A 57024-nucleotide genomic window follows, 5' to 3' on the forward strand; every position below is an offset into this window, starting at 1 on the left:
TAAATAACTAATTAATCCATCGGTTGTTTTCCTCTGACTTATTCAGCAAGCCCTACATAGCAGTTTTCAGTTGGATGAGGTATAGCAGTCGCCAAGGCGATTAGGCTCTCGCTCTCATACTGAAACCAAGACCCGTCAATCTTTTCGCTTCTGCCTTCTGCCTTTTGTCCTCTGCCTTTTGCTATACATCTCAGGGATGTGAAATCTAGAGAGGGCAAGGAGAACAAAAAAGCTGATAGCTGATAGCTGACTGCTAACGGCTATAGAACCGTTTTCTACTTTTTAATCGGCCACCACTGCTGATTGGATAATACAGGAAATCGTTCACTCAGCAGAGAAGCTAAATCTCCATACACTTGAGTTCCTGCGAGTCCCAGAGACAAAACAATACTACCGATAAGGATTGAACTTTTAAATTTGGCAACTTTGGTTAACACTCGTTTGACACCAGTGCTTGAACCACGATGTTGACGTAGGAAAGCTTCTAGTCTCAGACTAACGAGCGAGTCAGTAAACTCAGGTTGCTGTTTTGGTACATGAGGAGGTTGCCAGGTGTGGTCAATTGCTGCGATACGCTGCAAAATAACCTGAGCATTGTGAGGTCGATTGCTGGGTAAGGGAGCCATCAAGTCATCAATCAAATCCGTTACTGATTTTGAGACTTGTGGCGCACGGTGTTGCCAAAGTAACTCACCTGTACGTGGATCTTCGGGAAAGTCATTGGGCGATTTGTCTGTAAGCAGATAGACAAAGGTACGCCCCAAGGCAAAGAAATCAGATTGTGGTACGGCTTTGCCATTAGCTTGCTCAAGTGGTGTGTAGCCTGGAGAGGTAACGCTAATGACATCACGCTCACTACTCACTCTTACCAACGAGGTGTGGCTAACTTCCCTGGCGCTGCCAAAATCGATTAACACTAATTGCCCGTTACGTGTGAGCATGATGTTGGATGGCTTGATGTCGCGATGGCAATACAGTTGCTGGTGAACTTGATGCAAAATTTCTACCAGTTGTTTTAGCCAGCTTAGGGCTTGTGCTTGAGAAAGGGCTTGATTTTGCTGATGTTGCCACTCTTCCAAGTTGATGCCTTCAATTTTTTCCATCACCAGGCAGTGGAGGGGCTGGTGCCTATCTTTTGGGAAGAAGGTAAAGTAACCATCCGGCTCAACTTTGGGAATACCGGGATGAAGCAGTTGACTCAACACCCGTGCCTCTTGCTGCAACAAGGCTAAGGCTTTTGGGTCATTAAGTAGCAGAACTTTTAAAACTTTTGCTGTTCCTCGATCATCTACCTCATAGGTTTTACCAAAGCGTCCTTCGCCAAGCAGTTGCTTCACGCGATAACGCCCTTGCAGCAATAGTTGGGAGCCACAATGACGGCAGACTAAATTGTGAGCATTTTGTGGATCTGCTGGCTTCGGGCATTTAGGACTTATGCAATAGCTCATAGGACGCTACAAAATTTGCGTACTTCCCCTTCTATGATTTGCGTTCACACTCTGTAAGCATAACGGTAGATCTACAAAGGCGATCGCTTATGGGGATCATCTCTCAATCGCCCTCCCAAAATCGTGTCTTGGTATTTATGATAGGCGATCGCTTCTAGCTCCCTTAGGTTACTTTAAATCCTTTAATTTAGTGCTTCTTCATAGAAATTGGTATCAGAACTACCAAGCTTCTATCTAGTAGAATCATACTTAGGATAGAGGTATAGATAATTTTATATGGACTCTAGTACGATTTGAGCCTTCTCAAGACCGAAAGGCTATTCAGTAACATCACCTTCAGCAATGTTCATCTCAATACATACTCAGGATTTGGTGATACTCCTGGTACTTACATCGCTTGAGCTAAACTAACACCCGCTTCTACATAGAACGTTTAAATATGAACACGAGCGATCTGATTAGCTTAATTCATCCTGCACTCGCAGTAGTGATTGTATTTCCTTTAATCGGCATGGTGGTTAACTTTGCATGGCAGACTCGCCAGCGACGCTTGCAAACAGCCGTTGGGGGCAAAAGTAAAATTCCACCAATCGTTGGACGTGAACACGTTAACTTAGGGAACTGGCTAACTGGTTCAGTTGTAGGAGTGGCATTAATTGGACTTGCTTACGCGATTGTTGAGCATATATTGTCTAAAAATGTCTGGGGTACAAATCCTTCCCAAGTTATCTTCATCGCATTGATGTTTGCCGTGACTATTGCTTCCTTGGTATTTCTTTATCGTGCAAGGGAGCGGCACTGGCGGGCAATTTTTGCCACCCTAACGGGTACAGGCTTAGTCGTTCTCGGTTGTCAAGATGGCGTTTTTCGGCGCACGAATGAGTGGTATTGGTCACACTACTATATTGGGATAGCTGCTGCCCTGCTGATGGTGTTTTCACTAGCGATTGTTGAAGATATCTACAAAGATCGCTCCAATCGCTGGCGCTACGTCCATATCATTTTAAATTGCTTAGCCTTGCTTCTATTCATTGGACAAGGCATGACTGGCACAAGAGACTTACTAGAAATTCCTCTTAGTTGGCAGAAACCCTACATTTATCAATGTGATTTTGCCAATAAGACTTGTCCGCAACCCCCTCCCCAACAACAAGGCTAAGTAGAAGCATTGGACTAACAGCGTTTCAGAAGTAAAGGTTATCTGGTGACAGATTCATAAACTTTGTCACTAGTGCAGCATGGTGGAAATAACTATGCAGTTGAAAAAGGTTAAAAAGCTTACTTTACAAGTTTTCTTTCCTTCTGCCTCCTGCACTAGTAACCTTATTAAAGTAGCAATAGTAAACGCTCAGTTAGAAATTTAGAATTACTAAAATAAGAATTATGGCTTGCCAAAATTAAGGGATTAACTTATGTCCTCTATAAAAACCTGGAGTCAAGAACAGGTTACTATTGATTTTCATCAAGATATTTACGAAAACATACGAAATCAATATCAAGATGTCAATGATTTTTCAAAAGACCTAAAAAGATTGATAGCTATCCTCATTAAGAATAAAGAGCTATACAATATCAACCCTTATAGTGATGGAGTCAAAAAAGGTATTCATATTTTGGGTAAGGATGAGTTTGAACTAGGGATATTTCCTAATCCTGAACTAGCAATAAAATGCTCCCAAGGTAAACTTTTTACAGAAAATCTGAGAAAACAGTTTTATCGAACTGTTGAACTTGCTGAGGATTTTGAAACTAAATTAACGGATCAGCAAAGAAAATTACTTCAAATTTGTCCAGTTTATTTTCATGTTCAAGACGCTAAGCCCAATTCTTTCTTCAAACAGCTTTTGTTTATGAGGAGAGTTAGTCAAGGCATAAACTTAGGACAGACTAATACTGGGTTTGATACTGAGTTTCGCCAAGCTTTTGATATACCAAGCTTAGAAGAAATTCGGCATAAACACCAATTCAATTTACATCGGAAGGTAGATAAAGATAAGAAGCGTCAATTATTAAAGATTCAAACGACCTATTTATTTCGACGATTACTCGATAAAGGTATCAAAATTTGTAGCCTCAACCAGAAAAATGTATTAGTTGACAAGATACTGGACACGGGTCAGACAAGATATGTAATCATTGACTCTACAGAAGACTTATTCCCACCTCTATCACCGATGTACAATATCTTGACTCATCAACTGTGCAAATAAGCCAAAGGTTTTCATTGATAACCTGATAGCTGACCGCTGAATGCTGATTGCTTTTACAATTCTCCTGGTATCTGACTTGTTCGCTCTATTAAGATTGCTCTTAACCCAGCCGCTCTAGCACCTTCATAGTCTTGTCTAAAGCTGTCACCAATGTGCCATGCATCTTTAGCATCGCAATAATGTTTTTCTAAGGCAGCAGTAAAGATTTGGGGGTCAGGCTTTGCCACACCAATTTGTGTAGAAATGGTGATAGAGGTAAAAAACTCCCTCAGTTTTAGTGCATCTAAGACATGGTTGAGGCGGGAATCAAAATTAGACACAATCCCTAACTGAATGCCAATCCGTCGCCACTGTTCTAATGCTGGCAGAACATCGGGGTAGATAAACCAAGGTTCAGCCGTCGCAAAATGCTGGTAGAGTTCATCAAAAAACTCTGTGAAGTTGGTAAATTGTTCAAAAGCGCCAACTTGATAGAATGTGCGCTCAGCAACCATCTGCCACCACTGGAACTCACAATAGGGAATCTCTTCTGACGTTGCTCCTGGAAAAACTGCTGGCTCAAAGGCAGCGAACGCTTGGAGAAAGGCATCGTTCAAAGCTTCAGCCTGAACTTGTACGCCAAACTCAGCCGCGATCGCACTATACACCTCACCCACACTCCCCCGGACACCAAATAGTGTACCGACGGCATCAAGAAAAATTACTTTCGGTTGTTGCATTGTCAGACTTTCACCCTAGCCTCCAGCTAGCAAATCTAGCACAGGTCGGGCTATCCAGTTGAAGCCAACTTTCAGCTTGTGATCTAAGGTGGGCATCCGATAGAGATACGCAAGACGGCGAGTTAGGTGAGCTAAAGGGCCATCTAGCTTGATTCCTGCACCCGTAAACGTGGCATTATCTGTACCCAAAGTCATCATCTCCCCTAGGTGCTGATAGCGGAAGGGAAGCAGAGGACGCCCAGTAAGTGAAGCCCAGATATTCCAAGCCGTATAATCAGCTTGCTGGAATGCTGCTTGCGCTGTACTAGGAACTTGCTGACCTTCGGCATCAAGGGAATCGGCTAAGTCACCTAGAGCAAAGATTTCCGGATGGTCAACAACTTGTAGTGTTGGTGTCGTTGTTAGCTGACCGCGATTATTTTGCTTGAGAGGAAGCGATCGCACAACTGGCGCAACTCTTGTCCCGACTGTCCACAACACTAAGTCAACCGGAATGGTATCTACTTGTCCTTTGTACAACAGGGAAATCGTATCAGGCCCAATCGACTCAACTGCGGTTTCCAGATCGATCCAAACCTTCCGGTCATCTAACGCTTTATGAGCTGCATCCCGATTAAAGTCTGGTGATGTTCTGAGAATCAAATCACTCAGTTCAACTAACCGCAACCGTCCTCGCTCTCCTAAGCGTTCTGCCAGCTTACAAGCCAACTCAACACCGCAGTAACCCCCCCCAACAATCGCAACTCGGATTTTATCAGCGTCCGACTCCTCCAAAATCCGCAACCGTTCTTCTAAGCGATAGGCATCAGCAACGGTGCGGAACGGGATAGCATATTCAGCCGCGCCTGGTGCCATATCCAGAGGTGTCTCGCCACCCAGCGCTAATACCAAGCGTTCATAAGAGAATTCTGGCCCATCTTGTAGATGTACCCGCCGCTCATCTACGTCAATGCCTGCCACAGCCGCTTGAGTGAAGCGTACACCTGTGTTTGCTAATATTTCTTCAAAAGGTGGGGCAATTTCCCAGGTTTGCAGTTCGCCTGTCAGCAGTTCATACAGGAGTGGCGAAAACACAAATCGGTCATTCTGGTCAACCAGGATAATCTCTGGTCGTTGCGATTTTTCCCAAGGTAGCTGGCTCAAGCGCAGGGCAGTATATAGCCCCCCAAAGCCTCCACCAAGAATACAGACGCGAGTGGGTTGTTCAGTCATCGTTCAATGCGCTCATCTTCCGAGCAGGGCAATTTCCTTCATTGTAAGAAGTCTTTCCTTAAGCCAGTGAATTACTAGCTCCTAATTATCTAAGCTTGATTCTTAGCTTGTGTTCGTACCCTTGCCCGAACTTCCTCTGAAATCTGGCGAGAACTCACGAACTTAAAGGCTCCATCAACCCACGCTTGACAGCTTCGCTTAAGGCTGTGGCTTTTCGCAGTAAACCCTCTTGATAAATCTGCATCAGGGTTTGCAACTCCTTGCATTCTGTCTCAGTCAGAATGCCTGACTGTTGCCTGTCTAGCAAGTCACTTAAACGAGCATCTTGCTCTGGTTCCATTTGCAATTGTGTCAGCGCTATGACTTGCTCGTCACTGAGGGTTGAGATGGGTTCAAGGGCTGCTGCTTCTGGGCTGATGGCTGGGATGGAAAGTTGGATGGTTTCAGCTAGAACACTGGCTATGTCGCGGTTTGCCAGCCGTGCAAAACGCTCTACTCGTTGATAAACCTCATCGGGCAAGGTAATAGTGATTTGGGTACTCATAACTCTCCCGAAGTCTCCTTGTGTAGCGCATCTGAAACGAGATCGCTTACTCGTTTCATTTTATGGCAAAGGGCAAAAGGCAGAGGGCAGAAGGTTTATTATTGGTACCCGATCGCTTACTCGTCTCATTTTAATTGCCTCCCTAAAGGAGCGGATCGCTTTTCTCGCTCAAAAAAACTGTTCGCGCTGCGCGCGAAACAAGGGCAAAGAAAACAGAGCAAAGGGCAAAAGGGGAAAAGTGTAAAGGGCTAGAAAGTCCTCGGCTCACCACACACAACACGAAAACCGTTGAGGTCGTTGCGAATCTCCGCATTGACGCTGAGGCGAGAAGCAGAACGGCAATACCAAGGATCGTTGAGCCACGAGCCGCCCCGCAGTATCATTCTATTTTCATTAGCATTCTCATCTACCCAAGCACTTCCATCAGTAGGCGCTCCGTTGTAATTTTCATGCCAGGTATCTTGACACCACTCCCACACATTCCCGTGCATATCATGCAACCCAAAGGCATTAGCTGGAAATCTTCCTACACGGGTTGTTTGCTGATGATACTGACCTGTGGAACCAGAGCCATAAGTATAATTTCCGTTGTAATTGGCTAAATCTGTCGTAATGGTCTCGCCAAAGTGAAACGGGGTAGTCTTTCCAGCACGGCAGGCATATTCCCACTCTGCCTCGCTAGGTAGCCGATACTCTCGCCCTGTTGCTTTTGACAATCGCCTACAAAACTCGACGGCATCATTCCAGGACACTTGCTCTACTGGGCGCTTTGCGCCTTTAAAGCCGGATGGGTCAGATTTCAGGTCGATGTTGACCTTGGGTAAGCTTGCGACGGCTTGCCACTGCGCCTGAGTGACTGGAAATTTACCCATGAAAAAGGGTTGAATAGTAACGGTGTGCTGTGGACTTTCACTATCACTGCGTTCTGGCTCACTCTCTGGAGAACCCATTAGGAATGTGCCACCTGGAATGGCTACCAGTTCTAGCGTTATCCCATTACCTAGGTCTTCAGCAAAGAATTCTGCCCGTTTGCGACTGCGGTTGATGTCACAGGTTCCCTTCTCACCAAACCATCGTGGCTTCTTCACGATGGAGACAGTCGCTACCTCAAATTCAAATGGCTCAGTTTTAATCTTTGCCTGCTTGAGGCGTAGCTCATATTCTGCCTGTTTGGGAGCGATGACTCGTGCTTCGATTTCAGCAATATCCTCATGCAGCAACGCTAGATGTTGTTGATAGTCTCTCAGGTCAGCTTGAGCGGATTCACTAAAGGGATACTCTATCTGCACCGCCTCTATGAGTGCTTGCTCATACTCTTTTAGCTTGCGTTGATACTCTCGAAACGGTTGCAATACCTGAATTTCAATCACTAGGGCTTCTTCGGCAGAAATACCCCATTCATCCCGTTTAGAGTTCAGCAGTTTACGTGCAAAGACAGAAAGTTGACCCTGACCTTGCTTAGCACGACTTTCTAGCTCTTTACGATACTTCAGCTTTGGGTCATCCTTGGGCGACTTTGCCAGCAGAATTTTATGACCTTCCTGCACTGGATAAAATTCTGGTGTCATTGCTGGAGCCGCTTCTCTCACCTTGCTGTTAGCATACTCATGCAGCTCATCAACAGAAATCCAGCCATCATTGTCAAGATCTGCTGCACCTTTTTCGATGCCTTCAACCAGATACCGAGTATAAATAGAGAGTTCCGAGCCTTCTTGCTCAAAAGAGTACTGGGTAGACGTAGAAGAAGTCAGGATTGCTCGTCCCTTACCGCCTAGCTGTTCTTGGACATTCACCGTACCATCATCCTTCACACTCATCCCTTTAGCGATCGCGCCGCTAAAGCAACAGTCCAAAATCACTACCTGTCTCTGAGATTTGCTCTCATTAATACTTTCATGTAATGTACTGGCAGCAACTGCTGATGGCTTAAAGAGTTTCCCATTGTTTTTGTAAGTAGTACGGCTTGACAGGTAAAGCTTACCGCTTTCATCTTTCACCCCATGACCAGAAAAGTAAAACAGCAGTAAATCATCCTTCTGGCGATTGTCGAACAGCTTGTAGATAGCATCTTCTATCGCCTGCCGTTGAGGATTTTTTAGCACTGTGATATTTTCCTCGGCAAAGCCGCCCATTTCTGGGTGTACCAAGACTCGCTGCATCGCCTCAACATCTTTGACAGCACCCGGTAATGGGTTTAAGCCAGGTTCGTACTCGCTGACACCAATCAGCAATGCTACTTTTGTCATTTCGACTGCCTATGGCTTGAGAAATTCCTGGGCTTTCTGATAGGCAAAGTCAAACTCGGCTTGACTACTAGCTTTAATGCTGAGTTCTCTACCATCAGGTGCTTTGAGAGACATTTCAATGGGTTGACCACCTAAGCGATCGCTCAAAAACCCAAACAAAGCCTTAATATTAGCAGGATTCACCTCAGCCGTTAGTATCCCTAGCAAAAATCCTCCTAAGGCTTTTGATCCTTGAGGGGCTTCTTCAATCGGTACTTTAGCTGCCTGTGTAACTCCATCTACCTCTCTAATCTGCGGTAGCAAATTCTCCACTGCTGCGTCCAATTCCTCGTCATTCAAACTTGGATCGGATAGGGAAATCGTGACCTGAATATCAGATGTACTTGCCATGTGACTCTACCAACCGTCCTTAGAGTGTTTCTTACTCTATTCTGGTGAGTTTTAGGAATATGGGGAAGAGGTTAACGCCTACAGTACCATCTACAGTACCACAGGATAAGGGCGCACAGCCGTGCGCCCCTAGGAACGAAAAGAGTGAAAATGGCTATAACTAGAAAATTGTGCGATCGCCTTCCTAACTGCCTTAGCGTTATGCGATCGCTAACTCGCTTATCTAACTTCTCCAGTTATTTTGATTGAAGTTTTAATCTAATTCAATTATCTGAAAAAATAGATTCTGATTCTGTTGAAGTAATGGGTTGCTTTGGACTAGGCGAACTATCGCTTCCACATTGATGAGACTGAGGCAGACTGTCCAAACCTACTACTGCTGTTCCATAGAGGCGATTGAATTCCCGCTCATAGTGTGCCGCAACCGTTGGGTTATCGATCGCAATCAATGTTTCATCATTCAAGTAGTTTCCAGAATTAGACCAGTTAAGACTACCAGTAATCACTAATCTCCCATCCAAGATCGCCATCTTACTATGTACGCCGCGATCGCCTACAGGCGCTATAGGGAATCCAACTGTGGTGATGGGATTTTGCCAGGGTTTGACTTGAATTTTGCTCTTTCTTTTACCTGGCTTAGGACAAACTCCCATTGCATCATAAGCTTTGGAGTAAACCCGTCTATAAAAATCAGGGTCTATTAAAACTTTGATATCTTCCACCCCTTTATCATGTACCTCGCCTAAGGTGTTGCTAATCGTCTGGTCAGAATACACAAACACCGCGATATGCACACTTGATGAGGCTTGCTGTATGTAGAAGGCAATCATTCCATTACTGGTCGTCTGAATGTCTTGTTTTCTTCTCGCAGGTGAGAAGTTAATTGTTATAGTTCCCTCTCCGACAGGAATAGTTACAGGAGGTCTATAGGGCTTATGGATTTTGAATAATCCCTGCCACATATAGTTGAACTCTGACTTAAATGCTTTAGCCAGTTCAGTGTTATCCAAAACAACAACCATATTGTTAGGATTACCCCGACTTTCAAGACTGTTAAAGTCTCCATGCAGGTCAGAGGTAGTTAAGTTTGCACTAGTTATGATGGTGTTTTTTCCATCTACAACGATGAACTTGTGGTGCATTAGTCCACTACCTTTGGTAGCACCACCAGATGTATCATCCCTTATCTCGATACCACTTTCACGCAATAAAGCCATAGCATCACTCGGATATCGCTTCAACTCCTCGAAAGCTGATTTATCATGCTGATTCATTTTTGCAATTACTTCTGGAGTGTAGTCAGCTAAGGCTTTGTTGTACTTATTGTCAATCAGCAGTCTGACTTTGACCCCAGCTAAATGTTGAGCGATTAGTGCTTTAGCCACATTAGGCAGTCTAAACTCCATAACTGCCAGATCTAAGGTAGAGTCTGCCTGGTTAATCGCATCAATAATTTGTTGCTCCAAATTATCTCCCTTGCGCTTGAAGCGTCGATAAGGGTCTTCATAAAGGGAGGATTGATTGTGATTGAAATAAACTTTTACAGCAGGGTCTTGGGGCAGAGGTTGAACTTCGGTTTCTAGCGCCGGTCTAAGGCTGTAGACCAGTAGGAACCCACAGATTATCAATATGACGAACAGGGTTACTCTTGTTACATACCGATACTTGCGACGCAAGGCAGTAAGAGAATTCGTTCCCAATTTCATGCTTGTGTTGTAGTGATGCGATGAGCGTGAGTTTCACCAATCAGCAAACCAATTGATGTTGTCTATCAGTCTTCCCTTTGATAGATGTAAGAGCTATGTAGATATTGCGGAACTTAATCAGGGGAGTCTGATGACCCTAAGTAATTACACGGCAAAGTAATCGAGACATTCAGCTAGTGCAGTGTGGCCAAAATAACTATCCAGTTGAAAAAGGTTAAAAAGCTTACCTTACAAGCAATATTCATAAAAGCCTCCTGCCTTCTTGCACTAGGTTGGTTATTGTCAGCAGTTTGTGACCTAAAACCAGCTTGCAGACAACATCTAGCAGATGGAGAAGACTAAGATTGCTCAAGATCTACCTAAGTCAGGGAAAGTAAAGGCACAGTTATTTCTGATGAAACAATCCAACTGCTGTATGAGATTATTAATTGCCCAATTCTAGAGAACAATTCTCAATGCAGCGCTCTTGAATTAACATGAATTGCAAGCGGACTTGTGTTCGCACCTTGTTCAACTGCCTTAGTTACGGGAATTGATTGCAGGGTAGCAATGGATTGTGAGGTTGTGGGGCGACAACCCATCTTACTGTTTTATGTCGAGAAGAAAGAAGATATTTTCGTGTGGTCATAAAGGGTACGGTCAAGTCTGCCATCGGTGCGCGAATGAGGCAGAACGCGATCGCATCCTTCAACATGATCGAGTGCGGGAAGAAAAACGACAGCAAAAACAGGAATGGGATTCTACCTTTGCCCAAGACCCAATCAATTTAAAAAATCTTCCGACTCATGTAGTAGTCAAAGCCCGTGTAATCATTGCTGGCTTACAAAGCAATAAAAATTATCGAGAATATGGCGGTAAGCGACTCCGCCACAACCGCTGGATTATCAGTATTCCCGTTACCCGCAACTACCGGATGATCTGCCACGACTGCGGTAATCTTTTGCTACCCTACGCCGTCTTATCCCATGAAGACTACAACGTCGATAAACCGGGCGGTTAGCCCTCAAAAAAGAAGCGGGTCACTATTTGTAGCAGAAAGCCGTCAGCTTGTCGCGTATCAGCTTTTTTATTTTCCTTGCTCTCTCTCGCTTGTTTCACACACCTTCCGCTGTACCTCATCTCTCCAGGAAACCGTTAAATATAGAGCATCATTGAAAGCCTAAACAGTTTTGGGATAATTGCGATGCTCGATCCTAGGTAGGATGTAACAGTGAAGCAAAACTAAGGACGGACTATGCCAGGGCGAAGAGATTATATCCTGAGAATAGGAACAGCTAGTTGCTGATGCTTGATCACTCATGCAAATTTATCTAGATTACAGCGCGACAACACCACCGCGCCAAGAAGTCATTACTGCTATGCAAGATGTTCTCACGGCATCGTGGGGTAATCCGTCCAGCTTGCATGAGTGGGGACAGCGGGCAGCAACACTGGTGGAACGCTCAAGAATGCAGGTTGCTAGCCTAATCAACGCACTGGCTGAGTCAATTATCTTTACCTCTGGCGGTACGGAGGCGGATAATTTGGCAATTTTGGGTGTTGCCCAACACTACAGGACACCTCAACATATTGTGATTTCTAGTGTTGAGCATTCAGCGATCGCTGAGCCAGTACGCTTATTGGAACAGTGGGGCTGGGACGTGACACGGTTACCTGTCAACCTCCACGGACGGGTTAATCCTATTGATTTAGAAAACGCACTACGACCAAACACGGTTTTAGTGTCGGTGATTTATGGTCAAAGTGAAGTAGGTACGCTGCAACCGATTCACACTCTCGGTCAGATTGCGCGTACTCATGGTGTCCTCTTTCACACAGATGCTGTGCAGGTTGCAGGACGCTTACCGATTGATGTCCAGCAGCTACCTGTAGATTTGCTCTCGATTTCCAGCCATAAGATTTATGGACCCCAAGGTGCAGGTGCGCTTTATGTCCGTCCGGATGTCGAGTTGGTACCGATGATGTTGGGGGGAGGGCAAGAATTACGACTGCGTTCTGGCACACAAGCAGTACCAGCGATCGCAGGTTTTGGTGTAGCGGCAGAACTCGCGGCGGCAGAACTCGCAGCAGAGACACCACGTTTAATTGGGCTACGAGATCGATTATTTGAGCAATTAGCGGATACGCGGAATTTGATACCCACAGGCGATCGCTTGCACCGTTTGCCTCATCATGCCAGCTTCTCAGTCGTTGGTGGTGGTCAAAACGTTACAGGGAAAACTCTTGTGCGTCAACTAAACCTCGCGGGTATTGGCATCAGTGCTGGTTCTGCCTGTCACAGTGGCAAACTCAGTCCTAGCCCGATTCTGCTGGCGATGGGCTACAGTGACGCAATTGCCCTTGGGGGCATTCGCCTAACTCTAGGACGTGAAACCACAACTGCTGATGTAGACTGGACGGCGATGGTAATCAAGCAGGTTTTAGAACGCCTAATGCCTCTACAATTAGTTGCGAGTCGTTAGTGCTTTCCTCCTCCACCTCATTTGTAAAAAATGGCTCAATTCCCAAACTCTTTAGAAGAAGCGATCGCTCAATCTCGCGAAGCAACCCTTGCTGCCCTTGAAGCAGGCTGCACCCGGCTATCTGTCAATTTGCAGTTTACTGAACTCAAGCAGATGCCAGTTGCCCTACAATTTCTCCCTGTCTTTGAGCAGTTGGGCATTCAGCCAAAAATCCTCTTTGCCGACACGGGTGCGGCTGCCCTTGCCCGTCGTGACTGGACAGACATCTCGTTTCAAATTGACGACGTTGGCACCTCTCGCACACCTGTAGAAAAAAAGATTTTGCCAGAAGACGAGGCGTTTTTACTGGTTGCCCCTTCAGCCGTGGAAGTTGCCCAAGTCGAGAAAATGGCTAACCTGGCAGGCGATCGCCCTTTTATTCTGCTCAATCCCCAACTCGAAGATGTTTCTATCATTGGCATTGGCTACGCCGCACGTCAACTGCGCGATCGATTCTTAGGCACGATTGAGTCCTGCTATTACCTCCGACCTCTTCAGGGTGCCGCTGTTTTGCGTTCTTACCCCTCGTTGTGGCAAGTCTGGCTGGAGACTAATGACGAATATCAGCTCATTGCCGAAGTGCCTCAAAGACCAGCAGGAGAAGAACTTGACCGAATCCTTGCCGAAGCTACCAGCACTGGCACTACGGATGAAGCTGTAGCGCCCAAAAAACCAGGATTCCTTACGAATCTCCAGCGTTTCTTAAATGCCCTAAGCCGATAAATAAAAGGGATAGGCTAGAGTACGGACAATTGAGTCATAAAAAGCACTGTTCCACAGTCATCGGATGACTCTGTTTGAAGAAACTATGCTGCTTTAGGCTATGAAATCTATCACGATTAAGTCTGTGCGATCGCCTTTCATCCTCAGATTCGCAGTGCTGATTTTTTTGTTAGTCCTAGCAGGAATTGGCGCAGTACCTGGTTACTGGACGGGAAATTGGTCTTGGGCAACTCTGCCACAAGTGACTAATCTCAGTGAAATTAGAGAACTCAGAAACACAGGATTAGAACTCCCTGGTTGGAAAACCGTCGAACAAAAAACAGTGGTGATTGGCGGTCATCAATGGTCTGTTCAACAAATTGAGCAAGATAAATCAAAACCAATCGGTTTATTATTGCTTCCCCAAAGTGACCACAAGTCACAACCACAGGTCGAGTGGATCGATATTGATGGATTAGTGAAATGGCAGACGGATTCTTACACTAAAGTCCAGTTTGAAGTTGAAAAATCACTGTCGGACAAGTCTGCTGGAACAGCCAAAGGGACAACCCCATCGGCTAAAGTTGAAGCGCGTTTCTTCCGGGCTTGGACTCAACGGCGAACTGTAGCAGTACTGCAATGGTATGCCTGGTCAGGAGGAGGTAATCCTGCTCCTAGTCGTTGGTTCTTTGCTGACCAACTCGCCCAGTTGCGTCGAAATCGAGTTCCGTGGGTTGCAGTTTGCCTCCAGATTCCGATTGAACCGTTAGGGGATATTGAAGCCTCCCGACCCTTCGCAGAATCTTTGGGTAAGATTGTGCAGACTGCGTTGATGCAGGTGATTTAGTAGTTGTTGGTTGTTGGTTGTTAGTAGCGAGGTTCTTTGTGAAATTAGTTGTAATCAAAGGTATGACTCCTCAACAAACCTTCTACCCTCTGCCTTCTGCCTTTTGCGATCACTATGCGTAGCGATCGCAACGAGAAATGGTACTACAGAAAAGCGATCGCCTTTTCAAGCACGGTCGCGTTAGTGCTAGGTCAAGCTAGTGTCTTGGCTAGAGTTGGGTTGGCTCAATCTGTATCAGGTATCAAAACTCCAGAAACTTACGCCCAGTTACCCAGTCTTTCTCCCGCTAACCCAGATCTTCCCATACCACCCTTAGGTTATCCAGAGCAACCGTTACCGCCTTTAGGTTATCCAGAGCAACGATTGAATGTCGCTCCAGCCAACCAATTTAGCCGCTACCGCTTGGGAGTAGGAGATGCGATCGCTGTTACAGTACCACGCTTCCCTGACCTGAGCTTTCAAAGCAACGTTGATTTAGAAGGTAATATTGTCGTCCCTCTCGTGGGAACGCTGCAAGTATCAGGACTCACTCTAGAACGAGTCCAAGCGAAAATTCAAGCCGGGTTGAACAGGTTTGTGATTGACCCTCAGGTGATTGTCTCACTTGCTGCCTTACGTCCTGCCCAAGTCACAATCACGGGCGAAGTGCTACGACCGGGCTATTACCCACTACAACCCGGTTCTCAACTTTCAGCTGCTTTGCTGGCGGCAGGTGGCACGACGACGACGGCTGATTTACGAACAATTGTGGTACGTCGTCGCTCACTGGCTGATAATTCCTTTGTTGAACAACAAATTGACTTGTTCACCCCTCTGCAAAATGGAACCAGCCTACCGAATTTACGCCTTCAAGATGGCGATGCCGTGATTGTCTCTCAGCTAGAAGTTGGTAATACCAGTGATTACGACCGGAGCTTGGTTTCTCGTTCTAGCGTTGCTCAACAGCAAATCAACGTCCGAGTCTTGAGCTACGCTGGTAGAGGAATTGGCAATCTTACGTTACCGAATGGGAGTACATTTGTTGATGCTTTAGCCGCGATCGCTCCTAACCCCGATAATGCCAATCTAGGACGCATTGCACTAATTCGTTTTGACCCAGAACAGGGCAAAGCGGTCACTCAAGAACTGAATGGGAAACGTGCTTTGAGGGGTGACGTTTCGCAAAATGTACCACTCCAGAATAACGATGTAATCGTTGTCGGTCGTAACTTCATTAGTCGAATTACCTATGCGCTTAGTAACTTTACCCAACCATTCCGAGATATTCTAGGCTTCCTACTGTTTTTTGACTCCTTAAGAGAGAGTGCAACAAATCTCTTTGAACCTGGCTCGGATGATAATGACGATTAACAGGACTAACGCGACTACAAAAGCGATCGCACTGCCATGACTCCCCCCTTTGTTAAACGTTATCTCATTGCTCTCGATCAACATAAGTTGATTGCAGTTGCGAGTTTTGCCGTCATTGTTGGGGTATCAGGAGTTGTCGCCATTCAGCCACCTCCCTCGCCCACTTACAAAGCAGAAGGGACTCTCGCGTACAACACGCCAGCCACATCGTTTTCAACAACAGGGGTGCAGATTCAAGAACAAGGGAGACAACTGACACCAGAGATTCTTCTCGCCGATAACGTGGTGAATGCGGCGGCAGTGCAGGCACGGGTTAAACCACAAGACATCATCCGGAAGCTGAAGTTGAACTTGCCAAAAGAAGGCAAGAAAGATGATGCACCTGTAGCACCTGTCATTGAGATCGAATACACCGCTGATAATCAAACCACAGCAAAAACTGTCTTGGACGTGCTGATGCAGAAGATGGTTGAACAAAGCCGTTTGATCAACTCAGCACGAGTTCGAGCGATTACTGGATCGGTAGAACAACGCTTACCTGAGGCACAAAAAGCACTGAGAAACGCTGAACAGCAGCTAGAACGCTATGATCGCACGGAAGGACCTGCCCTATTTGCTGCCCAAGATGGCACCTTAGTCAAGGAAATTACCGATAGCCAACAACAGCAGCGACAGCTTCAAATCACACTCTCCAGCATTGATGCACAAATCAACAGCCTGGTCAACAAGCTGGGCTTAACTCCTGACCAAGCTTATACCTCTTCTGCTCTGAGTGCTGACCCAATTATCGCCAACCTCCGAGCGCAGCTTCTGCAAGCAGAGACGCAGCTAGAAATTCTCAGCCGGGATTTGCGCCCCGAACACCCGCAGATGGTTGCCTTACTTAGACAGAAAGAGGCGTATGAAACCCTGCTACGGGAGCGAGCGGCTGAAGTTTTAGGGGGTAATGGTGTAGCGGCACCGTTACCCGGTAAAATCCGACAAGATAGTAGCCTCGACCCAGCACGGCAGCAACTCGCCAATGCACTGAGTGGTTTACAAACCCAGCGAGATGCACTTCAACAGCAACTGCAAGCTATAAGGAGAACAGAGCAACAACTCCGGGAACAGTATCAGGGGCTACCCAACAAACAGCTAGAGCGGGGACGACTAGCTCAGCAGGTTCAGCTACAACAGGATTTTTACAACAAGTTGCTGACGGGACTAGCTGATGCTAAGGCTGCTGAGACAGAGGCAGTCAGTAGTCTGAGTGTTGCCCAGGCTCCACAAGTGAGTATTGAGCAAGAGAAAGTAACAAATCCAGCCGTGACGTTAGGCGCTGGTACCTTTATCGCTCTATTAGTTGCTGGCGGGTTAATTCTGCTGCTAGCAACCTTGGATAACACGTTCCATACGCCAGAAGAGATACGGCAATCATTAGCGCAACGTGAGGTGCCAGTGTTGGCAGAATTACCCCTTGTGATGTTTCTCGATCCAGAGCAGGGTGATACAGCGATTTTGGCGAAGCCTGATTCTCCGTATTTGGAGTTCTATGAGCGGTTCCGTAGTAACCTGCGGCGTGTGGAAAATAAATCTTTGAGGGTAGTGTTGCTAACCAGTACGGTTGAGCGAGAGGGAAAGTCGGTGAGTGCTTATAATTTAGCGATCGCATCGGCACAAGCGGGTAAGCGTACTCTATTAGTAGAGGGAGATTTGCGATCGCCTTCCCTCTCAAAAACCCTCAAAGTCGTCTGTGACCCCAACGCCACGATTGAACCTTTACGCTACTACAGTGCCAAAAGTGACTGTATTCGCTTAGTCCCCGACATTGAGAATCTGTACATTATGCCCAGCCCAGGGCCACAGCGACAAGCCGCTGCTATCCTTGAATCCAGCGAACTTCAACAGTTTTTAGAAGACGCTCGTGGTCGCTTTGATTTTGTCGTCATCGACACGCCAGCCCTCTCACGCTGCAATGATGCCTTATTAATTGAACCTCTAACTGATGGCATCGTAATCGTTACTCGACCAGGCTACACCCAGGAAAGCATACTTGCTGAAGCTGTTGAGGAATTAACAGAAGCTGAACTCCCCTTGTTGGGAGCCATTATTAACGGTGTAGATAAGCCTGTTTCTCTGACTACTACTAAAGAGATCACAACAGAGTATCAGGAAACAACCATCATTGAACAAGAAGAACTCGAAAAAGACGATAACATCAAAACTGGAGCAATGCGATTCTGAGCAATCTAATTAGTGGGATTCCAAATGTAATTTCCCTGAGTGTCGATATAACCGTACCTGTCAGCAATCTGTACTGTGGCTAGCCCATTATCGAAGTTGAAAGCCTGATCAAATTTTGGCTCAACTACAATTGAACCGGATTCATCAATGTAACCGTACTTGCCACCAATTACTACTACAGCTAGACCTTCAGAGAAATTTCCCACCTGCTCAAAGTTTGGTGAAATAACAGTTGTTCCTTTTGTGTCAATGTATCCCCACTGATTACCAATTTGTACGCCTGCAAAACCGTTGGAGAAATCAAACGCTTTTTCAAACTGTGGCGGAATGATAACCTTACCAGAGTTATCGATGTACCCCCATTGTTGACCAATTTGTACGGCGGCTAGCTCCTGTGAAAAAATACCTGCCTGATTAAACTGGGGTGAAATAGTCATCTTTCCGGATTGATTGATGTAGCCCCACTTGCCGTTAATCAAGACAGCCGCTAGTCCTATGCCTGTTGGTGTACCCCCGCTTATACTGAAGCGTAAAGCTTTATCAAATTGTGGCTTGATTACAACTGAGCCAGAAGTATCAATATAACCCCACTTTCCATTAAGCTTGACTGCTGCTAATCCGTTTGAGAACTCCGAGGCATCTTCAAATTGTGGCGATATAACTACGTTGCCTTGAGTGTCGATATAGCCACTTTTTCCATCAATCCCTACCTCCGCTCGTCCTTCAGAAAAGCGATAAGCCCAATCAAACTGTGGCTGGATAATCATCTTTCCTAAGAAATCAATGTAGCCAAATTTATTATTAATTACGACAACAGCTAGCCCTTGAGAAAAAGAGGACGCGACATCGAACTTTGGCTCAATTACAAGCTTTCCTGTCGAAGCCATATAACCATACAAGCCATTCTGTTGAACTAGAAACAGAGGGTTAGGTTCTTGCGCTTGCTCTAAGGCAGAATCTGATAGTTGTGAGAGTGGTTCAGGGATTGTTGAAGCTAAGGCTAACGTTTGAGGGAAAGATGCGATCGCACTCACCAAAGCAAGACACAGTAAACCAGAAATTGAGCTTTCAGACTTTAGTTTCATTGAAAGTTTAGTTTAGTCTAAATGATTCGTAAAGCGAGATTCTTGACTTCTTTGAGAAGTCGGGAATCTGAACTACTTGCTAGAAATCAGCTTCTTACTGTGCTTGGACAAGCGACGAACCGCTTTATTTTTGTAAACATTCAACAAGCTCAAATAATCCTCTACTTTTAGCCAAAAATCAGCATTTGCTCCGGTATATCCCCGCTCTCGCTGAATAAACTGCCGCCGACAAAAGCTCATTGGATCTGAGTAGGCTTTGGACGTTGACAACATTGGCTTTGGGCCACACCAGTGAATGACAATTGCTTCGTCATCTTGCACGACGGGCCCAGTTTCCTTGACAGGAAAACGCTTTTTCAGTTCCTCCTGCTCAAAATCTGGAACAATTAGTTGCATATTTGCCTGTCCAAGGCGGATTCTACCTTCATCAGCCGCCCGGAAAAGCATGAAATTCAAGAACCCCATCTCACCATACTTAAAGATTCCGGGATTCTTTTCTGTGAAATCTAGAATTTTACTATATTCGTCCAAACTGAAAATGTCTCTTGTGCCAAAAAAGGTGCCTGTACAAAAATAATCATTTTGATGAGCCTTCCAGTTAAAATCTGGAAAATGTTTTTCTATTTCTGAAACTTCAAAAAAGAACTCTGAAACAAATTCGTCCGAATGACCATAGCAAGGACGGTCAATAATGGCATCAAATTGAGTAAAATCTTTATACTTTAGAACATTTCCCCAGACATTTGTATCAGCGTCTAAAACAAGGAAATGTTTCCAGGGACTTTCCCAAAATGCAATCATCTTAGTTTTTCCCCAGCCAAAACTTCTCTTCCTGAGAAACTCGTTAGTCACTGTATCGTGATTGAGAACACGAACACCATATTCCTTTTCCAAGGAACTGAGAGAAAAGGTTCCATCAACAATCAAACCAATCGGGACATCACCTAAAAAGTGCCTGATACTTGCACAGCAGCCTTTTGCAAATAAGTAATCTTGGTAACAACAGGCAATAATGATGCCAAAATCTTCCATAATTGCTTATCCCTGTTTTGGACGTGATAATCTAGAGTTTTACAACCTCAGATAGATGTTTTTAAGGCAAATTGCGGTGAAACCCTACCGAACTATGGTTGAAGCTCTTGTTATCTTTTGTGTAGCCTCTCGATAGATGTAGCTCTGGTAAGAGCAAAGTGTATCTATCACTTTAGATTGCGGCTACGTTAACTTGAAATACAGCTAACTAGTTAAACCTTTCTCATCTGTAGTTTAAGAGGCGCTGTATCTGATGAACACTTTAACTTGTTGTGGCGACAGGCAACACTTTTGAGCTAATGAACTACCAGCGCCTAGCAGTACTATTAACTTGCTATAACCGTAAGCCAAAAACCCTGGCTAGTCTTCAGGCTCTGTTCAACCAGGAACTCAACGCCGAGGTGACGATTGACGTTTATCTAGTGGATGACGGCAGTACCGACGGTACAGCAACAGCAGTGAGTCAAGCCTATCCTCAGGTAAAAATTCTCCAGGGAAATGGCAGTCTGTTTTGGAATGGGGGAATGCGACAAGCGTTTGCAGAAGCCCTCCAGCAAGACTACGACTACTATCTATGGCTCAATGATGACACCATCCTTTACTCAAATGCCTTAAACACGCTTCTAGAAACATTTCAGGCGTTGGGTGTTCAGGGTGAGCAACGAGCAATTATTGCTGGCTCGACTTGCGATCCCGATACAAAAGCTCTCACCTACGGTGGTGTAGTGCGTAGGAGTCGCTGGCGACCGATTAAGTTTGACTTGGTAAAACCGGATGAACAAGCTCAACCTTGCGACACTGTTAACGGTAACTGTGTTTTTATTCCTAGAGCAGTTGCTCAAGTGGTGGGTAACCTAGACCCAGCCTTCACTCACTACGCCGGAGATTACGACTATGGGTTACGTGCTCAAAAACACGGATGTACCGTCTGGGTAGCTCCAGGATATGTAGGAACCTGTTCACAAAATTATCAACCTGGTAGTAAGGATAATTCACCCGTGAATCCCGGCGAGAGTTTCAAGAAGATTAGTCAACCCAAGGGTTTATCGGTTAGAGAGCAAATCCTTCATCCACTGGAGGAATGGAAGATTTTTGCCCAGAGACACGCGGGTTTTTTGTGGCCGATTTATTGGTTAATTCCCTATCGGCGATTGCTCTGGACTTCACTGCGGCGTAGTCCTCAACAAAATCGAGTAAATGCCTGAACGCTTGGTGCGATCGCGTAGTATCCCGCTCTTGGTTATCGCAAAGCAGCCCACTCTTGATTATCGCCGCTTGCAGAGGTGTTGCACTTTAGAAGAGATTTGCGCTTCCTCTCATATCTCAAGACGAGCAGCTTTTAGGTAGGGTGTTAGTAATACAGGGTAGACCCAATGAACGATATTAATCAGCTGCGTGTTGCTTGGTTAGTTCCTTCGGTAGAACTGGGAGCTTACTGGCAACCTGTTTTAGAAGAGTTCACTAAGGTATTTCCAAACACCATCTTTTACACAGGTCTAGTTTGGCCTGGATTTAATCCTGAACTTCCTGGTGCAAATGTCATTAAATTAGTTGGGGAGATGAAATCCCTAGAACTCACTAAGACAGATGGTTATAGCCGTCGCCTCATGGTGGTTTCTCCCGGTATCGTTAGTTACTTACTCCAATTCAAGCCTGATGTAATCTTTGCTCAGGCTTACTCGCTGTGGACTTTACTGGCATTGCTGTTAAAGCCGTGGGGAAAGTGGAAATTTATCATCATTTACGATGGTAGTTCCCCAAACTCAGACTTTCGTGATTCAAAACTGCGTTCATTCTTCCGACGCGCCATGTCTCGCTACGCTGATGCCTTTGTTGCTAATAGCTACGGTGCCAAAGACTATTTGATTGACGGAGTTGGGGCGAAGCCAGAGAATGTCTTTACCAGAACCTATCTCGTACCCGATGCAGCAACATTGCAGCAGAGCTTGGAGAATGATGAAATAGCTAAGCTACAGCTCAAACATCCAGTTTTCCTGTATGTTGGACGAATCACACCCAGAAAGGGACTCAAATCGCTTTTAGAAGCCTGTTCTCTCCTCCAAACTCAAGGATATGAGGACTACTCATTAGTCGTCATCGGCACAGGAGAGCAACGAGAAGAACTGGAGGCGTTTATCAAAGAGCGTCATTTAGAAGCGCGTGTAACATGGGTAGGCTGGGTAGAGTATGGGTATTTGGGTGCTTACTTCCAGCAAGCTGATGTTTTTGTGTTTCCAACCTTTGAAGATATTTGGGGGATGGTAGCACTTGAGGCAATGGTTTTTGGCAAGCCTGTCTTGTGTTCCAAAGGGGCAGGAGCCGCAGAAATGATTGTAGAAGGGGAGAATGGTTATATTTTTGACCCCTATGACCCGGAAGGTTTAGCGATCGCAATGCGCCGTTTTCTCGATCATCCAGAACTAATTAATTCTATGGGTAAACAGTCTCAGCAATTGATCAGCCAAAAAAATCCCTCATCCGCTGCCCAATCTTTTGTTGAAGTGATTTCTTATGTTGTGGGAAAGTAAATAATTATTCCTACTCGATTAATTAGCTTGTTCTACAAGGTTTCAGGAGTAAAGTGTGAGTATCGTTGTTATTACTGGGTCTGCTGGTTTAATTGGTTCTGAGGCAACCGCGTTCTTTGCCCAACAAGGCTTTGATATAGTCGGAATTGACAATGATATGCGTCGCGTATTTTTTGGCGAAGACGCTTCGACGACATGGAACCGACAACGTTTAGAAAAAACGATCAAAAACCAATATTCTCATGTAGATGCAGATATCCGCGATACCGAAACCATTAACAAAATTTTTAAGCAGTACGGTTCAGATATAGCTTTAGTCATCCATACTGCCGCTCAGCCCTCTCATGATTGGGCAGCACGCGACCCAATTATGGATTTTACGGTTAATGCAAACGGAACACTGAATCTTCTACAGGCAACTCGCCAATACGCTCCTGAGTCTCCGTTTATCTTTACCTCTACCAACAAGGTATATGGAGATACACCGAACCATTTACCGTTAGTAGAACTAGACTCTCGCTGGGAAATCGACCCAAATCATACTTATAAATCAGGTATTCGGGAGGACATGTCAATTGATCAGACAACACACAGCTTATTTGGTGTCTCTAAAGTAGCGGCGGATGTACTCGTTCAGGAATACGGTAGATATTTTGGGTTGCGTACAGCTTGCTTTCGAGGTGGGTGTCTTACAGGACCTAATCATTCAGGAACCCAATTGCACGGTTTTTTAGCTTATTTAATGAAGTGTACCGTTACAGAAACGCCCTACACTGTGTATGGTTATAAAGGTAAGCAAGTTCGCGACAATATCCACAGTGCTGACCTAATTCAAGCCTTTTTTGAGTTTTTTAAAGCGCCACGGGTTGCCCAAGTCTATAACACAGGTGGTGGTCGCTACAGTAATTGTTCAATGTTAGAGGCAATAGACATCTGTCAGAAGATAGTAGGAAAGGAACTTAAATGGATTTACTCTGAACAAAACCGTATTGGAGATCACATCTGGTGGATCAGCGATAATAGTAGGTTCACCGAGCATTATCCGAATTGGAAGTTACAATACAATGTCCCGCAAATTTTGCAGGAAATTTATGAGTTCAATGAAGAACGATGGACTAAAGAGGTACCTTGATGATGATCGACATAGCGAAGCAAGATATTCTTGATGCTAAAGCGAATGCGGTTGTTTCTATAGATGCAGGCAAACACAATGTGCTAGGCGTTCGAGTAGATGCAGTTGATTATGAGGCGGCTGTGAGCAAAATTATTACAGCGGCTCATCAACAAAAGAAACTGTCAGTTTCAGCTCTAGCTGTTCACGGAGTAATGACAGGAGTGCTTGATGAAACTCATCGTTATCGTCTCAATCGGATTGATATAGTTTGTCCAGATGGGCAGCCTGTACGTTGGGCATTAAACTTGCTCTATAAAGTAGGAATTCCCGATCGCGTTACAGGCCCGTTTTTGATGTTGCACGTTTGTGAGCGTGCCGCGAAAGAAGGACTACCAATTTATTTGTACGGTAGTCGTCCTGATGTCCTCGAAAGGCTTACTAAGAATCTTTGCGATCGCTTTCCTCAACTCATTATTGCAGGTTCTCAGCCTTCCCGATTTCGGCAAGTTTCCGCTCAAGAAAAACAAGAAATTATTAAAGAAATTCGAGATAGCGGTGCCGCGATAACGTTTGTCGGCTTGGGGTGTCCTCGGCAAGAGGTGTGGGCTTATGAATATGCTGACGAGTTATCCATGCCGACATTGGCAGTTGGTGCTGCCTTCGATTTCCATGCCGGTAACTTGTCACTAGCGCCAGTCCTTTTGCAGAAGTTGGGACTCGAATGGTTTTATCGACTGATGCAGGAACCGACACGCCTTTGGAAGCGGTATGTTTTCTTGAATCCGTTGTATGTCTCGCTCTTTATCTTGCAATTTTTGAAAATAGTCTATTTTGACCCAACTCGCGCCACCCCTCCAGAACAGGAAATGCGGTTTGGTTGAATGCTAAGTGATGTTAAAAAGATTGTTCAAAAGCAGCTAACTAAAGTTAGTGTGTCAAAGGCTTATATACATAACTCGTACAGCGTAACGAAACTAAGTATAGCAATCAGCAGTTAGCTTTGGGCGGTCAGCTTTGGGTCAAATCGCCTCTAGCTAAGGAACGCTCTTCTCCCGTTAATGCCCTAACATTCGTGGCTACTGCTAGAATACCATTTCACTTTGAATATGCTACACATCGACCCCCACCCCCCTTGTAAAGCAGGGCTAATTTATTGTCGTTAAAGATTGGGGAAGATAGGGGAGATGAGGGAGATGAGCGAGATGGGCGAGTAATTTATACTCGCTTCTGAACCACTGGCATCTCACACTAATTGTTAGTAAAACCAAATAACTTTAGATAATTTCTCTAGCATTAAATAACTATAAAATCATTTTTATATTTAATACTCTTATAAAGTTTTAGCCCCGCAGATAGATGCGTTGCATTGAATATGACCTCAAACTATAAAGCAGTTGATAAAACTATATTTTTGAGGAAATAGTCATGGCTAATGAAAAGGGTGTTAATCAAGAAACGCTACCTAAAAAAGAAGTAGGTGCCGATGTTGATACTTACGACAGAGGCATTGTTCCGGCTGAAACGGCAGCTAGAAAAGAAAGAGAAGGTAGTGAATTTAAAACAAGTATAGATAAATCTGATGAAGCAGCTCCCAGTACAAATGATCAAACGGATTCAGAAAGTCTTGATAGTACAGGTGGCTATACAGTAGATAAAGAAGGGCTTGTTAATAACTATGCTATTGAGCCAGAAATGTATGTTAACGAACCCGGAGATTTAAGAGGAAAAGAAGAAGACTTAGAGGCTGAACGGGTTGAGGAATTAGAAGAAGTAAACCAAGACAAGGATGGTGACCTTACCCTTGACGGTGATCAGCGTGGTAAAGGGCCAGGAATGGTTTAGTCTTAGCTGCTTTGCCTTTCATCAGTCAAGGAACTTCTAGAAAGAAACTATCATCAATTTGCGATCGCAAGGGCACGAAATCTCGTGCCCCTTTTTCTTGCTCGTGTTAGCCTCTGTTTCCCGTTACAATAACTTGGCATTGCAGCAAGTTGAGGGCAAAGTAGGATGGCTCAGGCTCATATTGGAATTATCGGCGGTAGTGGGCTTTACAAAATGGAAGCCCTTAAAGATGTGGAAGAGGTGCAGCTTGAGACACCGTTTGGTTCTCCCTCCGATGCCTTAATCGTGGGAACACTAGACGGAACATCAGTCGCATTCCTCGCCCGTCACGGTCGCAATCATCATCTCACACCCTCTGAATTACCCTTCCGGGCAAACATCCATGCGATGAAGCAGTTGGGTGTAGAGTATCTAATTTCAGCTTCAGCCGTTGGTTCCCTTAAGGAAGAAGCAAAACCCTTGGATATGGTAGTACCCGACCAATTTATTGATCGGACAAAGAATCGGGTTTCTACTTTTTTTGGAGAAGGAATTGTTGCTCACATTGCCTTCGCTGACCCAGTATGCAATAACTTGGCAGGAGTTGTTGCAGATGCGGTGGCTAGCTTAAAGTTACCTGATGTTACCTTGCATCGTGGTGGTACTTATGTCTGCATGGAGGGGCCAGCCTTTTCTACCAAAGCAGAATCCCATCTTTATCGGAGTTGGGGTGCAACAGTGATTGGAATGACGAATTTACCAGAGGCAAAACTGGCACGGGAAGCAGAAATTGCCTATGCAACATTAGCGCTGGTGACAGATTACGATTGCTGGCATCCAGACCATGACAGTGTAACGGTGGAGATGGTAATTGCGAATCTGCAACGCAATGCGACTAATGCTCAGAAAGTGATTCAAGAAACCGTGCGGCGTTTAGCTGAGAATCCACCAGTCTCAGAAGCTCATTCGGCGTTGAAGTTCGCGATTTTGACGCAATTGGATAAGGTTCCAGCGGCAACGAAGGAGAAGTTAGGGTTATTGTTGCAGAAGTATTTGTAAAAACGGCGAAGATGGGAGTCCGCACTAAGTCGGTAGACACAAATAAACGACGGTATGTCAACAAATGTTAAGAGACTAAAATCCTCTTCTCTTCTGCCCTCTGCCTTGCCTCAACAGTAAATATTAATGCCGACCTACTTAACCTGTTTAATTAAGTCGATAACTCGCTCAAAATGAAAGTCATTTACCCAATCTGTTAAGGCATGACGCAGAGGAGCATGGTTAGAGGGGATTTGCTCAATTAGGTTAAAAATTTCGCAATCAGAACCTGTGATCGCCTCCTGATAGAGTTGACTTACCCACTCAGCAGGCATTTGGGACAAGTAATCCTCAAGGGGGCGATCGCACAAATTTTTCCCACCTTGGGGTTCACTCTCCGAACTCTTTTGTGCGGGTTCTTCATAGATGTAGCGCACCCCTAGGTATCTGGCTATTTTTCCAAAGATAGTCTCTTCTTGAAAAGGCTTGCTGATAAAATCATCACATCCTGCTGCCAAAACAACAGCTCGGTCTTCCTCAAAGGCATTGGCAGTTAGGGCAATGATGATGGTTTGGGATTGGGGATTGGGAATTGGGGATTGGGAATTGGGAATTGGGAATTGGGAATTGGGGATTGGGGATTGTTGGTTCTCCCCATCTTTCCATGTTCCTCTCTCTTTTTCCCTCGATTTAATCTGATGGGTGGCTTCACATCCGTCCATCTCTGGCATCTGCACATCCATCAAAATTAGGTGGGGTTTCCAAGTCTCCCATAAAGCGATCGCTTCAAGCCCATCCTTTGCTTCGCGCACCTCAAATCCCGTTGAGGTCAGGAGTTTGACGAGCAGGAGGCGACTCACTTTAACATCGTCAACCACCAAGATGCGATAGTTAGGCTGGTCAGGCGATAAACCAATAACACGGCGAGGCTTCTGGGGTGTCTGTACTTCCTGGGACTGAGCAAGACAAAGTGGAACATCAAATTTAACAATTGTTCCTTTCCTTACAGTACTGCTGACGCTAACGTCTCCTCCCATCAGTTGCACGAACTGTCGCGTTAGGGGTAAACCCAATCCCGTTCCCTGCTGAGATTTTCGACCTGTCTCTGTTTGTTCAAAGGGTGCAAACAAAAGGTGCATTTCTTCAGGGGCAATGCCAGAACCAGTATCTTCTACGGCAAAGTAAAGACGGGAATTGGGAATTTCTTCACCATTCACCATTCCTGATTTGCCATTCGCCATTGCCACCCGCAACATAACCTTACCTGCATCAGTAAATTTCATGGCATTGCCAAGAAGGTTAATTAAGATTTGACGCAACTTGCTTTCGTCTGTTTTGACGTATTGGGGAACGTCTGATGCCCGATCAAAAATTAGCTGGATGCCTTTAGATTGGGCTTTGAGTTGGAACATCTCTTTAAGAGTATCCAGCAGGTTGTACAGGTCAAAGTTCGTTTCCTTCAGCGTTACTTTGCCTGACTCAATTTTGGACATTGCCAAAATGCCGTTGATCAGTTCCAGTAAATGCTCACCACTACGACTGATGATTTCCAAGTGTTCCTGTTCTTCGGTAGAGCGCGAGGGACTACGGTTCATCACTTGGGTAAAGCCGAGGATCGCGTTGAGAGGAGTACGCAGTTCATGACTCATCCTAGAGAGGAATTCACTTTTGGCACGATTGGCGGCATCGGCGGCATAGGCAGATTCTTTGAGGGCATCTTCTGTTAGTTTGCGCTCCAACTCCGCTCCAGCTCTTGCTGCAAAAATCTTTAAAATGTGGAGACGTTCCGACGGAATGCCTCTACCGTCAGGAGCGGCGATCATTGGCTTAATATCCATCACTGCCAAATGACCTAATATCTTCCCGGAGGCATTAGCTAACGGGATTCCAAAGTAGCTTTGTGCGCCTAATCTCACTAACTCTAGATTGTTAGGAAAGAGCGCTTGTATATCTTCGGGGTAGTAACAGGTTGTTCCGTGTAGAACTTCATGACAGGGATTGCCAGCAATGGGGTACTCGAAGTTCTCACTAAAATCATTGCCTGTCCAATACGCTAGGGTACGAAGTCGGGTTTTGGACTGATCGCTCCACTCGGTAACAAGGGCGTATCGGACATGCAGTAACTGAGCCAGATAGCGGACACAAGAGCGAAAGAATTCATTGCCAGTTTCTGAAGCTGTCCCTTCCACAATTAATTGCAGTGCTTCTTCCCGTTGTTTGCGATCGGTAACGTCGGTTAGGGTACCTGTCCAAGTCACAGTACCATCCGGCAACGGTTCTCCTGGCAGCGAGTAACCTTGAATCCACCGGACTTGTCCATTGGTGTGATGGATGCGAAACTCCTCGAACCATGGCTGATGCTGCTTAGCCGACGCCTTAATCGACTCCTCCACGCGATCGCGATCGTCCGGAAGAATTTGATTCCACTGCAACGCAAAATCTTCTATCAACTGTTCTGCGGTATAGCCTAAGAGTTTGTAAGCGCCTTGGCTCATGAAGCAATACTTTTTCTCCCCTTGAGGACTCAGCATGAATTGATAAACCGCACCGGGCATCGTGTTCAGAATTTGGCGTAGCATGAACTCGCTTTTGTACAATGCCTCTTCTGTCTGCTTGCGCTTAGTGATATCCGATGCTGTGCCAGTTGTCCCGATGATATTTCCCTGATCGTCCCGCAGGGGAATCGCATTAACCATTAGGTAAAGCAGTCTGCCGTCTTTAGCGAGTTGCCTACTCTCATACTGGAATATCGACTCTTCATTAAGAAGGCGTTGGAACAACTCTAGATCTTTGGCAATTTGCTCAGGTGCCTCGAAATCAGCGAAGAGCCGATCGAGCATTTCATGGGGTTCGTAGCCATAAATTTGCTTAACAGCTTGGTTAACAAAGGTATAGCGACCCTCTACATCAACTGACCAAATCATGTCCTGGGACGCTTCGACCAATGCGCGATACTTTTTTTCGCTTGCAATCAGTTGTAAGTTTTTTTCTTCTAATTCCTGAGTCCGGCTTTTAACTAATTGTTCTAAATTCTGGTTGTAGGCTGCAAGTTTTAAATTTTGTTCTGCTAATTGTTTCTCTTGGAAATAACTGCGAACTGCTTCCTGGATCGTTAATCTTAAGTCTTCATCCTGCCAAGGTTTTGTGATATAACGATATAGATTACCCTGATTAATTGCATTTCCCACTGATTCAAGGTTAGCTTGCCCAGTCAGCATTATTTTGATGGTTTTGGGTGCGATAATGTGGATACGCCTTAATAATTCATCCCCTTGCATTTTGGGCATTATACAATCAGCAATGACCAGAGCAACTTCATAACTATCGGCTAGCAATTCTTCAACTAGCTCTAAAGCCTCTTCACCATCAACCGCTGTTTCAATGAGGTAGTCATTGCCAAATGATTTTCTTAACTGAATTTCAAGACTATCAAGGATGGTTGGTTCATCATCAACACAAATAATAGCAGGTTTAGTCATATTGTTCTATCCCAGAATTAATCGTTTCAATTAATTCCTCACTCTTCCAAGGTTTTTGCAAGCAAGCATGAAGCTGGGCTTCTTTTGTTACTCGCTCAATAGCGGCTTCATCAGCTTGACCTGTTAAGAGTATTTTAATAATCTTTGGAAATTTTTGATGGATATTAATGAGAAATTCATCGCCTCGAATACCTGGCATTAACCAGTCTGAGACAATTACGATAATCTCAATGTTGTTATCTTGAATTTCTTCGATGATTTCTAGAGCTTCAGCAGCACTTTCTGCAAACTCGTAGGCGTAAGTATCAGCAAACGCTTTTTGGAGTTGTATCCCTAGACTCTCTAGGACTAAAACTTCATCGTCAACACATAGAATTGCTGCCTTAGACATTGGGACGTTCCTCTGTCACATTAATAGGTAGTGATAGAGTAAATGTAGTTTTTCCAGGCATGGACTCTACCTCAATGGTTCCTTGATGCTTATCAATAATCTTTTTAATAATATACAGTCCTAATCCACTTCCTTCACCAAGGCGCTTGGTTGTGAAAAATGGCTCAAAGATTTTCTGCTTAATCTCAGAAGGAATTCCCTTACCACTATCAGTAATACTAACGAGAATGCTCTCTTTATGTTGGGTAACATCAATCCTTAAAGTCCCTCTATTATCCATAGCTTGCAGGGCATTGTGAATAAGATTAGTCCAAACTTGATGAAGTTCGTCAGCATAACAGAGTATCGAGGGTGATGACTGATAGTTTTTAATCACGTCCAGACCCTGTTTAAGTTGGTTTTGATATAGAGTCAGTACGGTTTCGATTCCGTCAGTGATATTCGCTTTGACTTTTTCACCCGTAGGGTCGTAACGGGCGTAACTTTTCAAAGCAAACACGACTTTGGCAGCGCGGCTTGTAGCTGTGCTGAGGTTTTTTGTACTTTTTTGGACGCTAGCAAGTTGATAAGCTGTATCTAATAAGATTTGACTTTCTGGGTCTTTTAATAAGGGTAATAAGGGTTCAATTTCCTCATAAATTCCCAAAGCAACTAAGATACTCGCAATTCCATCAGCATTTTTAATCGCTTGTTCTTCTAGCTGTCTTGTCAAGCCTCGTTTAAGTTGGCGTTTTTCTCTGGTAGATAGGGAGTTCTCTTGTTGGGTAGCGTTGTGGAGTAAGGTAAAGAAATCCTGCTGACGTTCGGGGGAGAGTTGTTGCAAAAACTTGGGTAGCTGTTCGAGTTGTTCGGTAAAGAAATCAGCAATATTTTCTACGGAGGCGTGAATAACTCCTAGAGGAGTATTGATTTCATGGGCAACTCCGGCAATTAATTGTCCTAGTGCTGCCATTTTTTCCGATTGAATCAGTTCTTCTTGGGTAGCTTGAAGATGGTTGAGGGTATTTTTCAGTTCTTGGGTGCGTTCAGCAACTTGGATTTCTAAGGTGTGATTGTATTCGGCAATCAGTTTCTCCGCTTGTTTGCGTTCGGTGATGTCAGTGAAAGCCGCGATCGCATAAGCAACATTCCTATCTTCGTCATAAATAGGCGTTCCCCAAACTTCTATCGGGATTATCTTGTCGGGTTGGTGGACTTCCATATCATCAATGTTGACACTCTCCCCTTGTAAGGCACAAAAGACCGGATTGCGCTGTTTCGGGTAGATTTGCCCACTGCCTGCAAGATAGAGTTGATAAGCCTCTGGCAATTGTTCAGGGTTGGTATTATCAATTACACCTTTGCCCAGTAATTGCTCAGCCTGAGAATTAACATAGTAAGCTTTCCCCTTAGCATCCGCCACAAATACGCCGACTGGCATCGCTTCTAGTAATTGAGTCAACCTCCTTTCACTTTCGCGCAATTCTTTTTCGCGATCGAGTACCTCACGGTAGAGTTTTGCATTTTCAATCGAGATGGCAGCTTGGGAGGATAAGAGTTTTAAGACTTCTAACCTGTTAGAGGTAAAGGCTTGGGTGGTTAGATTATTTTCTAGGTAAACAATACTGGTGAGTTTGCCTTGATTGATAAGAGGAACGCACAAGATGGACTTGGGTTGATGTTCTTTGATGTAAGGGTCAAATGTAAAGTTCCCCTCATGAGTCGCATCATTCAGGACGACACTTTCATGGGTACGGGCAACATAATTGATCAGGAGCAATGGAATAGACTGGCTATTCTCAACCGGAATTGACTGCAATACAGTAATGCGATCGCTATCTATCGCACCTTCAGCTTCTATCAGCAGTTTTCCCTGACTTTCCAAAATCAGGTATCCTTTTTGCGCCCCCGCATTCTCAATCAGAATCTTCATCAAGCTAGATAGCAATTTATCCAGCATGATTTCACCAGAAATCGCTTGGGACGCTTTCATTACTGTGGCTATATCTAAGGAGGAACCCGAACCCGTGGTTGTCAACCTTGTGGTCGTTTTGGCATCTTTAATTCCCAGAACAGTTGTAGCCAACAACTGAGGATATCGCCCCTCTAAATCTTTTACCTTAGCCGTAGCCCCCCATAGCTGATAGCAGTAACGTGCTTCTTGCATATAGGCTCTAGCACTCAGTTCTTTCCCTTTGGATAGATAGAACTTGCCAGCAAGTTCATAAGCGAGGGCAGCTTCATGAATGTATTCGGATTTTTTAGCAAGGGCAATCGCCTTATCGTAATAGTCCATTACTAATGCATCTTTCCCAATAACTCGACATCGCTCGGCTTCTACCAAGTTATATCTGTGCAGTTGATTCATGGGAGCATGATGCGCCCATTTTTTCATTTTCTTCTGATTGGCTATAACCTTTCTATTATGGTGTTTTTGTTCTGACTTCGGCGCACTAATATACAAGGCAAGCCGAGTTAAAGAATCATAGAAATAGCAGCAGGAAACAGTGAAGGTTCCGGTAGCACCGTCTAGATACTGCTCATTTTGAGCGGCATTTAATAATGCTTCAGGATACTGCTCGAATAGGTAACAGAGAATTAGCTTATTTAAGTAGACGTAACAAAGTGAGGTTCGGGCGTTAGCTTGAATTAGTAGCGGCAAGAAAGTCTCTTCATCGCAGGCATCTCCAATTAGGCAGTAGGGATTTGCAGCCCGATCTAACAAGTTAAGAACAGCTTGATGAAATGGCTGATGCATATTCAACGATTGTTCTTGCTTCAATTGCACCATCACCTCACTGTAGGCTGCCATTTGAGATTCAATCTCCAACAAATTCTTGCCACTTAGATAGGCATTGAAGCTATAGACGAGAACAGCATAAGCAGCATATTCCAAATCTCCAGTTTCCAATCCACTTTTGTAAGCCTCTAACAAAGGTGGCAATGTTTCTTTAACAGGTATCTTCCAAGAACCAATGAAGCCAACGGAGACAAACAACGCTTTTGTTTTGAATTCTTTAGCATTCAATCGCTCCACTAGCCTTAACGCTAGTTGACCAAATTCATACGCTGATTCAATATCTCCGACAACCCCACACAGAATTAATCCATAGATAGCGTAGGCATAGACAGACTCAGAACAGTTACCGTGCTTCACAGACAAAATTACCTGCTTAAACGCAATTAAGGGCAGCAGTGTCGGTGCAGCAATAAAGGCTGGTGAAACTATCTTTGACAAAATACGCAGTGCTGCCAGTTTATAAGGATCGCTCATCTGGCGTAGATTGGCTAAGTCTGAGATGCGCTTCCCTGCCAGAACTGACTTGGTTTCTAGCAATCCCATTAAGACATTTAGCTTGTTGGGCAGTTGGGGGAGTCTTACCCCCAACTGCCTCAAAATTTCTACTCCCGTAGCAACTGCCTGCTCTAGCTTAGTTTGGGCAATCAGGGCGAGAATTTTTACTTCAATAACTTGCGCTTTGTCCAGCACTGTTTTTGCTTGATTTCGCACGATTTGAACAAATCTCTCCATCTGCTCAAAATCCCCACTGAGGTAAGCCGCCTCAGAAGCCTCTACATATAGTCCTAGTGTCAAGTCATACTGTGTTTGCCAGCCTTTTTCGCCCAACAATCTCATGCCAGATTGCAGGTAATTGAACGCTGGCTCATATGCCGCCGATGCCTTCGCTTTCTTGCCCGCTATGAGATTCAACTGAGCCACGTCATCTCTTTGGTGCTGATTGGAGATGAAGTCAATCCCAAAATTCAGTTGATTAACAATATCAAAAATTTTCTCATCTCGCTGCTCAGAAAGAGTATTTTGTAGGAGTAGTTGTCCAATTTCCCAATGGATGATTGGCTTGTCCTGTTCCGAAATTAGAGAATAGGCGGCTTGCTGAATTCTGTCATGAATAAATTTGTAGTCGGGTAATTGGAAAGGGGTTGTTGGTAATTGGATGTTGGGGGATTCTTCCTGAATGAGAGCTAATTCTAAATCTCCTCTATTACCCAGAGGCATCACTAAAGTTTCAGCAACGGCTGCATACAATTCATTCACTGTTTCTCGCAGTGATTTTTGACAACTCGCGGCTAGCATTTTCAAGTCAAACTGATTGCCCATACAGGCAGCTAGCTTTAACATTTTCTGTGTATTCGCTGGCAGCTTTTGAATCTTGAGTGTCATCAGTTCAACAACGTTATCAGTGAAACCCTGCGCTTGAATCTGCTCTAAATCCCACTGCCATCCTCCTTGACTTCCTTCCTTCCCAACCGGAGGTATACTCAGGAGGGACTGAGGCGAGTTAAACTCTAACAACTTTTCTGTATAAAGAGATTTGAGAAACTCATTCATAAAGAAGGGATTGCCACCCGTCTTAAAAAGCACTAACTCGGCAAGGGGTTTGGCTCTCTCTTCAGAGCAATTGAGAGTATCTATAATCAGTTCAATGATGGTAGGCAAGTCCAACGGTGCCAGGAAAATCCCCTCGACAATTGCCCCAGTTTTGGCAATCTCCTCGATTGTTAACATTAAGGGATGAGCCGCAGAAACTTCATTGTCTCGATACGCACCAATTAAAAATAGTCCGGGCTGCGAAGTATTCATCAGCAGTTGCATTAGTTTTAGTGATGCACCATCTGCCCACTGCAAGTCGTCTAGAAATATCGCTAAGGGATGCCCAGAATGGGTAAAGACTTGAATGAAGTTCTGAAATACTAAATTAAAGCGGTTCTGGGCTTCTGTCGAGCCTAGTTCTGGTACAGCAGGTTGCTTACCGAGAATTAATTCCACTTCAGGAATGACATCAATAATCACTTGATTATTGATTCCTAAGGCGGCTAAGAGTTTCTCCCGCCAAGTATTAAGCTGCGCTTCACTCTCCGTTAATAGCTGTTTGACTAATTCTTGAAAGGCGCTGACGATAGCACTGTAGGGAATGTTACGCTGATACTGGTCAAATTTTCCTGAAATGAAATAGCCACGTTTTTCGGTAATGGGTTTATAGAGTTCCTGCACTAAAGCTGACTTTCCGATGCCCGAATAACCAGAAACCAGCATCAATTCACTTTTGTCCGAAATTACTCGTTCAAAAGCAGTTATTAACCTATCAATTTCTTGCTTCCTTCCATAAAGTTTTTGCGGGATTTGAAATTTATCAGAAATATCTTGAGTACCAAGAGGAAAGGGTTCAATCTTGCCAGTTGTCTGTAACTGGGTTAAACATTTCTCTAAATCTGCTTTGATTCCCCAAGCACTTTGGTACCGCTCCTCCGCCGTCTTTGCTATCAGTTTCATCACAATATCTGATACAGCTTGAGGAATTTCCCTATCTTCTGCTCTCAACAAATGGGGTGGCACTGGCTGTTTAGCGATATGGCAATGCACCAACTCCAACTCATCACTGGTTTCAAAAGGCAACTGTCCTACGAGTAGTTCATAAAACGTGACACCCAGCGAGTAGAAGTCTGTGCGGTAATCTAGAGAACGATTCATCCGCCCCGTTTGTTCGGGCGACATATAAGCTAAGGTGCCTTCTAAAACATTGGGATTTTTCAAAGTGGTATTTTCACGGTTCAATTGAGTGGAAATACCAAAATCTATGATTTTGATTTGTCCGGTTTCTGGATTAAAGACGATGTTGGAGGGGTTAATATCTTTGTGGATAATATTGCTGCTGTGAATATCACCCAAAATCTCAGCTATCTTAATGGCGATATTGAGGAATTTTGGTAAGGATATGACAGGTCTTGTCCCTACACGTTCATTCATTAATTGCTTTAAGGATGATGCGCCAAAATCCTCAAGAATGATGACTAAAGTCCTCTGATAGGGTTCTAAATCATAAGCCTTGACCACACCTTCCAGATTTAGATTATGGGTGATTTCATATTCCTGCCCATACAGGGTGAGTTCATTGGGAGTGGGATAGTCTTCTTTAAGTACCTTGAGGATAACGGCTTTGTTGTCCTGTTCTCGGATACCTCGATAGACCAATGAGTTGGCACTTTCATAGATTTGGACAAGAATCTGGTATCCGGGAAGGGAAATCATTGCTGTCACCAATAAATAGATGGTCTGGAAAACATGACTACTGGAAGTTTAGCTGTCTATTTCCAAGGGTAGGGGAGTAATAGGCAGGGATATACCTGTATTGTCGCCAACTTGGAATAATTCGAGTCCAGCCCCTACGGAAGTAGCTTGGTGTGGTTTAAAATTTGATATGCCTGGTTGGGGCTGTATTCATGGCTTGTCCAACCATTATTCTGTAGGTTGCGATCGCAAGATAATGAAATCACTGCTCGGTGTTTTATTTGCTCCCGCTATTGTTTTGTTAGGAGCAACACAAGCCTTCGCGGCTATCAAGACAGAAGTTGTTGAATACAAACACGGCAACACTGTTCTCGAAGGCTATTTAGCATATGATGATGCCATTCAAGGCAAGCGTCCCGGTGTTCTCGTTGTCCATGAATGGAACGGCTTGGGGTCTTATGTCAAAGAACGGACAGAGCAATTAGCAGAACTTGGCTATGTTGCCTTTGCAATTGATATGTATGGCAAGGGAATTAGACCAAAGAATCGAGAAGAGTCAGCCGCACAAGCGGGTATCTATCGCTCTGATCGTCAATTAATGCGATCGCGTGCTAATGCTGGTTTAGTCGTGTTGCAACAAAACCCCCTTACTGACTCGCAACGAATTGCTGCAATCGGTTACTGCTTCGGTGGTGGTACAGTCTTGGAATTGGCGCGTAGCGGGGCCAACATTGCAGGTGTTGTCAGCTTCCACGGCAACTTGGACACTCCTAACCTCAACGATGCCGAAAATATCAAGTCAAAGGTGCTAGTTTTACATGGTGCTGATGACCCAAGGGTTCCTGATGAACAAGTTACAGCGTTTGAGACAGAAATGCGTCAAGCTGATGTGGACTGGCAACTCGTTGCTTATGGAGGTGCTGTGCATAGCTTTACCAACCCTGAAGCAGGGAACGACCCTTCAAAAGGCTCAGCTTACAATGAAGCCGCCGATAAGCGCTCATGGGAAGCGATGAAGCAGTTTTTTGTGGAAATATTTCAGTAGATAGTTAATTGATTTTCTGTACTACAAGCGATCGCATCAGCAAAGCAAGCGAAATGCCCCTGAGTGCGATCGCAACATATTCTTTTTCATCATCTTATAAAGCTTGGCGACGCAGAAAGGGAAGAAGCACCTCGCTAACCTTTCCTGACCAATGCTCCTGAGGATAATGCCCTCCTTCTTCTAGTGTGACTAGTTCAGCATTCTTGAGGGTACTAGCAAACTGCTGCGCCTGAGCCAAGGGAAGCCAAGGGTCTTTCATTCCCCAAAAAATTAGGGTTGGTTTTTCCCAGTTGGCGTAACCGGATTCAATCTCTGCCATGGACGGCTTCATCTGAAGATTTTGGATTGTCGCTAGCAAACTGCGACCTACATCTGAGCTTTTGAGAAAGGGTTTACGATAGATGTCCAAATATTTGTCTTCAATTTGGTAACGGCAACCCGCTTCTAGGGTTCGGTCAACTAAGAGTGGGTCTTGCGTCAAAACATCTCCAAGTAAAGGTAAACCCCACTGTTGCATCTTCCAAGGTAACTTCGCTGCTGAGGATAGAGGTGTATTGAGAATGGCAAGGCGTTCAATCTGGGTTGAGTGACGTAGCGCATACTGAAGCCCTATTGAGCCGAGAAATCCCTGAACGACCAAATAAAATCGTTCAATTTCAAGTGTTTTAAGGAACTCTGCTAAAGCGTCGATGAAAGCATCGGGTGTGTAAGCAAAGTCTCGTTTATCGGGTTTAGCGGATAAGCCAGAACCAATCCAGTCAGGTGCGATCGCTCTAAACCCTCTTTCAGCTAAATCTGGCATTAGCGCAGACCAACAATAACTCTGGGAAGGCAACCCGTGAAGCAGTAGCACTGGCAGCTTAGCACTTTCGCCAATTGGCTTCGCTTCCCGATAGAACCACTGCAACGACCCGACCTCTATGACTTGTTCACTAATTGCCACTTTTAGTTCTTAACCCTGTTTATCGTGGTTTGAGCTTACCGCTCACGGGGATATAAGAGCAAGCGTCTTAAGTTGCGAATGCAGCAGTTCAATCCAAAAACTGCCTTTATAATTCAATCCAAACCCTTAGTACGTGATAGGAGTTGTCTTGAGTTGAACGCAGCAGAACAGGCAAAAGGTTTAGAAGTCACCACAAAGATTGCTGCCGTAGTAAATCTTTTCAAGTCTGAGTTTCCCGATGCCAAGGCAGACTTGAAACCCTGGAAAAATGATCCGGATACTCAGGAGTTGGTCGATCCCGATTCTATTGACATTGGCTTTCACCTCCCTGGCTGGAGTAGAAAGTTCCAAAGCCGCAGTATTTTAGTACAAATTAGGCTTTTTGAAGATCCTTTGAATGGTTCGCGACGCGCCATTGGTATCGAAGCGGCAGGCTTTGACTATCGAGGCAAAGCATGGCGACTTTCTACAATTAATGATTGGCAGTTTGTTGGAGACTCTGAACCAGCAGCGGAAGTGAAGGAAAAGCTTAAGCATTTTTGTCGGCAAGTTTTTGAGTTATTCAATTCCAGCAAGGAAATTTAAATGCATATCAGCTTAGTTAGTTCTCGTTCACCTGTGTTTAAAACTACAAAAAAATATTTATGAAGCTGTAAGTATTACTACATTGAGCCGTTAACCTTATTTTGCATCTTTTTGATATGAAGGCTTGAACACAATAAAAATAGTTTAAAACTGACAGATTTGAAAATTTGTCAACACCAATTGGGTATAATCCACTGGGTAGATGCTCGATTAATTTCTGTTAATTAACTTGGTGGAAGTATTCACTCAACAGGTTTATGCTGACATCACCCAAGCCTCTAAAAGATGTATTCTATTGCCCAGAAGAATCTAATTTTTACTCTCACTGCTTAGAAAATTTAGTTCTAAATCAGTGTGATAGCCCTAAAGTTATTGTTGAATTTGGTTCTGGAGATGGAAGTCCAGTCATTAATTCCTTAATGAGAACAAGGTTTAACGGCACAATACATGGATATGAGTTGAATACCTTAGCCGGAAAAATTGCCGAGTCAAATATTCAGGAGTATGAACTCACTGATCGATACATAATTCATAATTCCTCATTCTTCGATGCCGCTTTACCCAGAGCCGAGTATCTTATCTCTAACCCGCCGTATCTGCCATCAATAGATGACAATATTTACCAACCTCTATTACATGGAGGTAGGGATGGTTCAGAAATGGCTAGAAAACTTTTATCGATGGGTTATGAAAACTTACTACTTATGCTTTCTAGTTACTCGAATCCAGAAGGCTTAATTAACTATGCAATAGCAAAGGGCTATTCTGTTGCTAGTTTTCTCGTCTCGCCTTTGACGTTTGGCTATTATAGCTCGGAACCAAAAGTCAGGAATATGATAGAAGAGCTACGCAAAAACAGGATGGCTTTTTATTCAGGAAATATCTATCTTTTAGCTGGGGTGGTGTTTAAAAAGCAGTCTGAATCTAAGACAGATTTATCGGCTGAGTTAATCCAGATAATGACATCTTTGTAAAAGATGATTTGGCAGTAGAGCTTAATTTATTAAAAGGCGATCGCATCTATAGCAATCCTGTTTTAGTTGTGAAATGCCAGCGTCTCAAATGCCCGATTTCTCCAAGAAATCGGGCATCTTCAGTGCTTTTTAAGGGGGATTTAGAGGGAGCGTCAATTTGTTACATTCTTTTTTCTATTTTCAAGACAGGTCTAATGACAAGGAACAGTGAATCTAAAACATTCAGTTGTTTTTATCTAGTTCAGAAAAGTCATCTGAGTTAAAATCAGCAGGAAAAATAAAAATTTCTCTCCCTTCGAGTTTGGCATTACGGTACAGCTCAATAGCCTTTATCAAACGACAGTATTTGATAGGAATCCATCTGCCACTGTAATAGTAGATGACGACTCGACTCGTTATGTACTCATCCAGTGGGAGTGGGTTTTGCCACGGCAGAGGCACAGAATCCCTCCTAATATATAGTTCGATATCTACTTTTTACATAGCAGGTGCATCTCAAGAACCATCTTGAGTTAGTTGTATTTCTTATTGAGTTTGTGTCTATTCAATTGTTGTTAATCTTGGGAAGCCGTGAAAACGGTATCGGGAGGATGTCACCTCTTCAGCCCTGAGCTTAAGTTAGGGTACTGACGGGAAAACTCGTGCGCTACGTTGTTACAAACCCAAAGCCCTGTCGCAGGATCTACATTGGGACGATTTTGGCTAGCTTGTGGGAAACAACCAATGCTAACGGCTTTTTCCAGCAAACTCCAAAATTCCTCATTTGGGTTTTCTAGCTTTATATTCGCAACCTCTCTAGAGCCAAAGCCAATCCCAATCTCCTTATCCGGTAGAATTGACCGAACAAACTGAGCATTGCGATCGCGTATTGCTTGCCGTAGGCGTTGACGAAATTGTGCAAACTCACTTCCTGGTTTAACTTCGTCTGTCAACCTAACGCGCTGATGCGGAAAACCATCAAGCTTGGCTGTACTAGCTACTACGGCTTGCTTCGGCTGAGTAGGTAGCGTTGTCTTTGTAGAATTCTCTTGATCAGGTTTAGTAGCTGCAATAGGAGAAGACGTTGCTTCTATCTCTTGAGACGCTTGAGGTGGAATTGAACTTGTCTGTACAAGCGTTTGCTCTTTTGGCGTACTCTGGCGAAAGACAGTAGCGAGACTCACACCAGTAACTGCTGAAAAAACAACAGCCCCAGCAACAAGTAAATGGAATTTTTGCATAACTAATCCGGTGCTGAATGCTTTGTTTGACCACACTTTTTAGGTTAGTGTTTCCACAAAGTTGCCTGGTATCTTGTTAGATTTGCATCTGTTATAAGTTACAAACTTTTGCTGTTCAGATTCCCGACTTCTTGAAGAAGTCGGGAATCTTAGCGTTTAAAATTCCTATATATTTATGCTGATTAAAAATAAATTATTAACTTCTATAACAATCACCTAAAGGTTGATAATATTCTTTTTGCTTCTACTATAGCCTCTATCCCTTTCTTCAAAAATGCTGGGAGTACTACAAGCTAAAGGACTCCCAGCAGACTGAAACTCTACTTTTCTTCCACGTACATTTCCGGCTCAATGGCAAAGTTATCAAGTCTTCCTGACTCGTCAATAACGTAGCCATCTGTTGTTCTAAGTCCGCTACCTTCTTCTTGTGCCTCTAAAGCCTCAACCTCATGGATGCTTTCTTCTGGGTCATTATTAGAAGGAATTACTGCATCTGGGGCATTAACTGCCGTTGTCTGAGCCATTTGAACTCCAACATGATCCCCTGGTGCGCCTCTTCCCGGTTCGGCTTCTACGGGATCAGTTTGTGGTACTACGACTTTATCTGGTTCGCTACTCATAGGTTTTTCTCCAACTTGTTTATAGGCTTGACCGTAGCCTGTAATAACGCTCACAGACCAATTAAACAGTCAAATCGTTGCTACGAAGATACCGCAGTTTGTATCGTGCTTAACTCTTTCGAGAGGATTAAATTGTTCAGCACAGTAGGAGGAGATTGATTGAATGGCGAAAAGAGAGATGAGGCATTAAATGCCTTTCCCAAGAGGAGAAGAAATCAGGAAGCGCCTATCGGTGTCAATGCCTTTGTCGCCCTAGATTCCTCGTTTGTCAGCAATTGGCTTTGTCGTTACAACTATTGTGTCTCTGATTCTTCTAGCTTAATTGCCAAGTCTATCAAGAATCGAGCGTAGCGGATTGTATCGGTTAACCCCCTCTCTGTGACTGGATAGCTGTAGCGGGGAAAACTTTCGTTAGGGTGCTGCCATCGCAGCCATAACTGTCTGTCAATGACTTTCGTGTTGATCAACCAGCCTCGGTATCGGATGGGTTTCAACTGCAAGCCGGTGTGAAAATTATCTAAAGTCACTGGCTGTTTGTCTCTAGTATGTTTAGTTTTTGTTCAGGTTTTAATCCTACCTAACCTCCGCTAAAACATAGATTGATTGCAGTTTCCAGCGTTGGGTTAATAATTTTTTTGTGGAATCTAATATTGAATTCGATAACACTTACTTAAAGGCGTTTGTCTTTGTTCAGTGCTATTTTTATTTAGTGACTTATTTTCAATATACTCTGAGTGTACCTGAATAATTTGAAATATTCCATATCTTTAAGGCTTGTAAAGAAGGCTCTTGCAGGAACCTGAGAGTGTAGCAACACTCTCAACAGATTTTCATTGGTTGCTGATGTCCTTTTGTTTGTCTTCTGATGAGGCAGGTGCTGGTGAGAGCGTTTTCTTAGCCAGCTTAGTTGTATAGGTTACCGCACCAACTGTTGCACATAAACCAAAGATTTGCAGTGCCATTTTTCCAGGAGTATTGCCGCCACTAGCTAAGTTGGCGCCTGCTGAACCAAGATACACATAAAGTGCAATGACTGGGAGCATTCCTAACCAGGAGAAAAAGAAGTAGTGCCAAAAGTTAATTTTAGTGAGGCTAAAACCGTAATTGAGAATATTGGAAGGAACAATTGGGGAAAGACGGGTTAAAAAGACAATCTTCCAGCCTTTTCTACCAACAGCTTTATCAAGTTCGGTAAATTGGGGACGTTTGGCAATCCACTTTTTTAAAGGTTTCCGGGCAACAGTGCGACCCAAGAGATAGCAGAGAGTTGTTCCCAAGATGTCGGCAATCGAGACAACAACAACTCCTTTAAGAAAGCCGAATAACGTGCCTGCCGCCAAAAAAAGAACTGCTGCTGGCAAACCAACAACAGTCGTAATTATGTAAATCAAAATGAATGCCGGCTTTGCCCACGGCCCAAGCGAGACAAGCCAATGCTTGATATGAGTAAGCCAGTCCTGCAGAGGTAGCAAGCTGAAGGCAGCGATCGCGATCGCAATACCAATAACGGCAAGTAGCAGCCAAACTTTTTTCTTCGCGAGGAAGTCCCTATTCATTGATGTGTTCGACTGCGCTCAGAGTATTAGTTAACTAGCACTCATTGTAGACAAGCTTTTACTGGTGAGTGCGCCTAACAATCCCTCGAACAACTTTATACCATCTGTACCACCCAACAGGGCATCTGCTGCCCGTTCTGGGTGGGGCATCATCCCCAAGATTTTACCTGTCGGGTCGCAAATTCCAGCAATGTTGTTGACTGAACCATTTGGGTTGCCCATATCGTCTGTCGTACCCGTTGCGGTACAGTAGCGAAACAGGACTTGACCGTTATCTTCTAAGGCTTTGACGGTATCAGCATCGGCATAGTAGCGACCTTCACCGTGAGCAATAGGGAGGGTAACCAACTGCCCTTGTGAGTAAGCAGATGTCCAGGGAAGGTCAGTGCGTTCTACTTTGAGCGGAACGCGATCGCAAATAAAATGTAAATCGCGATTCCGAACCAGTGCGCCAGGTAACAGCCCCATTTCAGTTAACACCTGGAAGCCATTGCAGATACCTAGGATAAACTTACCCTGCTTAGCGTGTTCCCTAACTTGCCCCATCACAGGCGAAAATTGAGCTAATGCTCCACAGCGGAGATAGTCTCCATAACTAAAACCACCGGGAATCACGACCACGTCTATGTCAGAAATATCCGTTTCCTCGTGCCAAACCATGCGGGTTGGTAAGTCGAGTAAACTTTGAGTAACATACGCCACATCGCGATCGCAATTGGACCCTGGAAAAACCACAACCCCAAACTTCATACCTACACCCCCATCAGTGTTGCCACTTCAACTAAATCAAACCGATAATTTTCGATCACTGGATTTGCCAACAATCGGTCACAGATGCGGTCAAGTTGCTCCCGTGCCTTTTCTTCATTGGCAGCCGTTATCATCAGCTCAATATACTTACCAATGCGTACCTGCTCCACATTTTCATAACCCAACTGCTTCAGCCCCGACTCGACCGCAACTCCTGCTGGATCTAAGACTGAAGGTCGAAGGGTAACATAGATCCGCGCTTGATACTTGAAAATCACTCTTCATCCCCCAAATTCAAACAAGCCCTGTTTAAAGTTTGAACTACTAAGTCCCCAAGACTTCAACAAAATTGTAGGAGACTAAAAAGAAAGTCCATGAAACTCCAACGCACGCGCTCCCAGGCTCGAATTCTAAACTTACTCACAACTCTGAATCGTGCTGTTTCTGCCCAAGATATCTATGTTGAGTTACGCAACCTTGACCAGAGTATGGGTCTAGCTACAGTTTACCGCGCCCTGGAAGCCTTGAAACTTGAAGGTGTCGTACAAGTGCGGACACTTACCAATGGGGAATCCCTCTACAGTGGCGTACAGCGTGATCAACACCACCTTACTTGCCTCAATTGTGGTGAATCGATACCTATTGATGAATGCCCAGTACATCAGTTAGAGAATGAGTTGCAGGATTCCCACCAATTCAAAATTTACTACCACACCTTAGAGTTTTTTGGATTATGCGATCGCTGCGCCGTGGCGAGTGATACCGAGACAGCCGATTCAACTACTCATCAATAATAAGAAGAATACAGAAGTGGCTGTGTTCAGGAGAATCCTAAAGTTTGGACTTGCCTCTCGGTTTGGCAACCTCCCTTTGAGCAAGAGCCACAATCCTTCAGCCTCGTCTTCAGTGGCTTCCAGTGAGGTGGGTTGCGAGCGCATGTAAAGAAGTATTCACCTTCTTGTCGCACGACAATCTAGACTTGGGCTAAAGTAGCCATTAAGTCGCAGAAAAATCATCAAAAATAAAAAATCAAACCTGAAAAAAGAGCGGATTCTTCATTTTTCCTCTTGTAAAATTAGCAAGCAACTGCAAGCCTATTGGATCAAGCTGATGCGACAGATTAATTTTTTGATTATTTTTGCTGTGTGTTTGGCTCTAGTTTTATTCAGCTTAGAAAACAGTGAACCTACAGCAATCCGAATTATTGAGGGCGTTCAGGTTCAAGCCCCCTTGTCTATTGAACTGATTTTTGCAATGGGAATTGGGGCAACTCTAGCTTGGATCTTCAGCATCTGGACACGACTACAGCAGCAACTAGATGCCCGCCGAGCGATGCGGCAGATTCGCTCCAAAGAGGAGCAAATTGAGAAGCTAGAGCAAGATGTTCAACGTTACAAGGCAGAAATTGAAGAGCAATTGCCAGCATTATCGGCATCTAGACCCCTGACAGAAGGGACACTGGCAGAGCAAGGTTAAGATTGATTAATCTCATCCCATGCTTCTTAAAGACCCACCCATGTCTCTTCCTCATCAAATATAGTGTTGCAGACTACTAGTGGCAGTACGTGATGACTGGAACACCTGCTCAAGAAGCGATCGCTCTTCTCATTGACTTGGCACAGCGAGGGGAAATTAACCCTTGGGATGTCCAGGTTATTGAGGTCATTGACCGCTATTTAAGTGAACTTGGCTTGGGAAATGATGCCGAACCCGGACACCGTGATACTGACTTGTCTCAGTCTGGACAAGCATTTTTGTGGGCATCAATGCTGGTTTTACTCAAAGCCGATACCCTCGGACGGATGGGAGAGGCGGACGAACCAGAACTCACCGAGATAGACGACCAAATCGATATGGTGGGCGAAATGCGCTTGCCACTGCATCTAGAACGACATCTACGCCGTCGTGCTGCCGCTCCGCCACCCAAAAGACGCCCTGTAACACTCCAAGAGCTGATCGATCAGTTGCAGCAAATAGCAGCACAACTGGATGAAACGCCCTTGCCTCCTCGTGCCTTACGTCCCCGCGCTCAATCTCGTTCTCAAGCAGCCAAAGCGATCGCTCATTTGGCTCACGATGAAAACTTGACAGAAATTGCCACAAGACTAGAAGTCTTTCTTTCACGTCATTGGCAAGAGATCGCAGCGGGAAAAGATTGGCTGAATTTAGATCAGTTGTTAGAGTGGTGGACGTTGTCTCCTATAGCATTGGATGAAGCTGATTCTCTAGCCGCCCTGTCAGCAACCCTAGCAGGGAATGGGAACTCCGAACCGGATAACCATGTGGCTCTAGGTGAAGCGATGTCCGAAGGGCTTTATATCCCATCCCACGCTAACACTTCCCCCGAAGTGGCTGTTGAGGCAACTGAAGACGGAGCAAAAGACCGAGTTGGTGTCTTTTGGGCACTACTCCTGTTATCGGCTCAGTCCAAAGTAGAGTTATCCCAAGAAGAGTTTTACCAAGACTTAAAAATCCGTGCGCTGTAATGAATAGACAATGGGTGTGTTGATCTGGGATTAGGATTTGAAGCTTGGGCAAACTGTACTTTGAGGGAGAACTGTTCTTTAGTTCCCCGTACTGCAAAACGCAGAACTCGTTCAAGGGAAGGTGAGCGATCGCAAATCGGCAACCCGTTTATGTGCTATGCACAAGTAAAGGTATCCGTTTTGTGTCAAAGCTTTGCGAACGCTGGTGTTCGCCTAGCCGTTCGCCATACGGTACTCTTCGGAGCAATTAGAGTTAACTAATCGTCTTGAAGAGGAGCTAGTAGAAACAAGTCTGGGCATTGCTCTAACTCTCTGCTAGCGCATTGTTAGGTTGCTCTCGCCGTTCTTGCAAGTCGGGGGATTAGATCGACTATCTCTCCTGATTATCAGGATAAGTCCATCAACCAATCCAACGCACTAGCGACGGACTGGTTAAAATCAGACTCAATCGACCAAACCAAAAATGTGTGGCCTAGGTTAAGGAACAAAAATTCATGAAAGCCATGATTCTGGCGGCTGGTAAGGGAACTCGCGTGCGCCCCATCACCCACACCATTCCCAAACCCTTAATTCCCATCCTGCAAAAACCAGTGATGGAGTTTTTACTAGAACTACTGCGACAGCATGGTTTTGACCAAGTTGTTGTCAACGTCAGTCACCTCGCAAACGAAATTGAAAGCTATTTCCGTGATGGACAGCGATTTGGTGTCCAAATCGCTTATTCGTTTGAAGGTCGAATCGTTGATGGTCAACTCGTCGGGGAAGCACTCGGCTCGGCGGGTGGGATGCGGCGCATCCAAGACTTTTACCCGTTTTTTGACGATACTTTTGTCGTCCTTTGCGGTGATGCTCTCATTGACCTCGATTTGTCGGCGGCGGTTAAATGGCATAAAGAAAAGGGATCGATCGCTACGATAGTGACGAAAACCGTGCCGCAAGAGCAGGTTCCCAGCTACGGTGTCGTTGTCACAGACGAGACGGGTCGAATTAAAGCTTTTCAGGAAAAGCCTTCGGTTGAGGAAGCTCTCAGTACCAACATCAACACAGGTATCTACATCTTTGAACCAGAAGTATTGGATTATATCCCATCTGGTAAGGAATATGACATTGGTGGTGAGCTATTTCCTAAGCTTGTGGAAATGGGAGCGCCTTTTTATGCCGTGCCGATGGAATTCCAGTGGGTGGATATTGGTAAAGTCCCAGACTACTGGCAAGCAATTCGTAGCGTCTTGCTGGGAGAAGTTAAAAATGTATCGATTCCAGGACATGAAGTGGCTCCAGGTATCTACACAGGGTTAAATGTCGCCGTAAATTGGGACAAGGTTGACATCACGGGGCCTGTTTATATCGGTGGGATGACCCATATTGAAGATGGAGCCAAGATTATTGGACCGACGATGATTGGTCCTAATTGTTGGGTATGTAGCGGTGCAACTGTTGATAATAGCGTGATTTTTGAATACTCTCGTTTGGGTGCGGGAGTTCGCTTGGTCGATAAGCTAGTGTTTGGACGCTACTGCGTTGATAAAACTGGGGCAACCATTGATGTCCAGGCAGCAGCTTTAGACTGGCTGATTACTGATACCCGCAGGAGTTTACCCTCCCAAGAGCCATTAGAGCGACAAGCGATCGCAGAACTCTTGGCAAGCGAATAGTTAGTTGTTAGTGGTTGTTAGTTGTTAGTGGGTAAGCTGGGCTAAGAAATCTACCAGGCTTAAGTTTTGTGACTTAGCACTACCCATCTAACAACTACAACTTCCTTAGCCATTCAAGTATGTGTAACTACCCAAGCTCTGCTCGTATTTTTGCAGGAGCAGTCGGGATTCTTCGAGGGTAATGCGTTTTTCTTGCAAGGCTTGCTCAGTGCGGCGGCGGACGCTCTCTACTAAGTCCTCAGCATCGTACTGTACATAACCCAAAACTTCTTTCACCGTGTCGCCCTTAACAACATGTTCAATTTCATAGCCTCTAGGCGTTAATTGAATGTGAACAGCATTTGTGTCACCAAACAAGTTGTGTAAGTTGCCCATAATCTCTTGATAGGCTCCAGCAAGGAACAAGCCTAAGTAATAGGGTTCGTGAGAGTGGGAATTAGACAGTGGCGTAGGGCTAGGCACTTTGTTAATTTCCAGCCCCTGCTTCCCTTTTTTGGAGTCAAGAGACTGCTGTATACTCGTCAACGGGTGAAGTTCTAGTACCGATTTAACATCTCGCAGGTCAATGAATTGGTCGATCTTCCCATCGCTGTCACAAGTAAGATCAGCGAGGATACCTCGGCGTGTGGGTTCTTCATCCAGCCGATGGATGGGCATAATTGGGAACAATTGGTCAATTGCCCAAGAATCAGGTACAGACTGAAAGACAGAGAGGTTGATGTAATAAATCGATGCCATGATTTTCTCTAAGTCTTCCAAGTCATCGGGAACGTAGTCCTGAGTTCTGGCAATTTCGAGAATCTTGTAGCAACATGCCCAGTACAACTGCTCAGCTCTTGCTCGTTGGGTGAGGGTTAGGTACCCGAAGCTAAAGAGGCTTTTGGCTTCGTCGTTGAACTGAATCGCGTCGTGGTAAGCTTCCTGGTAGTTCTCCAGGTTGATATTAGAGTATGTCTCCCAAAGGTTGCGGATAATCAGATGTTCTTTTTCCTGAATCGGTGCAGGAGTCTCAGCTAGGACATCACTGGTGCTAAGAACATCGAAGATTAAGACAGATTGATGGGATGCGATCGCACGACCACTCTCACTAATTAGCACTGGCGCTGGCAACTGACGACCATCACAAGCTTCCTTGACCTCAGCAACAATATCATTGGCATAATTTTGCATATTGTAGTTTTTCGAGGCATGGAAGTTCGTTTTAGAGCCGTCATAGTCGATCCCTAAACCACCACCAACATCGAGATACTGCATATTTGCCCCTAATGCACTCAACTCGACATAAATCTGACTAGCTTCTCGGATTGCCTCTTTAATCACACCAATCGCAGAGATTTGGGAGCCGATGTGGAAGTGCAATAGCTGCAAGGAGTTGAGCATTCCAGCACTTCGCAGTTGCTCAACGCAGGTGAGGATTTCCGGAATCGTTAGACCAAATTTAGCGCGATCGCCTGTAGAATCTCCCCAACGGCCTGTGCCTTTGGTACTCAGCTTTGCTCGAACTCCCACAACGGGTTCAATTCCTAGCTGTCGGGTCGCATCAATTACGAGCTGCACTTCTTCTAACTGCTCAATGACGATGATCGGCTTGTGTCCGATGCGCGTCGCCAAGAGAGCCGTTTCGATGTATTCTCTGTCTTTGTAACCATTACAAATCAGCAGAGAGTTGGGAGTATTCAACGTTGCCAGGGCAATCATCAATTCTGGTTTAGAACCCGCTTCTAGACCAAATTGGACAGGTTTCCCAAACCGAACCAAATCCTCAACCAAATGCCGATGCTGATTGCACTTGACAGGAAAGACCCCTTGGTAAGTACCAGGGTATTTGTAACGAGCGATCGCTTTAGCAAAACAAGCATTTAACCGCTCAATCCGGTCTTCCAAAATATCCGAGAAGCGAATCAATAGCGGTAGTCCTAGGTTGCGCTGCTGTAAGGCTTCTACGAGTTCTAATAAATCTAGAGAACCACCGCGATCGCCTTTGGGTGAAACCGTAACATGACCAGCGGCATTAATCGAAAAGTATGGCTCTCCCCATCCCTGAATTCGATAGAGTTTCTCACTCTCCTCAATCGTCCAGGATTTGGTCGAGGCTGAAGGCTGCCGATGGGTTGTCAGTTGTACTTCTGGATTTGCCTCTGATTGTGTCTCATTGCCGTTAGCGGACTCGGCGCGTGGCGCGTTACCGATTTTGGGTGTCAGCTCTACCCCCATTATTTTGTCTTACCTTCTAATACTGTCTGTCGATTGTCACTCTAGCGCATCTAGAGATTACCGAGAGCATAGTTAAGATCACCTGCATTCAAGTTGTATTTCGCTGTTGAACCGTTAAGGGGAAAGGAAGTCTTCCTTTTCCTTTTGACCTAAAGTAGACAATCAATTTTGCCTTGCTATTAGATAGGTCATTAGCTTATTACAATCAGATTTTTGGAGCTTTTTTTAAAATTGGTGGGATCGGGTAGCTATGCTAAAATTCCGTCATCATGGTGACTGCTATCAAGTTTGGTCATTTTCATAACTTCGTTTATCAGCTTGGACTTAGGGTCAGCGGTAAAGATATGAGGAATTATGTCTGTACCCTTGACAACAGCTAAGGGATAAAAGCGACAACTTACTAAACGAAGTGTAAAACAGGCTTGATATTATACCCTGTACAAGTGCAATTATTTGCATTCTTACTTTTATCCTGACCGTCAAGGGCATCAATGCTCAACCCATCTAACAATCCTTCCGAACAGCCGCAACCTCGTCTACCACTGATCGAGCGGCTAATCCACAACTCTCCGCTTGTATTTTGGGGTCTGCTTTGGGCAGTGCTATTCTCAGCTGGTGGCTTCGCGGCTTTACGTCTTTTAAGCGCTGGGCCAATTGAGGAGGCATCTGCACCTGCACCAACTGCCTCTACCATTCAAGAAACTCCTGTTTTGCCACTGGTATCTACACCAACGTCACCTCTCACCACTGTTCCCCAATTCACAGCTAAACCGGATTTGCCACTGTCGTTGATTGGTGCTGTTGCTCTTGGCTGTGCGGGTGGTTCTTTATTGATTACCCAAGCTCTGAGACAAACGACTAATCGTCGCAAAGCTCCGAAACGTTTAAAATCTACTGCGAATAGCCGCAAGAAACGGCAGAATCCTTCAAAAAAACGCCGTTCTACTTCCACAACTAAGCAACCCGTTGCGTCTAAGCCCAACTTGGTAGCTTTAGAAAACCAACTACCAACAATCGACAACCGTCTGGCTCAAGTAACAGTATTACCCCCGGAGGAGAGCCATCCTCTAGATGGAGGTAAGCAAAACCTTGCTGATTTGATGGATTTACGCAAGCGTCAGTCTCTCGCTTCGCTAATGCGTGGGAAGTAGTTGTTGGTTATTTGTTGTTGATTATTTGTTGTTCAGCCAGTCATCAGGGTGCATCCGATCTATGAGCCAGTATTCTTTCTAAAACCAACAACCAACAACAAACCACTAACTTCTCACTGCTAAAAGCGATCGCCAGTCTTGAATCGCTTTTTCAGACCATAGCCAATTCTTGCTCAAGGCATCAGATTGAAAGTTAACTGGGTCATCGGTCATGACTTTTTGGCGCAGCTTGAGTGATTCATTCGACAAACGCGATCGCTGCTCGGCTGGTAGTTGTTGGGCGGATTTCCACATTCCTAGGGCTAATCCGGCATAGGTTGTCAGCATTTCTTGTTTAATTGGCTCTGTTGCAGCAGTTGTTGCCCCTTGCTGGGTTTCGCTCTGGTTCAGTGCCTCCCACCATGCATTATTGGCTCGCTCATATTCACCCTCGGCATAGTAAGCAAATCCTAGTGCGTTGAGGTAGCTAGAAGATTTGGGTTGTGCCTTGATTGCTGTTTCCCAATACCGTCGGGCATCACTCACCGCGTAGTCTTGGTTACCTGCTTGAATTGACTGCCAAACCAAACGTCCTCTTAAGAAACTCACGACCGGGTCTTCAAGTTTCTCATTCGGAACAACGGCAAGGGAAGCATCTGCGGCTTGCAATGCCCCTCGATCCAGTAGTGCTTCTACTGCCTTTTGCCCTGCGACAATGTTCCCTTGACTCAGTTGTTCAATGGCAATGGCTGTTACCTTCGCGGTGTCAGCTTGTTTCAAATCTCCCGTTTGACTAAGGGGAACAGTTGGCACATTGGCTGGTGGTTGAGATAGTTTGCCTAGGCTTTGCTCTCGGTTCTGGAAGAACCAAAATCCCAATAAAGCGATCGCAATGACACCAATAGCTCCAAAAATAACCCACAGTTTTGGGAAACGTTGCCAGTTTTGATGCCAACCCGGAAAACCTGGTGTCTTGCCGGAACCCCCTCCAGTGGAGTTTTTCAGATTCTCAGATCGTTCAGATAACGATTGTGGTGTCTGAGTCGTTGGGGTGATTGTTCCTGATTCCGTTGGTGCAGGAGACTGATTGTTGACGGGATACCTTGGCGGTTCCAAATCACCTGTCTCTGAAGTAACTGGAGGCAGACTCTCGATGCCAGTGCTTGTTTGCCCTAGGTTACTACTTGTAGGCTTTGGATCAAGCTGTCGTAATAAGTCCTGAATAAAGGCACCGGGATCGTCCGCGTCTAGGTCATCCTGGTCTAAATCGTTAACAAAGTCCTCATCCTCTGCTAAGTCTTCCGACGATAGTCCATCTAACTCCTCTTCAATCTCTACGTAACTGGGAGGGATACGTCTTCCTGTTGGTGGTGTGAATAGGGCAGCTTGCGGATGTACAGACAATGAATCGTCAGGAGGATCGGCGATCGCAAAGAGTTCAGCAATTGTTTGAGCCGCGTCATCAACTTTTGTCAAGAAGCCATCAAATTCTGGATGCAGATAAAGAACTGGTAATGCCCAATACAACTGATTTGAGCCATAAGCAGAAATCAGTCCTTGCCGTGCCCGACTGAGACTGAGGTCAATTGGATAACCCTGATTGAGATTGCGGTAGAGTAGCCGCGTGAGAGTCAGCGCCACCTCATCAGGAATCCGCTCTGCCATTGCCAGAACGCCAGGAATCCCCCGTGCTACTATAGCTTCGGCTAGATTACGCTCTTTTCCATTTGCCCGTTCTGATGGGGCGGTATAGGCTCCTCGGCAGGAGTTAAACACAGCTAGCTGGACACCGTTATTAACCAACAATCCTGCTAAGTCAGCACCGTTAAGGGTTTCAGTTAGACCAGTTTTGTTGCTAACTAAATAGACATCGCCGCCAGAGTCTCCTAAATTGCTATGACCTGCGTAGTGGAATACTTGATATTGACCCTGTTCTAACGCTTGGGTTAGCTGTTCGCGTCCTGGCTGCTCCAAGATGGTTAGTTGAATCGCAGGGAGTTCATTAGGGGAACGGCTGCGGAGTTCTGCTTGCAGTTGACTGGCTTCTTCTGCCAACTCCAATGTTTCTTGGTCACTGGGGCTAGCAATAACCATCAAAATTTTTAAGGGTTGATGTGATCCCGAAGGAAGCGCCTGTACTGGACTTATCCGCCCCGTACTTAGCTGGTAACGGGAGAAAACCACATCAGTTCCCGTTGCTAGAGGGCGATCGCCTGCATACAGAACTTCCCAAGGGAGGCGCGGTAGACGTTTTCCTTTCAATCCCAAGCGTAGCCGCAAAATCGATCGCTGATTTTGGGCGATCGCTTGTGCCATCATCCAGCTATCTCGCAGACTTCCTTGGAATAAAGCATTATAAAGTTGCTGACCCAATGCCACCAGATTGAGAGACGATTGACTGACTGGTTCCTCCCATTCCGGCAAATAAAAAAGATCATTAGTAAAGGCACTATTACCCTGCAACACGCCCAAGAGCGGGTCATTCATCAGTTGCTGTGCCTGAGCTAACCAATCCTCCACAGGCCATTTAACTTGCTCTTCTGCCAACGGGACTCCCGGCGCGACTCGTTCGATCCGCACCAGATATTCGTCTTCCCCTAAGGGAGTCACAGAGATGTGGAATTCCTGTGCCACTGCTACTTGGTCAATCTTGGTTAGTTTCAAGGGCTTACGCTCACGTCTATGAAAAACGTTAAGGATTCAGTACCTCTGTCTATTCGTAGATTGATTGAACTGACTGAAAGTTTCCCATTTTTAATTTAAATTCTCTCTCCGAGTGATAGTCAATTTCCGATCTTCAGCGGGTGACTTGTTCTGGATTTGTCCGGATAGGTAGCGTCACCGTAGGAAGAGTGGAGTGGTAGATGCACCCTGATTGACATTCCCTAGCTCACCGGTTTGAGCTGGGGATTTTTTTTGAATAGAGGCGTAAGTAAGAATTAAACCTGAAGTTCTATAAAACCTCTCATTTAACAACTGTTTTAAATATTGTAAGGCGCACATTGATCTTGCGCCCTACCCATTAAGACGAAGGAGAACTGGAGAGAGGGCAAACTCTTGAAGCGATTGAATCAACTATCGAGTGTACTTACCCTCTCCCCGGCTTCTTCTGTCAATCCAGCACCTTAAAGGACTTCACCTCTAGCACTGGGCCAATCATGGCGAAGGTCATGACATCGTCTCGCACCTGCCCTTCGACCTTGACTTTCAGGTCTGATTTCTTCAACTCATCCGGGGCATCCTTGAGTTCATAGGTTTCCCCTGAGTCTGTAACCAGTGCCCAGGTACCTGGTCCCATTCCTTTGCGTTCGACGACACCCGTAACGTTAATACTCATGCAGTTTGCTCCTCTCCTTTCGAGGATAGATAGGCAAGTCCAAAGCATAGGAGGGCGTTGGCAACTAGGTACAGGCGAGCAACAACGCCACTACCCAGCCACATAACGCTGGGTGACACCACTGCACTCACGGCTAAACAACTGGCGACACCAAGAGCAGATCCAATTGCCACCCACTTCCATTGCTTGTGACCCAGTAGTAGCGCCACCAAGATAAAGGGAATCAGTACACTGGCAAAAATGGGGTTTAACATACTGCTACCTTGAACAGCGCTACCTAGTTCTGGAATAGAACTTCCCATAACTCGGAACGGCCATTGGGGCAAGTCAAAGATATAGAAGCCACGCAGAAAGAACAATCCAGAACTACCACCAACCAACCCCGTGGCAAGCGACCAACTCCAGCTAAAGGGGAAGTAATTTCGCAGGAACCAAGCAAGAAGGTAGGAACCGATAACCATACCAATTTTTGGTAATAGCATTATTGTTCCACCATCAATCCAGAAGCGAGGATTGAGATATCCATTGTCTCGCACCCAGCGGAAGAAGTCGCGGATGGTAATTTGACCACGCAGAGCAAGTTTAACGGCGGCTGCTGCATCTAGATGACCGGAACCAAAGTGATTGAGAGGGTCTTCCTGGACAGCTCGTGACGATTGCTTTAAGACACTCAGCACTTCATCCGGTTCTGTGATGCCACTTGCTTTTACGAGAGCGGCAACCCCAGCAACGTGGGGTGCTGCCATACTGGTACCTTGATAGCCAATAAAGACACCTTCTCCAGTTTGCGGGTCGATGGTGTTTTGCAAAATTTTACCCGTTTCGCTACCACCAGGGGCTGAGATATCTACACCAGCGCCGAAGTTGGAGTAGGGGGCTTTGATACCAGCAGAATCTAGAGCTGCAACACCAATTACGTGGCGATAACGAGCGGGGTAAGAGGCGGAATTTTGGTTGGCATTACCAGCGGCAGCTACAATCACGACACCTTTTTGGTAGGCATAGGCGATCGCTTCTTCCATCAGCTTGCTTTCACCAGCACCACCCAGGCTCATGTTAATGACATCAGCCCCATTGTCAGCGGCAAAGCGAATCGCTTCAGCAATGTCCGCCACCGTACCGCCACCACTTGATGCCAGGACTTTTAAAGGCATGAGAGTGGATTCATAAGCGATTCCAGCCACACCATAGGCGTTGTTCGTGGATTGGGCGATCGTACCCGCAACATGGGTACCGTGGCCAGCGTCATCAAATGCCTCGATCCGGTCGTTAACAAAGTCGTAGCCTTTGACAAACTTAGTAGTCTTCAAATCTGGAACGGGGCTGATGCCAGTGTCAATCACGGCGACAGTGACACCACTTCCTTTGGTATCATCCCAGGCTGATTCTATATTGATGCTCCGTAAGTTCCACTGATGGCTATATTCCGGGTCATTTGGAACATCAAAAGTTCGGTAGATGTAATTGGGTTCAATAAATTCTGTAAGCTTACCGATGCCTAATTTTTTTAGTTCGTCGATTGTTTTGCGATCGCCTTTGGCAATGTAAACATGGTCAGCAGCTGAAAATTCGCTATTCAGACGTGGCTCAAGGTTGTACTTTCCCGCTAGCAAATTGACCTTCGCTTCAATCTCAGCCTCTGGGACATTTTCCCGAAAGTCCAACACAATTGATTGAAACTCTCCCTGAGTGGCTAAGCCTTTGAAGTTAAACAGGGCAAAACCTAGCCCTAACACAAACAAGCAAATAATGAAAAACTTTCTCATGGCAACTCGTCCGCTGTCGCGCCAGTGTAATCACTACGATAACTTATAGGTCTTAGCTTCAGTGAGAGCGAACCACACTAACTTTTAGGTAAAGCTATTAGACCTCTTGCAAAAGTCGTCGCTGGGGTACTATGGGGTCTGAACAAAAGC

General features: G+C 45.1%; 46 protein-coding genes. 22 read left to right on the forward strand and 24 right to left on the reverse strand.

Annotated features, from left to right (window positions below; all coding sequences use genetic code 11):
- Positions 1 to 275: 275 nt before the first annotated feature.
- Complete coding sequence (locus AC5JL3_RS12840; protein ID WP_496074864.1) at positions 276 to 1448, reverse strand: serine/threonine protein kinase; 1173 nt, start codon at positions 1446 to 1448, stop codon at positions 276 to 278.
- Positions 1449 to 1887: 439 nt separating this feature from the next.
- On the opposite strand from AC5JL3_RS12840, the gene AC5JL3_RS12845 reads away from it, so the two are divergent.
- Positions 1888 to 2607 carry a DUF4079 domain-containing protein gene (locus tag AC5JL3_RS12845; protein WP_496074865.1) on the forward strand — a complete coding sequence of 240 codons (720 nt, stop codon included), beginning with the start codon at positions 1888 to 1890 and terminating at the stop codon, positions 2605 to 2607.
- A 253-nt stretch (positions 2608 to 2860) separates the two neighbouring features.
- Positions 2861 to 3658: a hypothetical protein gene (locus AC5JL3_RS12850; RefSeq protein ID WP_496074866.1), complete on the forward strand. Its 798-nt coding sequence runs from the start codon at positions 2861 to 2863 to the stop codon at positions 3656 to 3658.
- Positions 3659 to 3711: 53 nt separating this feature from the next.
- Here the strand turns inward: AC5JL3_RS12850 and AC5JL3_RS12855 are convergent, their stop codons facing one another.
- From AC5JL3_RS12855 to AC5JL3_RS12880, 6 genes are all read right to left on the reverse strand, one after another.
- Positions 3712 to 4377, reverse strand: coding sequence for an HAD-IA family hydrolase (locus AC5JL3_RS12855; protein ID WP_496074867.1), 666 nt, complete (start codon positions 4375 to 4377; stop codon positions 3712 to 3714).
- A 15-nt stretch (positions 4378 to 4392) separates the two neighbouring features.
- Entirely contained in the window at positions 4393 to 5589 is a 1197-nt protein-coding gene (locus AC5JL3_RS12860) for an NAD(P)/FAD-dependent oxidoreductase (protein ID WP_496074868.1), read from the reverse strand.
- Between the two features lie 154 nt (positions 5590 to 5743).
- Complete coding sequence (locus AC5JL3_RS12865) at positions 5744 to 6133, reverse strand: hypothetical protein (protein ID WP_496074869.1); 390 nt, start codon at positions 6131 to 6133, stop codon at positions 5744 to 5746.
- Between the two features lie 248 nt (positions 6134 to 6381).
- Positions 6382 to 8379, reverse strand: coding sequence for a caspase, EACC1-associated type (locus AC5JL3_RS12870; protein ID WP_496074870.1), 1998 nt, complete (start codon positions 8377 to 8379; stop codon positions 6382 to 6384).
- Between the two features lie 9 nt (positions 8380 to 8388).
- Positions 8389 to 8769 carry a hypothetical protein gene (locus AC5JL3_RS12875; RefSeq protein ID WP_496074871.1) on the reverse strand — a complete coding sequence of 127 codons (381 nt, stop codon included), beginning with the start codon at positions 8767 to 8769 and terminating at the stop codon, positions 8389 to 8391.
- 263 nt (positions 8770 to 9032) lie between these two features.
- Positions 9033 to 10475 carry a phospholipase D-like domain-containing protein gene (locus tag AC5JL3_RS12880; protein WP_496074872.1) on the reverse strand — a complete coding sequence of 481 codons (1443 nt, stop codon included), beginning with the start codon at positions 10473 to 10475 and terminating at the stop codon, positions 9033 to 9035.
- 592 nt (positions 10476 to 11067) lie between these two features.
- Here AC5JL3_RS12880 and AC5JL3_RS12885 point away from each other — a divergent pair.
- The 6 genes from AC5JL3_RS12885 to AC5JL3_RS12910 all read left to right on the forward strand — a co-directional run bounded on the left by AC5JL3_RS12885 (position 11068) and on the right by AC5JL3_RS12910 (position 18098).
- The gene (locus tag AC5JL3_RS12885; protein ID WP_496074873.1) at positions 11068 to 11475 is read left to right on the forward strand and encodes a DUF7682 family zinc-binding protein; all 408 of its coding nucleotides are present in this window, start codon (positions 11068 to 11070) and stop codon (positions 11473 to 11475) included.
- 298 nt (positions 11476 to 11773) lie between these two features.
- Complete coding sequence (locus AC5JL3_RS12890; protein ID WP_496074874.1) at positions 11774 to 12937, forward strand: cysteine desulfurase family protein; 1164 nt, start codon at positions 11774 to 11776, stop codon at positions 12935 to 12937.
- Positions 12938 to 12967: 30 nt separating this feature from the next.
- The gene (locus AC5JL3_RS12895; protein ID WP_496074875.1) at positions 12968 to 13699 is read left to right on the forward strand and encodes a DUF1995 family protein; all 732 of its coding nucleotides are present in this window, start codon (positions 12968 to 12970) and stop codon (positions 13697 to 13699) included.
- A gap of 100 nt (positions 13700 to 13799) precedes the next feature.
- Positions 13800 to 14525, forward strand: coding sequence for a cyanoexosortase B system-associated protein (locus tag AC5JL3_RS12900; RefSeq protein WP_496074876.1), 726 nt, complete (start codon positions 13800 to 13802; stop codon positions 14523 to 14525).
- A gap of 114 nt (positions 14526 to 14639) precedes the next feature.
- The gene (locus AC5JL3_RS12905; protein ID WP_496074877.1) at positions 14640 to 15875 is read left to right on the forward strand and encodes a polysaccharide biosynthesis/export family protein; all 1236 of its coding nucleotides are present in this window, start codon (positions 14640 to 14642) and stop codon (positions 15873 to 15875) included.
- Positions 15876 to 15911: 36 nt separating this feature from the next.
- Positions 15912 to 18098 carry a GumC family protein gene (locus AC5JL3_RS12910; protein WP_496074878.1) on the forward strand — a complete coding sequence of 729 codons (2187 nt, stop codon included), beginning with the start codon at positions 15912 to 15914 and terminating at the stop codon, positions 18096 to 18098.
- Positions 18099 to 18103: 5 nt separating this feature from the next.
- Here the strand turns inward: AC5JL3_RS12910 and AC5JL3_RS12915 are convergent, their stop codons facing one another.
- Together AC5JL3_RS12915 and AC5JL3_RS12920 are read right to left on the reverse strand one after the other, a co-directional pair.
- On the reverse strand, positions 18104 to 19183 hold the full coding sequence (locus tag AC5JL3_RS12915; RefSeq protein ID WP_496074879.1) for a WG repeat-containing protein: 1080 nt from the start codon (positions 19181 to 19183) through the stop codon (positions 18104 to 18106).
- A gap of 72 nt (positions 19184 to 19255) precedes the next feature.
- Positions 19256 to 20215, reverse strand: a complete 960-nt coding sequence (locus AC5JL3_RS12920; RefSeq protein WP_496074880.1) for a hypothetical protein — start codon at positions 20213 to 20215, stop codon at positions 19256 to 19258.
- A gap of 299 nt (positions 20216 to 20514) precedes the next feature.
- Between AC5JL3_RS12920 and AC5JL3_RS12925 the strand changes: the two genes are divergently transcribed.
- The 6 genes from AC5JL3_RS12925 to AC5JL3_RS12950 all read left to right on the forward strand — a co-directional run bounded on the left by AC5JL3_RS12925 (position 20515) and on the right by AC5JL3_RS12950 (position 26737).
- Positions 20515 to 21420, forward strand: coding sequence for a glycosyltransferase family 2 protein (locus tag AC5JL3_RS12925; protein ID WP_496074881.1), 906 nt, complete (start codon positions 20515 to 20517; stop codon positions 21418 to 21420).
- Between the two features lie 168 nt (positions 21421 to 21588).
- Positions 21589 to 22743 carry a glycosyltransferase family 4 protein gene (locus AC5JL3_RS12930; RefSeq protein ID WP_496074882.1) on the forward strand — a complete coding sequence of 385 codons (1155 nt, stop codon included), beginning with the start codon at positions 21589 to 21591 and terminating at the stop codon, positions 22741 to 22743.
- 55 nt (positions 22744 to 22798) lie between these two features.
- The gene (locus AC5JL3_RS12935; RefSeq protein ID WP_496074883.1) at positions 22799 to 23875 is read left to right on the forward strand and encodes an NAD-dependent epimerase/dehydratase family protein; all 1077 of its coding nucleotides are present in this window, start codon (positions 22799 to 22801) and stop codon (positions 23873 to 23875) included.
- Positions 23875 to 24738, forward strand: a complete 864-nt coding sequence (locus AC5JL3_RS12940; protein WP_496074884.1) for a WecB/TagA/CpsF family glycosyltransferase — start codon at positions 23875 to 23877, stop codon at positions 24736 to 24738. Before AC5JL3_RS12935 ends, AC5JL3_RS12940 begins: the two co-directional genes overlap by 1 nt.
- Positions 24739 to 25282: 544 nt before the next feature.
- A complete protein-coding gene (locus AC5JL3_RS12945) occupies positions 25283 to 25699 on the forward strand; it encodes a hypothetical protein (RefSeq protein WP_496074885.1) in 417 nt (138 codons plus the stop codon).
- Positions 25700 to 25864: 165 nt separating this feature from the next.
- The gene (locus tag AC5JL3_RS12950) at positions 25865 to 26737 is read left to right on the forward strand and encodes an S-methyl-5'-thioadenosine phosphorylase (RefSeq protein ID WP_496074886.1); all 873 of its coding nucleotides are present in this window, start codon (positions 25865 to 25867) and stop codon (positions 26735 to 26737) included.
- 134 nt (positions 26738 to 26871) lie between these two features.
- On the opposite strand, the gene AC5JL3_RS12955 is transcribed toward AC5JL3_RS12950, so the two are convergent.
- Genes AC5JL3_RS12955 through AC5JL3_RS12965 form a run of 3 tightly spaced genes read right to left on the reverse strand, consistent with a single transcriptional unit; the run spans position 26872 to position 36614 of the window.
- Positions 26872 to 30195 carry a PAS domain S-box protein gene (locus AC5JL3_RS12955; RefSeq protein WP_496074887.1) on the reverse strand — a complete coding sequence of 1108 codons (3324 nt, stop codon included), beginning with the start codon at positions 30193 to 30195 and terminating at the stop codon, positions 26872 to 26874.
- A complete protein-coding gene (locus tag AC5JL3_RS12960) occupies positions 30188 to 30586 on the reverse strand; it encodes a response regulator (protein ID WP_496074888.1) in 399 nt (132 codons plus the stop codon). Before AC5JL3_RS12960 ends, AC5JL3_RS12955 begins: the two co-directional genes overlap by 8 nt.
- Complete coding sequence (locus AC5JL3_RS12965) at positions 30579 to 36614, reverse strand: AAA family ATPase (RefSeq protein ID WP_496074889.1); 6036 nt, start codon at positions 36612 to 36614, stop codon at positions 30579 to 30581. Before AC5JL3_RS12965 ends, AC5JL3_RS12960 begins: the two co-directional genes overlap by 8 nt.
- Positions 36615 to 36783: 169 nt before the next feature.
- On the opposite strand from AC5JL3_RS12965, the gene AC5JL3_RS12970 reads away from it, so the two are divergent.
- Positions 36784 to 37638: a dienelactone hydrolase family protein gene (locus AC5JL3_RS12970; protein ID WP_496074890.1), complete on the forward strand. Its 855-nt coding sequence runs from the start codon at positions 36784 to 36786 to the stop codon at positions 37636 to 37638.
- Positions 37639 to 37732: 94 nt separating this feature from the next.
- Here AC5JL3_RS12970 and AC5JL3_RS12975 read toward each other — a convergent pair whose 3' ends face one another.
- Positions 37733 to 38581 (reverse strand): alpha/beta fold hydrolase, encoded by an 849-nt coding sequence (locus tag AC5JL3_RS12975; protein ID WP_496074891.1) that lies wholly within the window; start codon positions 38579 to 38581, stop codon positions 37733 to 37735.
- Positions 38582 to 38734: 153 nt separating this feature from the next.
- Between AC5JL3_RS12975 and AC5JL3_RS12980 the strand changes: the two genes are divergently transcribed.
- Positions 38735 to 39166 carry a Tery_1686 family protein gene (locus tag AC5JL3_RS12980; protein WP_496074892.1) on the forward strand — a complete coding sequence of 144 codons (432 nt, stop codon included), beginning with the start codon at positions 38735 to 38737 and terminating at the stop codon, positions 39164 to 39166.
- 257 nt (positions 39167 to 39423) lie between these two features.
- Positions 39424 to 40140 (forward strand): SAM-dependent methyltransferase, encoded by a 717-nt coding sequence (locus tag AC5JL3_RS12985; RefSeq protein WP_496074893.1) that lies wholly within the window; start codon positions 39424 to 39426, stop codon positions 40138 to 40140.
- A 222-nt stretch (positions 40141 to 40362) separates the two neighbouring features.
- On the opposite strand, the gene AC5JL3_RS12990 is transcribed toward AC5JL3_RS12985, so the two are convergent.
- The 7 genes from AC5JL3_RS12990 to purS all read right to left on the reverse strand — a co-directional run bounded on the left by AC5JL3_RS12990 (position 40363) and on the right by purS (position 44564).
- Complete coding sequence (locus AC5JL3_RS12990; RefSeq protein WP_496074894.1) at positions 40363 to 40581, reverse strand: hypothetical protein; 219 nt, start codon at positions 40579 to 40581, stop codon at positions 40363 to 40365.
- A 152-nt stretch (positions 40582 to 40733) separates the two neighbouring features.
- Positions 40734 to 41360, reverse strand: coding sequence for a hypothetical protein (locus AC5JL3_RS12995; protein WP_496074895.1), 627 nt, complete (start codon positions 41358 to 41360; stop codon positions 40734 to 40736).
- Positions 41361 to 41680: 320 nt separating this feature from the next.
- The gene (locus tag AC5JL3_RS13000; RefSeq protein ID WP_192221556.1) at positions 41681 to 41980 is read right to left on the reverse strand and encodes a hypothetical protein; all 300 of its coding nucleotides are present in this window, start codon (positions 41978 to 41980) and stop codon (positions 41681 to 41683) included.
- Positions 41981 to 42273: 293 nt separating this feature from the next.
- The gene (locus AC5JL3_RS13005; protein WP_192221555.1) at positions 42274 to 42507 is read right to left on the reverse strand and encodes a hypothetical protein; all 234 of its coding nucleotides are present in this window, start codon (positions 42505 to 42507) and stop codon (positions 42274 to 42276) included.
- A 303-nt stretch (positions 42508 to 42810) separates the two neighbouring features.
- A complete protein-coding gene (locus AC5JL3_RS13010) occupies positions 42811 to 43536 on the reverse strand; it encodes a TVP38/TMEM64 family protein (protein ID WP_496074896.1) in 726 nt (241 codons plus the stop codon).
- Between the two features lie 30 nt (positions 43537 to 43566).
- Positions 43567 to 44286, reverse strand: coding sequence for a phosphoribosylformylglycinamidine synthase subunit PurQ (gene purQ / locus AC5JL3_RS13015; protein WP_496074897.1), 720 nt, complete (start codon positions 44284 to 44286; stop codon positions 43567 to 43569).
- 2 nt (positions 44287 to 44288) lie between these two features.
- Complete coding sequence (gene purS, locus AC5JL3_RS13020) at positions 44289 to 44564, reverse strand: phosphoribosylformylglycinamidine synthase subunit PurS (RefSeq protein WP_496074898.1); 276 nt, start codon at positions 44562 to 44564, stop codon at positions 44289 to 44291.
- 96 nt (positions 44565 to 44660) lie between these two features.
- Between purS and AC5JL3_RS13025 the strand changes: the two genes are divergently transcribed.
- The 4 genes from AC5JL3_RS13025 (at position 44661) to AC5JL3_RS13040 (ending at position 48427) form a co-directional block, all read left to right on the forward strand.
- Positions 44661 to 45080, forward strand: a complete 420-nt coding sequence (locus AC5JL3_RS13025) for a Fur family transcriptional regulator (protein WP_496074899.1) — start codon at positions 44661 to 44663, stop codon at positions 45078 to 45080.
- A 316-nt stretch (positions 45081 to 45396) separates the two neighbouring features.
- A complete protein-coding gene (locus AC5JL3_RS13030; protein ID WP_496074900.1) occupies positions 45397 to 45762 on the forward strand; it encodes a LapA family protein in 366 nt (121 codons plus the stop codon).
- A 92-nt stretch (positions 45763 to 45854) separates the two neighbouring features.
- Entirely contained in the window at positions 45855 to 46772 is a 918-nt protein-coding gene (locus AC5JL3_RS13035; protein WP_496074901.1) for a segregation/condensation protein A, read from the forward strand.
- Positions 46773 to 47266: 494 nt separating this feature from the next.
- Positions 47267 to 48427 carry a nucleotidyltransferase family protein gene (locus AC5JL3_RS13040; RefSeq protein WP_496074902.1) on the forward strand — a complete coding sequence of 387 codons (1161 nt, stop codon included), beginning with the start codon at positions 47267 to 47269 and terminating at the stop codon, positions 48425 to 48427.
- Positions 48428 to 48532: 105 nt separating this feature from the next.
- Here AC5JL3_RS13040 and speA read toward each other — a convergent pair whose 3' ends face one another.
- Entirely contained in the window at positions 48533 to 50641 is a 2109-nt protein-coding gene (gene speA / locus AC5JL3_RS13045; protein WP_496074903.1) for a biosynthetic arginine decarboxylase, read from the reverse strand.
- A 491-nt stretch (positions 50642 to 51132) separates the two neighbouring features.
- On the opposite strand from speA, the gene AC5JL3_RS13050 reads away from it, so the two are divergent.
- Positions 51133 to 51792 (forward strand): hypothetical protein, encoded by a 660-nt coding sequence (locus AC5JL3_RS13050; protein ID WP_496074904.1) that lies wholly within the window; start codon positions 51133 to 51135, stop codon positions 51790 to 51792.
- A 105-nt stretch (positions 51793 to 51897) separates the two neighbouring features.
- On the opposite strand, the gene AC5JL3_RS13055 is transcribed toward AC5JL3_RS13050, so the two are convergent.
- From AC5JL3_RS13055 to AC5JL3_RS13065, 3 genes are all read right to left on the reverse strand, one after another.
- Complete coding sequence (locus tag AC5JL3_RS13055; protein ID WP_496074905.1) at positions 51898 to 54435, reverse strand: CHAT domain-containing protein; 2538 nt, start codon at positions 54433 to 54435, stop codon at positions 51898 to 51900.
- 448 nt (positions 54436 to 54883) lie between these two features.
- The gene (locus tag AC5JL3_RS13060) at positions 54884 to 55108 is read right to left on the reverse strand and encodes a hypothetical protein (protein WP_496074906.1); all 225 of its coding nucleotides are present in this window, start codon (positions 55106 to 55108) and stop codon (positions 54884 to 54886) included.
- Entirely contained in the window at positions 55105 to 56874 is a 1770-nt protein-coding gene (locus tag AC5JL3_RS13065) for a S8 family peptidase (RefSeq protein ID WP_496074907.1), read from the reverse strand. The genes AC5JL3_RS13060 and AC5JL3_RS13065 overlap by 4 nt, the downstream gene beginning before the upstream one ends.
- Positions 56875 to 57024 lie beyond the last annotated feature (150 nt).

It is taken from the genome of Symplocastrum torsivum, from assembly GCF_059505465.1.

Bases quoted from the DNA above. Each gene is read 5' to 3' on its own strand.
- AC5JL3_RS12840 (WP_496074864.1), bottom strand. From the start codon at position 1,448: ATGAGCTATTGCATAAGTCCTAAATGCCCGAAGCCAGCAGATCCACAA.
- AC5JL3_RS12845 (WP_496074865.1), top strand. From the start codon at position 1,888: ATGAACACGAGCGATCTGATTAGCTTAATTCATCCTGCACTCGCAGTA.
- AC5JL3_RS12850 (WP_496074866.1), top strand. From the start codon at position 2,861: ATGTCCTCTATAAAAACCTGGAGTCAAGAACAGGTTACTATTGATTTT.
- AC5JL3_RS12855 (WP_496074867.1), bottom strand. From the start codon at position 4,377: ATGCAACAACCGAAAGTAATTTTTCTTGATGCCGTCGGTACACTATTT.
- AC5JL3_RS12860 (WP_496074868.1), bottom strand. From the start codon at position 5,589: ATGACTGAACAACCCACTCGCGTCTGTATTCTTGGTGGAGGCTTTGGG.
- AC5JL3_RS12865 (WP_496074869.1), bottom strand. From the start codon at position 6,133: ATGAGTACCCAAATCACTATTACCTTGCCCGATGAGGTTTATCAACGA.
- AC5JL3_RS12870 (WP_496074870.1), bottom strand. From the start codon at position 8,379: ATGACAAAAGTAGCATTGCTGATTGGTGTCAGCGAGTACGAACCTGGC.
- AC5JL3_RS12875 (WP_496074871.1), bottom strand. From the start codon at position 8,769: ATGGCAAGTACATCTGATATTCAGGTCACGATTTCCCTATCCGATCCA.
- AC5JL3_RS12880 (WP_496074872.1), bottom strand. From the start codon at position 10,475: ATGAAATTGGGAACGAATTCTCTTACTGCCTTGCGTCGCAAGTATCGG.
- AC5JL3_RS12885 (WP_496074873.1), top strand. From the start codon at position 11,068: ATGTCGAGAAGAAAGAAGATATTTTCGTGTGGTCATAAAGGGTACGGT.
- AC5JL3_RS12890 (WP_496074874.1), top strand. From the start codon at position 11,774: ATGCAAATTTATCTAGATTACAGCGCGACAACACCACCGCGCCAAGAA.
- AC5JL3_RS12895 (WP_496074875.1), top strand. From the start codon at position 12,968: ATGGCTCAATTCCCAAACTCTTTAGAAGAAGCGATCGCTCAATCTCGC.
- AC5JL3_RS12900 (WP_496074876.1), top strand. From the start codon at position 13,800: ATGAAATCTATCACGATTAAGTCTGTGCGATCGCCTTTCATCCTCAGA.
- AC5JL3_RS12905 (WP_496074877.1), top strand. From the start codon at position 14,640: ATGCGTAGCGATCGCAACGAGAAATGGTACTACAGAAAAGCGATCGCC.
- AC5JL3_RS12910 (WP_496074878.1), top strand. From the start codon at position 15,912: ATGACTCCCCCCTTTGTTAAACGTTATCTCATTGCTCTCGATCAACAT.
- AC5JL3_RS12915 (WP_496074879.1), bottom strand. From the start codon at position 19,183: ATGAAACTAAAGTCTGAAAGCTCAATTTCTGGTTTACTGTGTCTTGCT.
- AC5JL3_RS12920 (WP_496074880.1), bottom strand. From the start codon at position 20,215: ATGGAAGATTTTGGCATCATTATTGCCTGTTGTTACCAAGATTACTTA.
- AC5JL3_RS12925 (WP_496074881.1), top strand. From the start codon at position 20,515: ATGAACTACCAGCGCCTAGCAGTACTATTAACTTGCTATAACCGTAAG.
- AC5JL3_RS12930 (WP_496074882.1), top strand. From the start codon at position 21,589: ATGAACGATATTAATCAGCTGCGTGTTGCTTGGTTAGTTCCTTCGGTA.
- AC5JL3_RS12940 (WP_496074884.1), top strand. From the start codon at position 23,875: ATGATGATCGACATAGCGAAGCAAGATATTCTTGATGCTAAAGCGAAT.
- AC5JL3_RS12945 (WP_496074885.1), top strand. From the start codon at position 25,283: ATGGCTAATGAAAAGGGTGTTAATCAAGAAACGCTACCTAAAAAAGAA.
- AC5JL3_RS12950 (WP_496074886.1), top strand. From the start codon at position 25,865: ATGGCTCAGGCTCATATTGGAATTATCGGCGGTAGTGGGCTTTACAAA.
- AC5JL3_RS12955 (WP_496074887.1), bottom strand. From the start codon at position 30,195: ATGACTAAACCTGCTATTATTTGTGTTGATGATGAACCAACCATCCTT.
- AC5JL3_RS12960 (WP_496074888.1), bottom strand. From the start codon at position 30,586: ATGTCTAAGGCAGCAATTCTATGTGTTGACGATGAAGTTTTAGTCCTA.
- AC5JL3_RS12965 (WP_496074889.1), bottom strand. From the start codon at position 36,614: ATGATTTCCCTTCCCGGATACCAGATTCTTGTCCAAATCTATGAAAGT.
- AC5JL3_RS12970 (WP_496074890.1), top strand. From the start codon at position 36,784: ATGCCTGGTTGGGGCTGTATTCATGGCTTGTCCAACCATTATTCTGTA.
- AC5JL3_RS12985 (WP_496074893.1), top strand. From the start codon at position 39,424: ATGCTGACATCACCCAAGCCTCTAAAAGATGTATTCTATTGCCCAGAA.
- AC5JL3_RS12995 (WP_496074895.1), bottom strand. From the start codon at position 41,360: ATGCAAAAATTCCATTTACTTGTTGCTGGGGCTGTTGTTTTTTCAGCA.
- AC5JL3_RS13000 (WP_192221556.1), bottom strand. From the start codon at position 41,980: ATGAGTAGCGAACCAGATAAAGTCGTAGTACCACAAACTGATCCCGTA.
- AC5JL3_RS13010 (WP_496074896.1), bottom strand. From the start codon at position 43,536: ATGAATAGGGACTTCCTCGCGAAGAAAAAAGTTTGGCTGCTACTTGCC.
- purQ (WP_496074897.1), bottom strand. From the start codon at position 44,286: ATGAAGTTTGGGGTTGTGGTTTTTCCAGGGTCCAATTGCGATCGCGAT.
- AC5JL3_RS13025 (WP_496074899.1), top strand. From the start codon at position 44,661: ATGAAACTCCAACGCACGCGCTCCCAGGCTCGAATTCTAAACTTACTC.
- AC5JL3_RS13030 (WP_496074900.1), top strand. From the start codon at position 45,397: ATGCGACAGATTAATTTTTTGATTATTTTTGCTGTGTGTTTGGCTCTA.
- AC5JL3_RS13035 (WP_496074901.1), top strand. From the start codon at position 45,855: ATGACTGGAACACCTGCTCAAGAAGCGATCGCTCTTCTCATTGACTTG.
- AC5JL3_RS13040 (WP_496074902.1), top strand. From the start codon at position 47,267: ATGAAAGCCATGATTCTGGCGGCTGGTAAGGGAACTCGCGTGCGCCCC.
- speA (WP_496074903.1), bottom strand. From the start codon at position 50,641: ATGGGGGTAGAGCTGACACCCAAAATCGGTAACGCGCCACGCGCCGAG.
- AC5JL3_RS13050 (WP_496074904.1), top strand. From the start codon at position 51,133: ATGCTCAACCCATCTAACAATCCTTCCGAACAGCCGCAACCTCGTCTA.
- AC5JL3_RS13060 (WP_496074906.1), bottom strand. From the start codon at position 55,108: ATGAGTATTAACGTTACGGGTGTCGTCGAACGCAAAGGAATGGGACCA.
- AC5JL3_RS13065 (WP_496074907.1), bottom strand. From the start codon at position 56,874: ATGAGAAAGTTTTTCATTATTTGCTTGTTTGTGTTAGGGCTAGGTTTT.